This is a genomic window from Sporosarcina sp. D27, from assembly GCF_000586555.1.
GTDB lineage: Bacteria > Bacillota > Bacilli > Bacillales_A > Planococcaceae > Sporosarcina.
Window position 1 is genome coordinate 115,344 of record NZ_AZUC01000009.1, and the last position, 57,003, is coordinate 172,346.

At 43.4% G+C, this 57,003-nt stretch carries 63 protein-coding genes, 1 tRNA gene and 1 pseudogene (2 of these 65 running past the window's edge); 9 read left to right on the plus strand and 56 right to left on the minus strand.

The annotated features are described in order from the left end of the window. The 13 genes from rnr to N693_RS0101660 form a co-directional block, all read right to left on the minus strand. Nucleotides 1-1,324, minus strand: the 5' portion of a protein-coding gene (rnr, locus tag N693_RS0101600; protein WP_051508668.1) for a ribonuclease R. 992 nt of this gene lie to the left of the window's left edge; 1,324 of the gene's 2,316 nt are visible here — the first part of the coding sequence; it begins with the start codon at nt 1,322-1,324; its stop codon lies beyond the left edge, outside the window. 91 nt (nt 1,325-1,415) lie between these two features. Further along, nucleotides 1,416-2,162 (minus strand): carboxylesterase, encoded by a 747-nt coding sequence (locus tag N693_RS0101605; RefSeq protein WP_025783046.1) that lies wholly within the window; start codon nt 2,160-2,162, stop codon nt 1,416-1,418. A gap of 84 nt (nt 2,163-2,246) precedes the next feature. Further along, nucleotides 2,247-2,474 carry a preprotein translocase subunit SecG gene (gene secG / locus N693_RS0101610; protein ID WP_025783047.1) on the minus strand — a complete coding sequence of 76 codons (228 nt, stop codon included), beginning with the start codon at nt 2,472-2,474 and terminating at the stop codon, nt 2,247-2,249. Between the two features lie 101 nt (nt 2,475-2,575). Then, nucleotides 2,576-3,874, minus strand: a complete 1,299-nt coding sequence (eno, locus tag N693_RS0101615) for a phosphopyruvate hydratase (RefSeq protein WP_025783048.1) — start codon at nt 3,872-3,874, stop codon at nt 2,576-2,578. 18 nt (nt 3,875-3,892) lie between these two features. Continuing rightward, a complete protein-coding gene (gene gpmI / locus N693_RS0101620) occupies nt 3,893-5,413 on the minus strand; it encodes a 2,3-bisphosphoglycerate-independent phosphoglycerate mutase (protein ID WP_025783049.1) in 1,521 nt (506 codons plus the stop codon). Then, on the minus strand, nt 5,406-6,167 hold the full coding sequence (tpiA, locus tag N693_RS0101625) for a triose-phosphate isomerase (RefSeq protein ID WP_025783050.1): 762 nt from the start codon (nt 6,165-6,167) through the stop codon (nt 5,406-5,408). The genes gpmI and tpiA overlap by 8 nt, the downstream gene beginning before the upstream one ends. A gap of 13 nt (nt 6,168-6,180) precedes the next feature. Continuing rightward, nucleotides 6,181-7,368 carry a phosphoglycerate kinase gene (pgk, locus tag N693_RS0101630; protein WP_025783051.1) on the minus strand — a complete coding sequence of 396 codons (1,188 nt, stop codon included), beginning with the start codon at nt 7,366-7,368 and terminating at the stop codon, nt 6,181-6,183. Nucleotides 7,369-7,515: 147 nt separating this feature from the next. Further along, nucleotides 7,516-8,523 carry a type I glyceraldehyde-3-phosphate dehydrogenase gene (gap, locus tag N693_RS0101635; protein ID WP_025783052.1) on the minus strand — a complete coding sequence of 336 codons (1,008 nt, stop codon included), beginning with the start codon at nt 8,521-8,523 and terminating at the stop codon, nt 7,516-7,518. Nucleotides 8,524-8,611: 88 nt separating this feature from the next. Beyond that, on the minus strand, nt 8,612-9,634 hold the full coding sequence (locus N693_RS0101640) for a sugar-binding transcriptional regulator (RefSeq protein WP_172643563.1): 1,023 nt from the start codon (nt 9,632-9,634) through the stop codon (nt 8,612-8,614). 139 nt (nt 9,635-9,773) lie between these two features. Continuing rightward, on the minus strand, nt 9,774-10,013 hold the full coding sequence (locus N693_RS0101645; RefSeq protein WP_025783054.1) for a glutaredoxin family protein: 240 nt from the start codon (nt 10,011-10,013) through the stop codon (nt 9,774-9,776). Between the two features lie 80 nt (nt 10,014-10,093). After that, nucleotides 10,094-10,909, minus strand: coding sequence for a YgcG family protein (locus N693_RS0101650; RefSeq protein ID WP_025783055.1), 816 nt, complete (start codon nt 10,907-10,909; stop codon nt 10,094-10,096). Then, nucleotides 10,909-11,484 (minus strand): LemA family protein, encoded by a 576-nt coding sequence (locus N693_RS0101655; protein WP_025783056.1) that lies wholly within the window; start codon nt 11,482-11,484, stop codon nt 10,909-10,911. Before N693_RS0101655 ends, N693_RS0101650 begins: the two co-directional genes overlap by 1 nt. Before the next feature lie 378 nt (nt 11,485-11,862). Continuing rightward, a complete protein-coding gene (locus N693_RS0101660; RefSeq protein ID WP_025783057.1) occupies nt 11,863-12,126 on the minus strand; it encodes a hypothetical protein in 264 nt (87 codons plus the stop codon). A gap of 690 nt (nt 12,127-12,816) precedes the next feature. Here N693_RS0101660 and N693_RS0101670 point away from each other — a divergent pair. Continuing rightward, the gene (locus N693_RS0101670; protein ID WP_156028845.1) at nt 12,817-13,359 is read left to right on the plus strand and encodes a hypothetical protein; all 543 of its coding nucleotides are present in this window, start codon (nt 12,817-12,819) and stop codon (nt 13,357-13,359) included. Between the two features lie 226 nt (nt 13,360-13,585). On the opposite strand, the gene N693_RS0101675 is transcribed toward N693_RS0101670, so the two are convergent. From N693_RS0101675 to N693_RS0101755, 16 genes and pseudogenes are all read right to left on the minus strand, one after another. Beyond that, nucleotides 13,586-14,140 (minus strand): site-specific integrase, encoded by a 555-nt coding sequence (locus N693_RS0101675; protein ID WP_025783059.1) that lies wholly within the window; start codon nt 14,138-14,140, stop codon nt 13,586-13,588. Nucleotides 14,141-14,958: 818 nt separating this feature from the next. Further along, the gene (locus N693_RS0101680; RefSeq protein WP_025783060.1) at nt 14,959-16,779 is read right to left on the minus strand and encodes a phage tail tape measure protein; all 1,821 of its coding nucleotides are present in this window, start codon (nt 16,777-16,779) and stop codon (nt 14,959-14,961) included. A 291-nt stretch (nt 16,780-17,070) separates the two neighbouring features. Further along, nucleotides 17,071-17,394: pseudogene (locus tag N693_RS0101685) on the minus strand (phage tail tape measure protein); the annotation flags it as partial. 279 nt (nt 17,395-17,673) lie between these two features. Then, the gene (locus tag N693_RS0101690) at nt 17,674-17,925 is read right to left on the minus strand and encodes a hypothetical protein (RefSeq protein ID WP_025783062.1); all 252 of its coding nucleotides are present in this window, start codon (nt 17,923-17,925) and stop codon (nt 17,674-17,676) included. Continuing rightward, complete coding sequence (locus tag N693_RS0101695; protein WP_025783063.1) at nt 17,918-18,250, minus strand: hypothetical protein; 333 nt, start codon at nt 18,248-18,250, stop codon at nt 17,918-17,920. The genes N693_RS0101690 and N693_RS0101695 overlap by 8 nt, the downstream gene beginning before the upstream one ends. Before the next feature lie 90 nt (nt 18,251-18,340). Then, nucleotides 18,341-18,679, minus strand: coding sequence for a hypothetical protein (locus tag N693_RS0101700; protein ID WP_025783064.1), 339 nt, complete (start codon nt 18,677-18,679; stop codon nt 18,341-18,343). A gap of 55 nt (nt 18,680-18,734) precedes the next feature. Continuing rightward, on the minus strand, nt 18,735-19,502 hold the full coding sequence (locus N693_RS0101705; protein ID WP_025783065.1) for a hypothetical protein: 768 nt from the start codon (nt 19,500-19,502) through the stop codon (nt 18,735-18,737). A 69-nt stretch (nt 19,503-19,571) separates the two neighbouring features. Then, nucleotides 19,572-19,733: a hypothetical protein gene (locus N693_RS20110; protein WP_156028847.1), complete on the minus strand. Its 162-nt coding sequence runs from the start codon at nt 19,731-19,733 to the stop codon at nt 19,572-19,574. A gap of 135 nt (nt 19,734-19,868) precedes the next feature. Continuing rightward, nucleotides 19,869-20,309, minus strand: a complete 441-nt coding sequence (locus N693_RS0101715) for a hypothetical protein (RefSeq protein WP_025783066.1) — start codon at nt 20,307-20,309, stop codon at nt 19,869-19,871. Nucleotides 20,310-20,323: 14 nt separating this feature from the next. Continuing rightward, nucleotides 20,324-20,623 (minus strand): hypothetical protein, encoded by a 300-nt coding sequence (locus N693_RS0101720; protein WP_156028848.1) that lies wholly within the window; start codon nt 20,621-20,623, stop codon nt 20,324-20,326. 176 nt (nt 20,624-20,799) lie between these two features. Next, entirely contained in the window at nt 20,800-21,372 is a 573-nt protein-coding gene (locus tag N693_RS20775) for an HNH endonuclease signature motif containing protein (RefSeq protein WP_025783068.1), read from the minus strand. 125 nt (nt 21,373-21,497) lie between these two features. Then, a complete protein-coding gene (locus N693_RS0101735) occupies nt 21,498-21,809 on the minus strand; it encodes a hypothetical protein (RefSeq protein WP_025783069.1) in 312 nt (103 codons plus the stop codon). Nucleotides 21,810-21,901: 92 nt separating this feature from the next. Continuing rightward, nucleotides 21,902-22,822 (minus strand): hypothetical protein, encoded by a 921-nt coding sequence (locus tag N693_RS0101740; protein WP_025783070.1) that lies wholly within the window; start codon nt 22,820-22,822, stop codon nt 21,902-21,904. 4 nt (nt 22,823-22,826) lie between these two features. After that, complete coding sequence (locus tag N693_RS0101745; RefSeq protein WP_025783071.1) at nt 22,827-23,072, minus strand: helix-turn-helix domain-containing protein; 246 nt, start codon at nt 23,070-23,072, stop codon at nt 22,827-22,829. Nucleotides 23,073-23,763: 691 nt separating this feature from the next. Beyond that, on the minus strand, nt 23,764-24,279 hold the full coding sequence (locus N693_RS0101750; RefSeq protein WP_025783072.1) for a hypothetical protein: 516 nt from the start codon (nt 24,277-24,279) through the stop codon (nt 23,764-23,766). Nucleotides 24,280-25,026: 747 nt separating this feature from the next. Further along, nucleotides 25,027-25,899 carry a hypothetical protein gene (locus tag N693_RS0101755; RefSeq protein ID WP_025783073.1) on the minus strand — a complete coding sequence of 291 codons (873 nt, stop codon included), beginning with the start codon at nt 25,897-25,899 and terminating at the stop codon, nt 25,027-25,029. Nucleotides 25,900-27,173: 1,274 nt separating this feature from the next. On the opposite strand from N693_RS0101755, the gene N693_RS20495 reads away from it, so the two are divergent. Beyond that, the gene (locus N693_RS20495) at nt 27,174-27,881 is read left to right on the plus strand and encodes a ferritin-like domain-containing protein (protein WP_253271143.1); all 708 of its coding nucleotides are present in this window, start codon (nt 27,174-27,176) and stop codon (nt 27,879-27,881) included. A gap of 536 nt (nt 27,882-28,417) precedes the next feature. Here the strand turns inward: N693_RS20495 and N693_RS0101770 are convergent. Together N693_RS0101770 and N693_RS0101775 are read right to left on the minus strand one after the other, a co-directional pair. Then, nucleotides 28,418-28,780 carry a hypothetical protein gene (locus N693_RS0101770; protein ID WP_025783075.1) on the minus strand — a complete coding sequence of 121 codons (363 nt, stop codon included), beginning with the start codon at nt 28,778-28,780 and terminating at the stop codon, nt 28,418-28,420. Then, on the minus strand, nt 28,777-29,007 hold the full coding sequence (locus N693_RS0101775; RefSeq protein WP_025783076.1) for a hypothetical protein: 231 nt from the start codon (nt 29,005-29,007) through the stop codon (nt 28,777-28,779). Before N693_RS0101775 ends, N693_RS0101770 begins: the two co-directional genes overlap by 4 nt. A 169-nt stretch (nt 29,008-29,176) precedes the next feature. On the opposite strand from N693_RS0101775, the gene N693_RS0101780 reads away from it, so the two are divergent. Further along, the gene (locus tag N693_RS0101780; RefSeq protein ID WP_025783077.1) at nt 29,177-29,398 is read left to right on the plus strand and encodes a helix-turn-helix transcriptional regulator; all 222 of its coding nucleotides are present in this window, start codon (nt 29,177-29,179) and stop codon (nt 29,396-29,398) included. Between the two features lie 153 nt (nt 29,399-29,551). Here the strand turns inward: N693_RS0101780 and N693_RS0101785 are convergent, their stop codons facing one another. The 4 genes from N693_RS0101785 to N693_RS0101800 form a co-directional block, all read right to left on the minus strand. After that, nucleotides 29,552-30,037 (minus strand): PH domain-containing protein, encoded by a 486-nt coding sequence (locus tag N693_RS0101785; RefSeq protein WP_025783078.1) that lies wholly within the window; start codon nt 30,035-30,037, stop codon nt 29,552-29,554. Nucleotides 30,038-30,237: 200 nt separating this feature from the next. Next, nucleotides 30,238-31,023: a helix-turn-helix domain-containing protein gene (locus tag N693_RS19565; RefSeq protein ID WP_051508666.1), complete on the minus strand. Its 786-nt coding sequence runs from the start codon at nt 31,021-31,023 to the stop codon at nt 30,238-30,240. A 147-nt stretch (nt 31,024-31,170) separates the two neighbouring features. After that, nucleotides 31,171-32,139, minus strand: coding sequence for a tyrosine-type recombinase/integrase (locus tag N693_RS0101795; protein ID WP_025783080.1), 969 nt, complete (start codon nt 32,137-32,139; stop codon nt 31,171-31,173). A gap of 169 nt (nt 32,140-32,308) precedes the next feature. Next, a tRNA-Arg gene (locus N693_RS0101800) sits at nt 32,309-32,380 on the minus strand. Between the two features lie 184 nt (nt 32,381-32,564). Here N693_RS0101800 and clpP point away from each other — a divergent pair. Continuing rightward, nucleotides 32,565-33,170: an ATP-dependent Clp endopeptidase proteolytic subunit ClpP gene (clpP, locus tag N693_RS0101805; protein ID WP_025783081.1), complete on the plus strand. Its 606-nt coding sequence runs from the start codon at nt 32,565-32,567 to the stop codon at nt 33,168-33,170. A gap of 48 nt (nt 33,171-33,218) precedes the next feature. Here the strand turns inward: clpP and N693_RS0101810 are convergent, their stop codons facing one another. The 18 genes from N693_RS0101810 to N693_RS0101895 all read right to left on the minus strand — a co-directional run bounded on the left by N693_RS0101810 (nt 33,219) and on the right by N693_RS0101895 (nt 52,275). Continuing rightward, a complete protein-coding gene (locus tag N693_RS0101810; protein WP_025783082.1) occupies nt 33,219-33,476 on the minus strand; it encodes an HPr family phosphocarrier protein in 258 nt (85 codons plus the stop codon). Nucleotides 33,477-33,496: 20 nt separating this feature from the next. Beyond that, nucleotides 33,497-34,438 carry a DNA-binding protein WhiA gene (whiA, locus tag N693_RS0101815; protein WP_025783083.1) on the minus strand — a complete coding sequence of 314 codons (942 nt, stop codon included), beginning with the start codon at nt 34,436-34,438 and terminating at the stop codon, nt 33,497-33,499. Between the two features lie 25 nt (nt 34,439-34,463). Beyond that, the gene (gene yvcK / locus N693_RS0101820) at nt 34,464-35,447 is read right to left on the minus strand and encodes a gluconeogenesis factor YvcK family protein (RefSeq protein ID WP_025783084.1); all 984 of its coding nucleotides are present in this window, start codon (nt 35,445-35,447) and stop codon (nt 34,464-34,466) included. Nucleotides 35,448-35,451: 4 nt separating this feature from the next. Then, complete coding sequence (gene rapZ / locus N693_RS0101825) at nt 35,452-36,339, minus strand: RNase adapter RapZ (protein ID WP_025783085.1); 888 nt, start codon at nt 36,337-36,339, stop codon at nt 35,452-35,454. A gap of 4 nt (nt 36,340-36,343) precedes the next feature. After that, the gene (locus tag N693_RS0101830; protein WP_025783086.1) at nt 36,344-36,814 is read right to left on the minus strand and encodes an NUDIX domain-containing protein; all 471 of its coding nucleotides are present in this window, start codon (nt 36,812-36,814) and stop codon (nt 36,344-36,346) included. A gap of 208 nt (nt 36,815-37,022) precedes the next feature. Further along, a complete protein-coding gene (gene trxB, locus N693_RS0101835; protein WP_025783087.1) occupies nt 37,023-37,973 on the minus strand; it encodes a thioredoxin-disulfide reductase in 951 nt (316 codons plus the stop codon). A gap of 103 nt (nt 37,974-38,076) precedes the next feature. Then, nucleotides 38,077-39,603: a lipopolysaccharide assembly protein LapB gene (locus tag N693_RS0101840; RefSeq protein WP_025783088.1), complete on the minus strand. Its 1,527-nt coding sequence runs from the start codon at nt 39,601-39,603 to the stop codon at nt 38,077-38,079. Between the two features lie 91 nt (nt 39,604-39,694). Then, complete coding sequence (locus N693_RS0101845; RefSeq protein WP_025783089.1) at nt 39,695-40,219, minus strand: DapH/DapD/GlmU-related protein; 525 nt, start codon at nt 40,217-40,219, stop codon at nt 39,695-39,697. After that, nucleotides 40,216-40,869, minus strand: coding sequence for a pyrophosphatase PpaX (gene ppaX / locus N693_RS0101850; RefSeq protein WP_025783090.1), 654 nt, complete (start codon nt 40,867-40,869; stop codon nt 40,216-40,218). The genes N693_RS0101845 and ppaX overlap by 4 nt, the downstream gene beginning before the upstream one ends. After that, entirely contained in the window at nt 40,862-41,827 is a 966-nt protein-coding gene (locus N693_RS0101855) for a nucleoside recognition domain-containing protein (RefSeq protein ID WP_025783091.1), read from the minus strand. Before N693_RS0101855 ends, ppaX begins: the two co-directional genes overlap by 8 nt. Next, a complete protein-coding gene (gene lgt / locus N693_RS0101860; RefSeq protein WP_025783092.1) occupies nt 41,817-42,623 on the minus strand; it encodes a prolipoprotein diacylglyceryl transferase in 807 nt (268 codons plus the stop codon). Before lgt ends, N693_RS0101855 begins: the two co-directional genes overlap by 11 nt. After that, nucleotides 42,624-43,577 (minus strand): HPr(Ser) kinase/phosphatase, encoded by a 954-nt coding sequence (hprK, locus tag N693_RS0101865; RefSeq protein ID WP_025783093.1) that lies wholly within the window; start codon nt 43,575-43,577, stop codon nt 42,624-42,626. A gap of 163 nt (nt 43,578-43,740) precedes the next feature. Then, nucleotides 43,741-44,961 (minus strand): DUF4097 family beta strand repeat-containing protein, encoded by a 1,221-nt coding sequence (locus N693_RS0101870; RefSeq protein WP_025783094.1) that lies wholly within the window; start codon nt 44,959-44,961, stop codon nt 43,741-43,743. A 72-nt stretch (nt 44,962-45,033) separates the two neighbouring features. Further along, nucleotides 45,034-47,907, minus strand: a complete 2,874-nt coding sequence (uvrA, locus tag N693_RS0101875; protein WP_025783095.1) for an excinuclease ABC subunit UvrA — start codon at nt 47,905-47,907, stop codon at nt 45,034-45,036. 6 nt (nt 47,908-47,913) lie between these two features. Further along, nucleotides 47,914-49,896, minus strand: a complete 1,983-nt coding sequence (gene uvrB, locus N693_RS0101880; protein ID WP_025783096.1) for an excinuclease ABC subunit UvrB — start codon at nt 49,894-49,896, stop codon at nt 47,914-47,916. 125 nt (nt 49,897-50,021) lie between these two features. After that, nucleotides 50,022-50,258, minus strand: coding sequence for an IDEAL domain-containing protein (locus N693_RS0101885; protein WP_025783097.1), 237 nt, complete (start codon nt 50,256-50,258; stop codon nt 50,022-50,024). A gap of 75 nt (nt 50,259-50,333) precedes the next feature. Then, nucleotides 50,334-51,542 carry an ABC transporter permease gene (locus tag N693_RS0101890; protein ID WP_025783098.1) on the minus strand — a complete coding sequence of 403 codons (1,209 nt, stop codon included), beginning with the start codon at nt 51,540-51,542 and terminating at the stop codon, nt 50,334-50,336. Further along, the gene (locus N693_RS0101895; RefSeq protein WP_025783099.1) at nt 51,526-52,275 is read right to left on the minus strand and encodes an ABC transporter ATP-binding protein; all 750 of its coding nucleotides are present in this window, start codon (nt 52,273-52,275) and stop codon (nt 51,526-51,528) included. The genes N693_RS0101890 and N693_RS0101895 overlap by 17 nt, the downstream gene beginning before the upstream one ends. A 119-nt stretch (nt 52,276-52,394) precedes the next feature. On the opposite strand from N693_RS0101895, the gene N693_RS0101900 reads away from it, so the two are divergent. The 4 genes from N693_RS0101900 (at nt 52,395) to N693_RS0101915 (ending at nt 54,247) form a co-directional block, all read left to right on the plus strand. Then, on the plus strand, nt 52,395-52,826 hold the full coding sequence (locus N693_RS0101900) for an HIT family protein (RefSeq protein ID WP_025783100.1): 432 nt from the start codon (nt 52,395-52,397) through the stop codon (nt 52,824-52,826). A 76-nt stretch (nt 52,827-52,902) separates the two neighbouring features. Then, complete coding sequence (locus tag N693_RS0101905) at nt 52,903-53,259, plus strand: YtxH domain-containing protein (RefSeq protein WP_025783101.1); 357 nt, start codon at nt 52,903-52,905, stop codon at nt 53,257-53,259. A 155-nt stretch (nt 53,260-53,414) separates the two neighbouring features. Next, the gene (locus tag N693_RS0101910) at nt 53,415-54,002 is read left to right on the plus strand and encodes an HTH-type transcriptional regulator Hpr (protein WP_025783102.1); all 588 of its coding nucleotides are present in this window, start codon (nt 53,415-53,417) and stop codon (nt 54,000-54,002) included. A 59-nt stretch (nt 54,003-54,061) separates the two neighbouring features. Then, nucleotides 54,062-54,247 (plus strand): hypothetical protein, encoded by a 186-nt coding sequence (locus N693_RS0101915; RefSeq protein ID WP_025783103.1) that lies wholly within the window; start codon nt 54,062-54,064, stop codon nt 54,245-54,247. A gap of 46 nt (nt 54,248-54,293) precedes the next feature. On the opposite strand, the gene N693_RS19835 is transcribed toward N693_RS0101915, so the two are convergent. Beyond that, nucleotides 54,294-54,395: a YjcZ family sporulation protein gene (locus tag N693_RS19835; RefSeq protein ID WP_081759995.1), complete on the minus strand. Its 102-nt coding sequence runs from the start codon at nt 54,393-54,395 to the stop codon at nt 54,294-54,296. Nucleotides 54,396-54,539: 144 nt separating this feature from the next. On the opposite strand from N693_RS19835, the gene N693_RS0101925 reads away from it, so the two are divergent. Beyond that, on the plus strand, nt 54,540-55,481 hold the full coding sequence (locus tag N693_RS0101925) for a peptidylprolyl isomerase (protein ID WP_025783104.1): 942 nt from the start codon (nt 54,540-54,542) through the stop codon (nt 55,479-55,481). 433 nt (nt 55,482-55,914) lie between these two features. Here N693_RS0101925 and yhaM read toward each other — a convergent pair whose 3' ends face one another. Both yhaM and N693_RS0101935 read right to left on the minus strand, forming a co-directional pair. After that, the gene (gene yhaM / locus N693_RS0101930; RefSeq protein WP_025783105.1) at nt 55,915-56,853 is read right to left on the minus strand and encodes a 3'-5' exoribonuclease YhaM; all 939 of its coding nucleotides are present in this window, start codon (nt 56,851-56,853) and stop codon (nt 55,915-55,917) included. Continuing rightward, a protein-coding gene (locus N693_RS0101935) for an AAA family ATPase (protein WP_025783106.1) crosses the window boundary here: on the minus strand, nt 56,850-57,003 show its end. 2,747 nt of this gene lie beyond the right edge of the window; 154 of the gene's 2,901 nt are visible here — the last part of the coding sequence; its start codon lies off the right edge, out of view; the stop codon is at nt 56,850-56,852. Before N693_RS0101935 ends, yhaM begins: the two co-directional genes overlap by 4 nt.

Below are 57,003 nucleotides of genomic sequence, written 5' to 3' on the forward strand. Positions count from 1 at the left end.
CAGCAAGCATGAATTCTTCAATCATGCGTTCAGCAACTGTTCGTTCCAGAAGCTTAATCTCAGTTGGCCATCCTTTTTCGTCCACTAATACTTTCGATTCTTTGAAATCGAAGTCGATGGCACCGCGGTCCTCCCGTTTTTGACGGAGAATTTTTGCAAGCTCTGCCATATCGGTCAACATCGGAACGATTTCCGAGTATTTCGTGCGCAACTCTTCATCCAATTGGTCAACGATTTGGTAGACATCCTGATACGTCATCCGATAATCGGAATTAATAACACTCGGATAGATTTCGTGATGTGTCACTTTCCCGTTTCCGTCGATTGTCATTTCACATGTGAGTGTTAAACGATCTACATCAGGGTGCAGGGAACAGATTCCGTTTGACAGCTTATGCGGCAACATTGGAATAACGCGGTCTGTTAAGTAGACACTCGTTCCACGGTCATAGGCTTCAGCATCAAGTGGTGTATTCTCCTCGACATAGTGACTCACGTCTGAAATGTGAACAGATAACGTATGTGTTCCATCTGCGTTTTTCACGAGTGAAATCGCGTCATCCAAATCCTTTGCATCTGCACCATCGATTGTAATCGTCAGTACATCTCGCAGGTCATGGCGTTTAAACAAATCTGTTTCCTGGATTTCTGCAGGAATTTTGTCCGTTTGCTGAAGTACTTCAGGTGGAAATTCGATTTCAATTCCATGCTTGTGAATAATTGAAAGGATGTCGACACCTGGATCGTTTTTGTGTCCAAGAATCTGCACAACCATTCCTGTTGCAGACTTCATATCACTTGGAAACTCAGTGATTTCAGCAACCACTTTATGCCCTTCGATGGCTCCTAAGTTATTTCCTTTTGCAATGAAGATGTCCATAGGTAGCTTTTTATCATCAGGAATGACAAACCCGAATCCTCGATTGTCTTGATACGTCCCGACTACTTTCGTCGTTTTACGTTCAGCGATCCGGATAATCGCACCTTCGCGACGATCTCCGAAAGAGCTGTTCGCCACTCGTACTAGCACGATATCGCCATTCATCGCTCCATTGACTTCAGTAGGTGGTATGAAAATATCATCCATTCCTTCAGTCTCTGGTGTTACAAAACCAAATCCTTTTGCGTGACCGATGAATTTTCCGCGAACTAAATTCATCCGTTCCGGAACGCCATAACGATTCGTTCGTGAGCGAATAATGAGTCCTTTTTGTTCTAGATGAACGAGCATTTTCACTAACTCTTTAAATTCAGCCGCTTGTTCCATTCCGAGTAATTCTTGAATCTCTTGAACGGTTAGGGGCTTATAAGAATCATCTTTCATTGTTGACAGGATTTGTTGTTCTAATTCTTTTTCAAATGTGTCCAACTCTTATCCCTCCTTGTCTATTTAGTATTGCCTGATTTGGGTTTCATTAATCTTCCCAATCAAGTGACTCCAAAAACTCGAAAATTTCTTCATGAAGTTCGTTTTTCTCAGGACCTAATGTAATGACATGTTTCGATTTCTCGTATAAAGATATTTTTTTGTCTGTCGACTCTGCGGTATCATAGATGATTTGTCCGGAATTCGTGTCGATTACTTCATCATGAGTGGACTGAACAACTAATAACGGAGCATAGATCGTATCCACTTCTGCTCTTACGTTTTCAATCAGCTTCTGAAGGTCGGTTAGCGAAGGCATCGATTGTTCACGGAGTGAATTCACTTCCGCCTCAATTGTTTGTTCGTCTTTGCCTTCTAGTTTTTTATATTCGCGTGCGTAGCGAAGAACCCCTTCATACATCTGATCTAAGGAACGCATTGACATCGGTGCATTCATCGTAACAATTCCTAGCACAGGACGCTCGGCTCCTAATTTCAGTGAAAATACGCCACCTAATGATAACCCGGCTACGGCAATTTGGTCATATCCCGCATCTTTTAACTGCTCATATGCTTGAATGACATCTGGCCACCAGTCGTCAGGACCTGTGTGAATCAGGTCTTCTGCGGGTCCACCATGTCCTTTATAATGCGGTGCAAGGGATGTATATCCCTTTTTCTCTAAGTAACGGCCGATCATTCGTACGTCTGCAGATGTTCCTGTAAAACCATGCAGTAAAAGCACTGCTCGCTTTCCATGTTCAAAAAAGAAAGGCTTTGCATGAGAAACTTTCATGCGACCTAACCTCCAATCATTACCAACCCATTTTTGAATAAAAAAGCCTGGCCGTACAGATGGCCAGGCGAAAATTGCTTCTTTTTATATTTTCACGATCGCAATCGCCAGTACGAAGAACAGCACGGATAGTACAATTGTAACGCGCTGCAAGACTAAGTCTAGACCGCGTGCCTTTTGTTTACCAAATAACTGTTCTGCACCACCGGAGATGGCTCCAGATAGGCCTGCACTTTTCCCCGATTGTAGCAAGACAACGACAATTAGTGAAAGTGAGACAATCACGAGCAATGTCAATAATAACGCGTGCATAATGTTCCACCTCCTGAAACAGAACTCAACTACCTTACCAGTTTACCAAACTCTAGCAATAGAGACAACCGCTGTTTGAAGCTGTTGTCGCTAACCGCAACTTATTGTTGCTTCAAGTTGTAAAATGTTTGTTTGCCAAGGTACTGTGCTGTTTCATCGAGTTGGTCATCGATACGTAGCAATTGGTTATACTTCGCAACGCGATCTGTACGCGAAGGAGCACCGGTCTTAATCTGCCCTGCATTTGTTGCGACTGCAAGGTCAGCGATTGTCGTATCTTCTGTTTCACCTGAACGGTGAGAGATAACAGCTGTGTAGCCCGCACGCTTCGCCATTTCAATCGCATCGAATGTCTCAGTAAGTGTTCCGATCTGGTTCACTTTAATAAGAATCGAGTTCCCTACGCCTTCTTGAATACCGCGTGACAATTTTTCTGTATTCGTTACGAAGAGATCGTCTCCTACAAGTTGTACGCGCTTGCCAAGGCGGTCTGTTAAGAGCTTGTGACCTGCCCAGTCGTTTTCGTCCAACCCATCTTCAATTGAAATGATTGGATACTTGTTGACTAGCTCTTCATACCAGTCAACCATCTCTTCAGATGTTTTCACGATGCCTTCACCTGATAGATGGTACTTACCGTCTTCTTTGTTGAAGATTTCTGAAGCCGCAACGTCCATTGCGAGCATAATATCTTCGCCAGCTTTGTATCCTGCTTTTTCAATTGCTTCTACAATCGTAGAGAGTGCTTCTTCGTTAGATGATAAGTTCGGTGCGAATCCGCCTTCGTCACCAACCGCTGTGTTCAATCCTTTATCATGAAGAACCGCTTTCAATCCGTGGAAGATTTCTGCTCCCATGCGAAGTGCATGACGGAATGATTCAGCGCCTACAGGCATGATCATGAATTCTTGAATGTCGACGTTGTTATCTGCGTGCTCTCCTCCATTGACGATATTCATCATCGGAACAGGAAGTTGCTTCGCATTGACGCCGCCAAGATATTGATACAATGGGATATCTAAATAGTCAGCTGCCGCATGAGCGACTGCCATAGATACGCCAAGAATTGCGTTTGCTCCAAGTTTGCCTTTGTTATCTGTTCCGTCCAGTTCGATCAAAGCATTGTCGATCACGACTTGGTCAAGAACTGAATAGTTCTCTTCCAGTGCATCTGCAATGATTTCGTTGACGTGATCAACAGCTTTTAGCACGCCTTTTCCAAGGTAACGATCTTTGTCGCCATCGCGAAGTTCAACAGCCTCATATTCACCTGTTGATGCACCAGATGGTACAATTGCTCGTCCAAATGCGCCACTTTCTGTAAACACTTCGACTTCAACTGTTGGGTTCCCTCGTGAGTCGAGTACTTCTCTAGCTTGAACAAGTGTAATGATTGGCATGCAAATCTCTCCCTTTAGTTAAAATAATGGCGTTCCTGTCATCTCTACTGGCTGTTTGATACCTAGCAATTTTAACATGGTTGGCGCAAGATCAGCGAGAATACCGCCTTCTCTTAGTGTAACGCCATCTTTCGTCACAATTACTGGTACTGGATTAGTCGTATGCGCAGTCATTGGTGCACCTTCAATTGTCATTACTTCGTCTGCATTTCCGTGGTCTGCTGTAATAATTGCTGTTCCACCTTTAGCAAGCAACACATCTAGGATACGTCCAACACATTCATCCGTCGTCTCAACCGCTTTCACGGTCGGTTCAAGCATTCCACTATGACCGACCATGTCAGGATTCGCAAGATTGAGGATGAACGCATCGATTTGGTCCTCTTGTATTTCTTTGATGAGCGCATCTGTTACTTCGTACGCACTCATTTCAGGTTTTAAATCATACGTAGCAACCTTGGGTGAAGGGATTAGAATTCTCTTCTCGCCTTCAAATTCTTCCTCGCGTCCACCACTCATGAAGAACGTTACATGCGGATACTTTTCAGTTTCCGCAATACGGAGCTGACGAATGTTGTTCTGAGAAAGGACTTCACCAATTGTATTCTTCAAATCTTGACTAGCAAATACAACTTCAGAAGCGACTTCAGCACTGTAATCCGTAAAGGTAACGAATTTCAAATCTGAATATTTCTTAGATGAAAAGCCATCAAATCCATTTTGAGTAAACGCACGTGATAATTGAATCGCGCGGTCTGGTCGGAAATTGAAAAATACAGCGGAATCTCCTTCTGAAATACGAATTGGCGCCTGTCCCTCTTTTTGAACGATGAATGGAACAACGAACTCGTCTGTCACACCCGCATCGTAGGAAGCTTGGACACCCTCTTCAGCTGAAGCATAGACAGGTCCTTCGCCAGTCACCATGACATCATACGCCAACTTAATACGTTCCCAGCGATTGTCGCGATCCATCGCATAATAGCGACCGGAAATTGACGCAAGCTGACCGACTCCAACCGATTTCATGACTTCCTCTGTTTGTTTAATATATGTTAATGCAGTTTTAGGACCTACATCTCTGCCGTCTAAAAACGCATGGACATATACATTCTGGATGCCATTCATTTCAGCTAGTCGCAACAACGCAAACAAATGCTCATAATGACTGTGGACGCCGCCATCAGATAGTAAGCCCATCAAATGCAGTGAACCGTCATTGGCTTTTGCGTGCTCAACCGCTAACAATAACGATTCGTTTTGGAAAAAATCGTTTTCACGAATCGATTTATTGACCCGAGTAAGACTCTGGTAGACGATCCGTCCAGCCCCAATGTTCAAGTGACCGACTTCTGAGTTGCCCATTTGACCTTCAGGCAACCCGACCGCTTCCCCACACGCGGTTAACATGGAATGGGGATACGCGTTCCATAATCGCTCATAGTTTGGTTTCTTCGCATGCGCAACAGCGTTTCCGGAAGTTTCTGAGCGCAGTCCAAAACCGTCCATAATGATAAGGCCAACAGGACCTTTAGGCATTTGCTCCAGCCTCCGCGAGTGCGGTGAACGATTCCGGATCGAGACTAGCTCCACCGACTAATGCTCCATCGATATCACTCATCGATAAGAGTTCTTCAATGTTTCCAGGTTTTACACTACCGCCGTATTGAATACGGATCGCCTGAGCCACTGAGTCTGAATATAGGTCTGTAAGGACTGCACGAATTTGTGCACACACTTCATTCGCATCTTCAGCAGTTGCTGTACGTCCAGTACCAATTGCCCAGATTGGCTCATAGGCAACGATAGCAGAAGCAGCATCTGTTTCACTTACTCCCGCAAACGCTTTCTTCACTTGTTCTGAAACAATCGCTGATGTCGCGTTGTCTTCACGCTGTTCCAGTGACTCACCTACACATACAATCGGTGTAAGCTTGTGTTCAAAAGCCGATTTCACTTTTCGGTTAATAGATTCGTCTGTTTCGTTATAGTATTGTCTACGCTCAGAATGTCCAAGGATAACAAATTCAACACCTACACTTGAAAGCATGGTCGGACTGATTTCACCTGTAAATGCCCCTTCAATTTCTTCATGCATCGTTTGCGCACCAATTCGAATCGGTAATCCTTTTGACTTTTCTACAAGTGTTGTTAGATATAGTGCAGGTGAACAAATCACGGTTTCCACCTTGTCACTTTCCTTCAACTTTCCAGCAAGTGAATCTATAAACGCTACAGCTTCATCCTTCGTTTTGTACATCTTCCAGTTTCCTGCGATAATCGGTTTTCTCATGAGTAGTCCCTCCTTATGAACGATCTTTCAATGCAGCAACGCCAGGCAATTCTTTACCTTCCATGAACTCCAATGACGCACCGCCACCTGTTGAGATGTGGTCCATTTTTTCAGCTACTTCAAACTTTTCAACAGCAGCAGCAGAATCGCCACCACCAATAATTGTGAATGCATCGGTTTCAGCCATTGCTTGAGCAACTCGCTTTGTACCTTCAGCAAATGGTGCCATTTCAAATACACCCATCGGTCCATTCCAAATAACAAGTTTGGAATCGCGGATTACGCTGTCGTAAAGTTCAGCGGTTTTCGGACCGATATCAAGGCCCATCCAACCTTTTTCAATTTCGCTTACGCTAACGACTTTTGTTGTTGCTGATTCTGAGAACGAATCCGCCACTTTTGCATCAATCGGCAAATACAAGTTGACGCCTTTTTCTTTCGCTTTTTGAATGAATGATTGTGCCAACTCAATCTTGTCTTCTTCAACAAGGGAGTCTCCAGTTTCATGACCTTGTGCACGTGTAAATGTATACGACAAGCCTCCGCCGATTAACAGGTTATCCACCTTATCCAGCAAGTGATCAATGACACCAATTTTGTCTTTCACTTTTGCCCCGCCAATGATTGCAGTGAAAGGGCGTTCAGGATCGGATAACGCTTTTCCGAGGACGTCCAATTCCTTCTCAAGAAGAAGTCCTTGAACACTCGGAAGGTACTCCGCAATTCCAGCAGTTGTTGCATGTGCGCGGTGTGCTGCTCCAAATGCGTCATTGACGAAAACATCTGCCAGTGCAGCAAATTGTTTAGCAAGTTCAGGATCGTTCTTTTCCTCCCCCGCATGGAATCGAACATTTTCAAGCAAAAGAATCTCTCCATCAGTCAACTCGGAAACTTGTTTCTCAACCGCAGGCCCTGTGGACTCGTCCAATTTCAGAACGGGCTTTCCAAGTAATTCAGCCAATCGCTTCCCGGCTTCCGTTAAACGTGAATCTTCTTTCACTTCACCTTTTGGACGACCCAAGTGACTCGCAAGAATTACTTTTGCCCCCTGTTCAGAAAGGTACTCGATTGTAGGGATTGCAGCACGGATTCTAGTATCATCTGAAACTTTCCCATCTTCCATAGGTACGTTAAAATCCACCCTGCAGAAAACTCGTTTCCCTTTTAGATCCAAGTCTTTCATCGTCATTTTGGCATTCATGCGAACAAGCACTCCTTCACAACAAAAGTTTTTAATAAAAAAGGAGGAAACGGGCAATGCCGTTCCTCCTGCCCATCTATTAAGTATAATCGGTCACAATCTGATAAGCCAGATTTTATGTGCCCGATATGTGTTTACTGTTGTCGCTTATAGTCCTTTTTCGTTCATGAACAACGCAAGATCGATACAACGTGCAGCATATCCTTGTTCGTTGTCATACCAGCTAATCACTTTCACCATGTTGTCTCCAAGTACCATTGTTGACAAGCCATCTACTGTAGAAGAAGCATGGTTGCCATTATAGTCTTTTGAAACGAGTGGAAGGTCGCTGTAGAACAGGTAGCCTTTTAGTTCGTTTTCAGATGCTTCTTTTAATGCACTATTAACGTCTTCAACAGTAACGTCTTTTTTCAACTCAGCGACGAAGTCAACGAGTGAAACGTTTGGTGTTGGAACACGGACAGCCATTCCATCTAATTTCCCTTTCAATTCAGGAATTACTTTTGTTACAGCTGATGCTGCACCTGTAGTTGTCGGGATCATAGACTCTGCTGCAGCACGTGCACGACGGTAGTCTTCGTGTGGAAGGTCAAGAATTCGCTGATCGTTTGTGTATGAGTGAATTGTTGTCATCATGCCACGTTCAACGCCGAACTTCTCATTCAGCACTTTAACAACTGGTGCTAAACAGTTTGTAGTACATGATGCATTGGAAACGTAGTGATCTGTTGCCGCATCATATTCTTGTTCGTTTACACCCATAACAAGTGTTTTTACATCACCTTTAGCAGGAGCTGACAAGATGACTTTCTTCGCACCAGCGTCGATGTGTTTCTGTAAGCCTTTAGCGTCGCGGAATACTCCTGTACTTTCAACAACGATATCGACTCCAAGGTCTTTCCATGGAAGGTTAGCTGGATCTTTTTCAGCATAGACTCGAATCTTTTTACCGTTCACAATAATATGGTTTTCATCGGACGTGATATCTGCATCCAGAATCCCGTGAACTGAATCATACTTTAACAAGTGTGCAAGCATTGGTGCATCCGTTAAGTCGTTTACTGCTACCACTTCAAGTTCTTCATGTTCCAGTGTGTCTCGCATTACGATACGTCCAATACGTCCAAATCCGTTAATCGCCATTTTTACAGTCATGTAAAATCCCTCCAAGTTTTAGTTGTTATATATAGAGATGGCATACTCTGGACATTTTCCAAAGCAGACCGTTTGTAAACATGTTGTGTTAGTCGTTTGCTAGTAAATTCACGATTTCCCTTGCAGCGCCTTCATCCGTAATAAGAACAGTTTGCTTAGTAGCTCCGCGCAAATACGAAAGAATCGCTTCTGCTTTTTCAGAACCTCCTGCTACTGCTAATACTAGTGGAATGCGTTTTAGGTGATCAGTTTGAATCCCCACCGTTCGAAGGTGGTGAACAATTTCACCGGTGCCATTAAAGTAATACCCGAAAGCTTCACCTTTTGCACATCTGGAATCGAGTAACTGTTGTTCTTCTTCATCAGAATCTCTCATTGCCGCCATTTTTTTCGCATCACCAATACCATGCAGCAAGCAATCCGCTGTTTCATATAGCTCAAGCATTTTCTGAGCGGTCGGTTCTCTTAAGAATATGGCATGTGCTTCTTCACTAAGAGATTCAGGATAATATAATGACTTGTAAGAAGCATTACACGTATGTGCAAATGTAGCGGCAATCACGTTCGCTTGCTGTCCTATATTATCTCCAACTCCACCTCTAGCAGGGATGAATACTGTATCCTCAGCACCTGGGTAACAACTCAAATGTTTCGGAATAGCTGCCATTGTACTTCCACCTGTCACGGCCACGATACGTCCATTTCCAATGCGGCTTGCAAAAACAGATGCAGCTTCAGTTCCAAGTAATTCGTTGGAGCCACCTGGTTCAGAACTGTCTCCTTTTACAATGTGTACATCTTGAATGGAGAAATAACTTTTAATACGTTTTGCAAGAACATTCTTGCCATATTGCAGCTCAACTAACGGTCCTAGATGCTCAAGCACACTCTCTCCGTCAGCAGTGATGGTCGCTCCCTCTTTCGCAACACGAATAAGTTGCTGATCTCGAAGGGCTTCCACGACCGAGCGTGTTTCGCGTTCAGACAAACCTGCAGTGTCAGCAAGAGGTCGTCTTCCAATTGGCCCGGATGTTTTGATGAGTTTTAGCACAAGATAACGTTGTTGCAGGGTTGCCATCATTTCGGGTACTAACTTTTCCTGTGCTTCCACAATAGCCGATTTCAGAAAGACTCCTCCTTCCTCTGTAGGACAACACCTGACCATGTTGGTTGAATTTCGTCCCACTTTAGTCAAAAAAATAGATTAACTAATAATGTAACTATACATATTATTCCCGATAATTTCAAATTTAAACTCCTGACTCAAAAAGTAATGCAAGATCGACATAACTAATCACCCCTGAACAAAGGACCTCATTATCTTTCTCGACTACAGGAATCATGTACACATATTGTTCGTGCTTAGCGTCATCGTCTTCAATATTTACAGTTGTCCACGTCAATGGATAGTCTTCTTGGATAAGTTCCATCATCTGTTCAGCTTCGTCACACAAAGAACAGCCAGGCTTGGTATATAACAGTACATGCATAAGAATCCCTCCATATAACCACATTGTAAAATGAAAAAACGATCTACGCAACACTAAGTGTTGTGTAGACCGTTTTTGGCTTACCAGCTTCGACCAGCGCCTCCGCCACCTCCGGAACCACCGCCGCCAAAGCCTCCGAATCCACCACCAGAACCGCCAGAGCCACCTCCGCCTCCAAACGATCCTGGGAAGAAGATCATGCCGCCTCCGCGACGTCTACCGCCGGATCCTCCAGAACCACCGGAACCACCCGAACCGCCACCTCTTCCAGAGTTAAAGAAAATCTGGATGAGGATGAAACCGATGACGATAATTGGGACGATTGGGAACCCACCTTCATCATCACTGTTATTCCCGTCATATGTTGCAACTGGTAATTCAGATCCTTCCAGCCCGTATTCCTTTGCTATTTGGTTATAGAAAGCTTTGTATGCTTCCATGATGGCTTCTGCAGGTTGCTGTGCTTCCAAATAAGGCCCAGAGACTTCATCGATAATTCTACCGACCTTACCATCAGGAAGAGCGCCTTCTAAGCCATATCCAACTTCTAACCGAAAGTGCCTTTTTTTCGATTCATCTTTTTGCGTCGTTACAACTAATAGTGCTCCATTGTTTTCCTTTTTATTGCCGAGTTGGAACTCGCGCAATTTATCTAGTGAATACTCTTCAATAGGTCTTCCTTCTGTAGATGGTACAATGAGCACAGCTAATTCAGCACCTGTTGCACTTTTTAACCGCTCGCCATAGTCACTCAGTTCTGCTATTTGACTCTCGGACAGAATACCCGATTCATCTTGTACTACATCCACTTTTGCGTGGACTACCGGCTGAACAATTGTCAACAAAACTAAAAGCATACCAAGCAGGGCAAATGCTCGGACAGCTAACCTTCTCATTACTCATCAGCCCCAAAGTCGACTTCAGGTGCTTTTTCTGCACCCGCTTCCGCTTTGAAATATTCCTTTTCGTCAAATCCGAAAACAGACGCAACGAGTTTGCCCGGGAAACGCTTCACTTGTTTGTTATACGAAGCGACCTCGCCATTGTAATCTTTCCGTGCTACAGCAAGTCTGTTTTCAGTTCCAGCTAATTCATCCATAAGCTGTCTATAGTTTTCATTACTTTTTAATTCTGGATAATTCTCTACCACTACTAGCAATCGACTAAGTGCACCCGAAAGCTCAGAGTCCGCTGCAGCTTGTTCTTCTGGTCCGTTTGCGCCAGCTAGTTTCGAGCGCGCCTCTGTTACTTGACCAATGACTTCTTTCTCTTGTTTCGCAAATCCTTTTACAGTGTTCACTAAGTTTGGAATGAGATCCACTCTACGTTGCAGTTGCGTCTCAATTTGAGAATACGCTTGGTCTACGTTTTCTTCTGATGATACGAATTTGTTGTAACTTGGTACTAAGATCAATGCTAGCACCACAATAATACCTACAATAACACCTATAGGCCCCAATAACTTCTTCAAAATCCCCGCCTCCTCAATAATATCTTCGTTTCTACACTTCCAAAAGTTTACCCTGAAACGAGGAAGCTCAAAACTAGATAGTTATCCTATATACGCTCTACAGTCTAAAAAGTTTCTTCTAAAACAAAAAAACTCCTCCGACCGTATGATTTTCATACAATCGGGGGAGTATCTTATAACACCTATATGCCCTCGGCGGGAGTCGAACCCACATTTCAAGCTTCGGAGGCTTGCGTGCTATCCATTGCACCACTCGATAGGTGGACGGCATAGAACGCTGATATGACGCTAGGTGTTCGTATAAGCTGACGTAGTGCTACGCGCTTCCCGCTCAATTTACGTAAGACAATCATAACACGGAGCGCATATTCCGTCTAGTCAGTTATCGCGTCTACTGTCAATTCCGTAGAAGTATTCGAGCGCCTCGGATATTGCGCCATCCCGCGTCAATAGTCGTGAGTGATCGCTAACGAACTTAATAAAGAACATTTCTTTGCGATTAAAGCGCCATGCCTTACGCTCCTTAGCGCCAAAGTTCGTTATGAATTCACTCGTTGCTCCCGCGATTAGCTTTGTGGTAGTAGTGTTTACACCAACATATTTCTCAATATCGCTAGAACTGTAGTATGCGTTACTCTCCACGTTATCACCTCGCCTTCTAAGACGTACTCTACCGCACGCCACCGAATAGGTGAATAAGCTGAAACTCCTCATTGATTTCGAGTGCCATTGACGGATATAAAACAAGTCCATTTAATCGTACAATATAGTAGAAGGAATACGTAGCGTAAAGCTGGCGAAAGGTGACGTAAGCCGGCGCAAAATTAACGATGGTCGCACAAAAAATCCCTAAAAAGTAGATAAGCGGAAGATTGCCAACACACTAATTTTAGGGACGTCGCTATGAATTGGTATTACAACGTAATACTTGGTATGACATAAATGCCGATTATCGCCTTTCCTGTATGAATTGGTAAGACATCGTAATACCTGGTATGACTAAACACTACCGACCGGTTTATTTCGCCTTCTTGCCGAGTGGAAATCCGGTCTTGCGTGCGTGATCCAGTAGCTTCTTAGATTCCTCTCGCGCCTGATCCCTCTTTGTTTGCTGTTTTGCCATCGCTAACAACTCCTAATCTTGCATTTATCTGCAGTATGGACGGGCAATCAGCGACTTATACCAGCTTTGTCATAACCACTGCCCCACTGCCGTATGCTAGATTAACCCCGCCACACAATACCACATGGGCGGACAAAATCGGACGAAAGGGCGGTAATATGGAAATAGGGAAGGGCGTACGGAAGCAACGGAATGACAAACGGAGGCACGTGCAGCCAACGGTGAGTATCGAGCTTAAAGATGCTGTATATCGACTGTCCTATATTATGGACGTTCCCGTTAAGGACGTAATCGAACGCATATGTATTGACGGCCTGGCGAGTCGATCCGTTATGGAAGTATTGGGGCTTTCTTTCCGACGGGATGCACGATTTCGCAATACGCTATTTCTCGGCGATATAACGCGGCCATCCGTACAACGCTTCAAAGCAGCCGGCCCCACTGAACGTGTGAGTGTTCGATTTACTGCAGAAGACTTTGAAAACGTCCGCTTGCTCGGCTATTCGCTTGACTGTACCCCGTCACGGGCTACGGCGATCCTACTTGAGACTGCGCTAACCCACTCGGACTTTATCACGCCATTCTGCGCGGAATATATTCGACGGAAATTGGACCCGCAAAGAATAAGCGAGTTGCAGAAGGTCATCCGCTATCTGAACTCCAACAATCCGCACAATGAAAAGATTAGTTGGGCGCTCATTCTCGAATACGCACGGGACGGACTGGACGCATTTATCGATCGATGGAAGTAGTATAAACCCCCGAAGTGAAAATTTTATAGCGCGAATTTTTTCGACTGTGAAACGCTATTTTAGAAAGTCGATTTCTAGGATGAGAGGGCTCGAGTGATTTCATATATCCCGCATTCGTCAGGCGCCTGCAGAACGGCTGGCCGGTCGACCATGCCCCCCGGTGTATAAATTCGCACGGGAAATAAAAAAGGACGCTCGGCTAGTCGTAGCCCTGCGTCCTTTTGCGTTATAGAGCGAAGTCCTCCATCGTTGCGTCCGCTTCATCGTCAGTTATACCGATGTACAGTAATGTGACGGACGGTGCAGCATGATTGAACAGATGCTGTAACGTCGCTACGTCCTTATGCTTACGGTAGTGATGGAAGCCCATCGTCTTGCGCATCGTGTGCGTCCCTATGTCGTCCCGTCCGAGTGCTTCCGCTGCCTTCTGCAAAGCACGGTAAGCCTGCGTCGTAGTGATATGGCTGTCGCCTCTGCGTGACTTAAACAGGTAATCATCCGTCTCCATGTTCGCTGTGTAGGCGTCCACCTCTGCACGTGTAGCCCGTGGCAATAGGAAGCGTTTAGTCTTACCCGTCTTAGTCTCGCGCAGTGTGACGTGGGTCTTTCCTTTTACGTCGCGCACCCGCAATGGCACGATGTCACTGACGCGCAGTCCCGAGTTGATCCCGATGTTAAACATGAACAGATCGCGCTCACTCGCATACCGGCGCAATGCCCATCGCATATCCTCGATTTCCTCCGCTGTTCTTAACGGCTGAACGTTCTTTACCTTCGCCATATTACCGCCTCTTTTCATACGTTATCGTACGTTCAATGTATATTATCGTTAGTATAAACAAAGAACCCCGTCGTGTCAACGATTTAATGTACGATAATATACAATAAGGTACATACGACGTTGTTATTGACCCCGTGAGTTTGGCGAGGCTGTCCGCCGTGAACTGATAAGCTGGCGTAATATTGACGATTCAAAACGTCGGAGTAGGCACGCGTCAGATAGCCGAAGCTGCAAAGAGCGACCTCAAACCGAACATTATCCGCAGTCCGCTTTTAAACTTCCTTCTATATTATGTCGCATATAATCTCTATGTTCGTTTTGCCTTAATAACGCAAGCCTCAAAGCGTTTGGACACCCACGCGCAGACGGGCGAAAGCTGTAAAAAACCCCACGTAAACTCAACGCAACTAAACACGCATTTTTGACTTACTTCTATTACATGGTCGAATATCCTCTTACTTTAGCACGCACAAAACACCGAACTACGCCGAATCGATATCGTCCGATTTCGTCCCCCTTATACGCCAATATACGTTGCACTTTTGTTACCTGGTGGAACGTCAAATATAGGACAAAAACGGCATTCAAACGTAAAGCTACGTCAAGCCTGCGTTTTGAGTTCCTTCTATAGAGTGCTTCACTACGCTAACGTGTTACCTATGTATTTACGCATGTCCTGTCGCCCCTTTTATCGACACCCCATTGCGCGCAACATTGACGTAATTTATAATCGGACTCCGGCGCCTTTTCCACGTTCGGTATTACCGCTTAAAAAAGGACGACACCCTATTAAGGATGCCGCCTTTGAATGTGTACGATTATCGCGTCTGCCATTGCAATGCGAGTTGTTGCGCTGCCTGCTTCTGCTTACGTGCGGCCTCTGCTGGACTTAACGCATGATCGTGGAAATGTAACGTCTGTTTCACTGTGATGCCCGACTTGCCCTCGCCATTAAACGTCGCCCCTACGCGCGCTGTCCGAATAGACGAACGTGAAGGCGCTTGATAGCCTGCGACTGCAAACGAAGCATCGGCGTCAATGGACGCAGCCCGCGCAAGTGTTTTCGCCATCCTTTTGACGTTAGCAAGTTCCGACTTCATGCCGATTGCTAGTCCTTCGCCGAGGAATCCGCCGACTCCCATCATTACGCGCGATGGCGATTTGATTCCGAAGAATCCTGTAATTGCGTCCTTAATATTCTTCGCGATACTTATCGCCGCATCTCTTACAACGTTGCCCATGGCGCCGATCCCGTTAGCAAGTCCGCGTATGATGTCCTTACCTATTTCGACTAAGCTGACGTTCTTGAAGAAACTTTCGATGCTGCTCCATATTTCCGACGCTGTTTTCTTAATCGTCGTCCAGGCGCCCTTCCAGTCGCCTTGCAAAAGTTTCATAACGGTTTGGATTGTGCCTAATACCGCGCTGATTGCTACGGATACAGTCGTCTTAATCAAGTTCCAGGTGACTAGTACTGTATTGGATAAAATCGGCCATATGGTGGTAAATATGGCTTTAATAGCGCCCATCACCGCTGTGATAATCGTTTTTACATTGTTAAAATGTCCCTTGACGATGCTCATAATAGCCGCGCCGTTAGCGTCCCAAAACGCTTTAAACTTATCGAGCTGGTCCGATCCAAACTTCACCGCGCTGGCGATGATGGTCGTTATCGTCGATTTAATTGCGTTAAATGCCGTCGCTGTCGCCTGCTTAATCATCGACCACGCTTTATCGACACCCGCGCGGAACCAGTCGACTTTGTTATACGCAACGACTAGCGCTGCACCGATTGCGACAATGGCTGCGATAGCAATACCGATTGGACCCGTCAGAACTGTGAAGGCCGTACCCAACGCACCAGCTACCGTACTTAGCGCCATAAAGCCCGTGATAAGTTGCGGTACAAATCCGATTAATAGTAGCAAGGAACCTCCGACAATCATGAATCCCGCAGACACCGCTGCAACTAGCGCTCCGAGTTGTAAAAACTTCGGGTTCAGCTCGCCGATCCACGTACCAAGTTCCGTCATTTTGTCTACAAACGCGGTTACGTAAGGTAAAAGGGCGTCACCAATCGTTATTCCAATGTCCTTGATGACGTTGCCGAAGATTGCTAACTTCGATTCGAGCGTCTTATATCGTTCAGCGGCTTCGTCAGTAAGCGCGGTATTTTCGTCCCATCCTTTATTGGCGATTCCTATAGATTCGGTTAGAACGTCGGATGCTCCCGCTAGACGCAGTAACGCATCCTGTTCTCGTATTCCCTTAATACCAAGGTAGCCGAGTATTTCTGCGAGGTTTTCGCCTGCGTCACCGGATTTGCCAAGACCTTTTACAAACATATCAATGGCCGCAATAGGATCGCTATTCCATGCGTTAGCAAATTCTTGCGAAGAGACGCCCGCTGCTTTAGCAAATCCGTCTAGCTTTTTATCTCCGTCTTTAACTGCGGTATTAATCTTTTTCATGACCATAGAGAAAGCTGTGCCCCCGGCCTCTGCCTCGATACCTACGCTTGAAAGCGCTCCACCAAGCGCTGCAATATCCGCCTCGGTAAGACCTACCTGCGCACCAACTCCGGCTAATCGTAGGGACATCGCAACAATCTCGGATTCTGTAGTCGCTAAATTATTCAATTTGTTATCGTAAAGGCTCTTTATCCTCTACTTCCGGGGGTTTACCCACATTACGGCGCGTCATTTCGCACCCGGTTCAGACTATATCATCGCCTACAGCATTATCTGTTTAGGCGTCGAGCGCTCGTGGATATTTCTCCATACAAAAAAGCCACCCATTTTGAGTAGCTTTGTTGATTAGGGTACTTTATCTAGTCGTTGCACCTTCACACGATTTCTCATGTGCTTGGCTCAAGATTAGCCTACGTCTCATTACAAGACACTTAGCTTTCCTTGAATTCACTCGATGTTTTATGCCGCTAATTTCTCAACGGCTGGGCAATATTTTTTACCCAACGCGACTACAGTTGACCCTAGGTTACTGATTTTGTCCATCGGCATCTGTGTAATGTTCGCCAAACGTGCAAGCGAGGTTGCCGCTTCTTCAGAAGACATATTCGTAGCGACTCCGAGGTTTACCATCGTCTTGGAGAACTCCAAAATATCGCCACTTTTTATCCCCAATTGTCCGGCTGTTTCAGCGACATTTGCGATTTCCACCGCGCTGGCTGGTAACTCCTTAGACATGTTCCGAATTCCCTGCGATAGTTTCGAAAACTCTGTTTCAGTAGCGTCTGTAGTCTTCCTTCATATTGTTAACGTAAAGGCTTTTTATCCTTTACTTCTAGGAGTTTCCTCGCATGACGGTACGTCAATTCGTACCTAGATCGGCGTACATTTTCGCCTACGTCCAAAACGTTTAGGCGTCGAACACTCTTGGCAGGATTATACTTATTCACCTGCTACGCTCTACGGTGCTTCGTAGCCTTTCGCAATCTACGAAGTTACCACGGTGTTGGCATAGCCCGAGCCTTAGCTTTCACCGTTTTTGCTCGATTTGTTACTCCGCTATTTCTAACGGAGAGGGCAAGAATTTACCCCAGCAAACGCTGACTGATAATCGGACGCGACTTTTACGGCACCTCCTAGTCCTGCAGCAATTGAAACTCCGAGACCTGTGACGACTGCTCCGGTTTGCTTAAATGCTGTAAACGTTTCTTTATTCGCGGTACCAAATTGCTTTAAATCGCTATTTGCTTTTTGCATGGACCGACTAAATTGAGTTATATCTGCGCCAATCTTGATTAGGATGTCGCCGTTATTCACTTAATCGCATCCTTGCTTGGGCGTATCTAAACGCTTTCTCCCCGGATTGCAGGCTATATCTATTTGCCATGACGTGATTGCCTTTTTGGATGTACTGGATCGACTTAATGATGTCTAAGTACGCCTCACGTAGCAGCTTAAAGTGACGCCTGTCGTCTTTTGACAGTTTTAATTTCTCAAGTTCCTGTAGCCCCTCGGCAAAGCGTAACTCCGCAATGCGCGCGCCCTCTTTGATCTTCGATAGGTCCTCGACTTTTTGCATCTCTGCGGCCGTTTCATAAAACGAGCGTTGCATGATCTTTTTTACGTCTTCCAGTGTGTTCATCTTAATTCCCCCTAAGTTTGACTTTGACTAACTTTGTCCTTTTCATGCAAATAAAAAGCGCCCGGAATAGCCCGAGCGCCATGTTTTCGCCTATGTAAATTTGATTGTCGCAAATTCAGTTTCCGCCGCATATTTGTTCAACAGCGCAGCTTTAGCTCCCTCTGCGAGTCCTACGTTCATTTTGATCGACACAACGGCTGTCACGTCCTTAGCCGCTAGTAACTTAAACAACGCGCTTAATGCTTCGTCGAGAACCTCGTATAGCGGGCGGTTAAGTCCATTTACTAAGTTAATCGACGTACCGTCAAAGCAAGTTGCAGTGGCAGAGTAACGTACCATCCTAGCGGTGGATTTATATCCGTTAATCGCCGACGGAGCTTGCGCCATGATTACGCTTTTTGTCACGTCCATCTGATATGCAATTGGCATTTTTAACGTCCCCTTTGTCGATTTCGAACTAGTTGCGCATTATACCCTTCATTTTTTACAGTTGACGTCTCATGATTTTAGTAGTCCTAACGAAGTCCTCCCGAACATCGCCTCTTTGTTGCGTCAGGGCTGTAAACAAATCTGCACGCTTCTTTAATTCCGATTGTTCGGGTGTCAGGGATTTCTTTTTAAGGCTATCATACAATTTTTTAAGGTCTCCCCCTTGCATAATGCGCTCATACCCATCACCACTTTTAGACATTTTGGATTCTAAATCAGATTTAACTTGATAGAAATGTGATTGTAATTCCCTCAATACGATCGGTTCAGCGTGCTCAATTTGGTCCCTAATTACCCTAACTGCATCATTGAAAGTTGATGCAAGGGCTGTTTCTGACATTATTAGACGAGCTTTAGTTTTTATTTCATCCGGCGAGAGTGACGTCGCAGGCACGGAGTTCCTAAACTTCTCCTGCGCTGCTTCACTTAAAATACGCAACTCATTTTCATACTTTTCTTGTATACCTTGTGCGATAGCCTCGCTTTCTTTAATGGCCGCTTCTTTGTCTTCCTTCTTAGCGAAATCCGTTAGCCGCGGATCTTCTTCTATCGTCGTAAGTTTAGAAAATAATTGCTCCGACAAAGTTTCCATAGTTTTTTTATGTGTTTCTAACGGCCCGACATACGTAGTTTGACCTTTGCCTTCCGACTCAACTTTTTGTGCTTGCGCTTCGGTTAGCGGGTATATATTCCCTTCGTATTTATGACTCCCATTAATATCTGTTGCTTCAGTAATTAGTACATCAACGTATTTTTCTGTCATTTAGATAATCCCCTTTTAAAGTTATTATTTGATGTTTCCGAGTTACATATAAATTTGGTAGCACGTCTACTATTCGTCCTGCATACGCTCGATAACTTTCATCATTTTGCGTGCAAATAAATCGCGCGTATCATGTGGAATCCTACCATTCCGCTTACTCTTTGCCTCACTTCGTTTTAATTGCTGTGGTTTGTTACGCTCTCGGATTTCATATGAATTTTTTCGTGACATCTGCGATCACCTCCTTAAATGTTTGTTCGCACTTTAAACGACTAGTTATAGATTTGTGGGCAGTAATGCCAAGTGTCTTATTTTCGTCGTAAAAGACCCCATAAACACGGGGTTTTAAGGGTCTAAATGCGTATGTTACCGGGCTTGTTTTATTGCATCCTCAAGACGTTTCTTTCTCATGCGCTCGGCTTCCTTTTCTTTGCGTCTTTCATCAGCACAACCGCTACAATATTTCTGTCGATTGCTTCGCGGTTTAAATTCGATGAAACACGTAGCGCAACGTTTGCCAGTCGAAGGCTCGTCCGATTTTCTTTTCGGCTTTGCCGGGTGACTAGCAGGCAATGCGTCGAGGTAGTCCGCTTCGAGTTTTGGGTTCTCGGGCAGTACGTGCTTGATAAAATACGGGCAAGTATTCGCAGCTATCCGATCCGCCTGTATCTCGACTACACACAACTCAAAAGGACAAGCGTCGCAGTCATATGCCGCACACTTTTTCGCTTGTCTGCCTAGTTTCGTGCGAAGTGCCTGTGTTTGGCGTTTAGTGAGCCGTTCACCGTGGCCGTTAATTTTGCTCAATCGTCTTCACCGTCCTATCCTTTTACTTCCTTCGCTGAAATAAGAAAATCGCCCAGTTCATCACGGGCGACTCTTGCTTCCGTATGCGATTTAGTAGTCGGTTTGGCTGCGTGAATAATTGCGATTTCGACGAGCCGGATCGCTGCGTCTACAATTGGCGAGTGTTCCAGTTTCTGCAGTTCCTCTAAGTCTTCGCGCAGAACGGACGCCAGGTCAGGTGGTGAGCCGTTAAAGCCTACTGTGGAGTACGCAGCTAAGATTGTATGTCTGCACACCTCTTTTGCTACAGACTTCTTAATTTCAAAAGTGTTCATCTGTTTGCCTCGCTTTCCATATTTTTTAACCGCGCAAAAATTACTTGACGTATTTATCGAGACCATAACGATGAATAGCCTCTACGCTCATTTTCCGGAGGTTGTACGTCGTGACATCGCTGCCTTTTAAGCTCCACTGGTTACCTGCCGGTGCTGGGCGGATCGTAACACCCGGCTCAACTCGCCTCGGCCGTCCGTCTAATAAAGTCTGTTGCATAGTAGTCCCACCCTCTCGCTTCGCAGTATTTACGTTTTTGTTCTTCGAGTTCCTCGACTACTTCGTCGAAAGTTCGACCAGAAAAATACGCTATATAATGGACTACGCTATTAAGATTGTTTTGCGGAAAGTTGAAGAAGTTCTGTTCGTAATAAACTAGTAACGGCTTATTACATTTCGCTGAATTACAAGACTTGCACACTAGCGTCAGATTGCTTATGTGGTGTCTGCCGCCGTTTTTGAGCGCCTGAATATGATCGACTGTCGGCGTTCTTGTATACTCGCATCCGCAATAGCTGCATGAGTCGTCCATATGCTCGAAAATAACGTCAAACTCCTGCCGATCCGTTTCAACGGGAATCGGATACTTGTTTTGCCTTTCGCGCAGGCGAGCGTAAGCCTTAGCGGATTTGCTATTAGATACGTACTTACACGCCTTGCACCTTGTTGTAGTGCCGGTTTTGCTCCGACTGTCGCGCTCAAATAGGTCGATACTTTTTTCCTGGCCGCAAACTCTGCAAATACACTTCATCGCTGACCACCGCCTGTCACTGCGCTGATCTTTGCATCAATCGTAGCCAGTCTGTCTAAAATTCCGAAAATTGTTAGTTTGCTTTTAATCGTTTTCATAGTCTTTTTCATGTCATTTTCTCCCTTTTAGTTGCCGTTATTGTGTGTGATTATCACCGTTAAACCTTGTCTTGCTACTACGTCGTTTAATTGCCGTAACATCGTGGCGTTAGGATTCGGCGTATTGTTAAACTCGCGGGCAAGAGGCGCACTATCCGTTAAAACGTGTACTGTCTTGTCCTCAAAGTCGCGCAACACGTTAATTAGCGTGCGATACGCGGGAAATACTGCGTTACTGCGCGTGAAAACTTCCTCCCCGTATTCCTCGCCATCTTTTAGTAGCGTTACGGTATACTCCGCTGGCCCCGTTTGCTCGATTTGCTGTGTAATTTCGTTCATTTTCTCGTCTCCTTTTCGTTTTTAGGCATTATAAATAAGCCACCGCCGAGGTTTTGGCGCTGACGTGTTCCCTTGTATACGATTTATGCGATTTAATTAAATAGCGCCATGATTGCGCCTAGCCCTTTACCGTCGCCAGCATAAATTACTCGCGGATTGACGATTATGTTTAGCTTTCTGCGGTCATATGCGTTTGTCGCGTACGTAAATACCGGCTTATCGTCCACTTTAACGGCATTTAGTGCTCGTTTTAGCTTGGCCGGATCAGCGTACTCAAGAATCATTGCGAGTCTATCGAGTGAAAGCGGCTTGATTAGTTCGTCGGCAGTTTCTTCGGAGTTCTCGCAAATAATATTCGTATTGAAATTAAGAAACGGCATGACCGAGTAAATTAACGCAAGTTGGCCCAGCGTGCGCCCCTTGAACTTTGCATAAAGGTCGCGCACCGTCGTCTTAAACATACGCGTGTACGTATAGTCCTTAACTTCGGTGTGGACTTCTTTCATTGGCCCGCGATAAAATACCGACGGATTAACGAAGATTTCGCCCGTTTCCTTATTTTCGTGCAAAATACCCTCGGCTTCATACCGCTTAAATAGTTCGTTAAATCGCTTGCGCGACATTTCGACTAGCTTCTCTAGCTTCTCGCGGTCGATAATCGCCTTACCATTGTCCGACTGCAAGCGCCCTGTTTGCCATGCTACGTATGTGCCAATAAACATCAGCCGTGCAATGTCTTGCTGCGTTAAAGTAGGGAATCGCTCAACAATCGTGCGGGATTGCTTGAAGAACGCAAACACAAAGCCGCCGTTTTCCTTTTCCAGCGCCGTTAGGTCGTTTATTACTTCCAATCCGCGCGCTTGTTCAGGTTTTAGCTTCAATTGCAAGTCCATTTGTTCCGTAATATCCTTGCCTGACGCGCTAATTACCCGTGCGCCAAGTACCTCGCGTTTCACGTTGATGTGTAAATCTTGAAAAGCCTTACGTTGGCGTGTGATTCTCGTCATTGTCATCGTCTCATTTCCCCTCTACTTGTGCGATTTGTTTGAATCGGTTGTGCGCGTTGATAAATGAAGCAAGTTCATCGTCGCTAACTCGAAATGCCTCGCGGATTCTGTGCTCCACGTCAGCCGTTAAGATGCGATCCTGGCGTTCGATTGCGCTAATCATTGAGCCGGTTACGCCGACGAGCCGTCCTAGCTCTCCTTGCGTGATTTTGAGTGTGCTGCGGCATATTTCGAGTGTTTCAGGCGTTAGTTTCATTGCGTGTTCCTCCTTTGTTGTTTAAATGAACAACTGATAAAGCAAAATAAAAAGCCGTCCGCGGTTGCTGGACGAACTGTAATACCAAATGGGAAAGGACCCTCTCACCTTAAAGGTGTCGAAAACGACCTTTTTACCCGTCTAACTATGAAATTAATTTCAAATACTTTTACGTGTTCCTACTATATAGGGGCAACGTTTCGACATTTAATAAAGTGTCTGCGAAAATAATTTTTAGTTTCCTTTCGGCGGCTATATTGGCAGCTACTCGGGGGAAATATAACCCATGAAGTTCCACCCCTTATGGCGCCTAATCGCATATTTTATAAGTACCTGCGTCACAAATAACTCTGTTGTTCTCCCTACTTATGCACCTTTTCTGCAAGCTAAAAGAAACTACCCTTTCGGCGGCTATATGGCCAACTAAACGCCTAAAATATAACCATTTGCGTCACGCATCCTCCCTCATAAGGTATAGCCAACTGGCGCCTTGTTAATTAAGTATCAGCGGCAATAAAGCTGTCTCTATAAGGTATAGACGCGACGACGTACTTTAATAAGGTGTCTCTATAAGGTATAGCCAACTAACGCCCCGTAATTATAGTGTCAGCGGTAATAAACTGTCTTACTAGCGTCTATATAGCGGACTAAACGTCTTAAAGTTCGGTATCAACGTCATAAACTCGCAACTTCACTTCTTCCGCACGTACGTTTCCGCAAAATACCGATCCATTTCTTCCGCCGTCATTTTTGTCGTAGTGACTGGCCCCGGCTCTTTATCGTCGTGTTCAGCAAAACGCACGCTAACGCCGTGGCCGCCTTTTTCATCGCCATCATAAGAAATCGTTTCTGTCTGCTTGCGCTTGCCCCCGATCAATGCCTCACGTTGCTGTGCGGCCATGATCCGCTCAACCTTATCGGTCGGCTGCAAGGATTCGATACGCTGCGTTAGGTTCTGCATCGGCTTTGCGCCCCAAAACGGATATTCGAGGTCGAGCGACTTGTAGAAATCGTACTGTGACGGCTTACGAACGATATGTGCCGTGTCTGCCGCATACTGATTGCGCTGGCGCTGCTTGCGTAGTACGTCGCCACAGACCGTCGAGCAGGCTTTCTTATTGTTCGGGCGCGTGTTGTCGCGGAATGGTTTGCCGCAACTACCGCAAGTTTTGTTTCGTTTGTCTGTCGTGACTAGTTTCTCAATCATGTCGTTTTCCCCCTTGTTTGTTTTCGTGTTTTTCGCATATTTCATGGGCTGTAAATCGCATAGGTAAGGTGTTCCGTAAAATAATACACTGCCTTGACGTCCCAATAACGGCTAGATACACTGCCTTGACGTCCCTCTATATTTTACGTAAAAACGCAACGTATAGCGCTACAAACCGCATAGGCAAGGCATTTACACACTACATATTGTGTTTATTGTAGTTTTTGTTGAGCGTTTGTCTATCTATATCAGTCTATCTTTATATCTTTTAAAACCAGCGCAAAAGTATAAGTAAGTAAGAGCGAGTTCCAAAGAGTACGCCTCAACAATAAAGTTCGATTGTTTCGGCGGATCATACGTTTTATAAGTTCCTAGCGTTCTAAGGGAATTGCAATAAACGCTGATCCCTGACGGCGCTAGCCGGAAGGTACGGTCTTGACCATATTAGTCGGAACGATAGGCGTAGACATTGACGGGGAATGTGACAGGGTACTTTCATATCGAGGACATTCCTCGTTTGACTTAGCGACGTTTTTACCCGATCTCACCTCTAAGTACAGCTGATTGCGAATAAGGGAAGTATCTTCTACTACTGTTAGATACATATTGCGATATTTAACAACCCTTTCGGCGTTTATATAGCCAACTAAACGCAATAAATATGGCATGAAGCGTCAGTCTTTCGTCATACATAAATGTTGAGTTTTGACCTCCGTTATGCTTGTACAGGAAATATCTCCCATCTTTTTATTGAATTTCACTAAACACAGCGTCTAAATAATCTCCGTTTCCAGTCACCTTGCAAAAGTCCGCGGATACTTCCTTTAGTGCTTGTACCGCTTCGCCATATTCACGCTGTGTTACCTGGTCAACGTACTGAATCGTGTCGTTATATTTAATCAGAAAGGCATGCCGTTTAATGAAGTTGCGCACAGCCATATTGAACGAAACGATTGCCGTAGTTGCGTCGGAAACGTTAGTGGCTCGAACACGGTCGTTATAATTGTCGATGTCTCCGAATTTTTCCTCGTACCTCTTGATGCGTTCAGCAACCGCGGGATCGTCTTTGACTACTTCGACATACTCCGTCTTAACCACAACTTCCGGCTCAACATCCGTCAGCTCGTCCAACTGACGCCGTGTGATTTCTTCGCTGCGTTGCGCTGTTTCCGCTTGTGCTTCCGCCTGTTGTGCGCGTTCTTCCGCTTCCTTAGCCCGTCGTTTGTACTCCTCGATTTCCCTGCGAGACATTTCCGGAAGTGTTTTCGTTGTCCCATTCGGCAGTTCGTGTTGGATTTCGAGTTCTTCGTCGGTAAATTCTATCAATGCATTTAGGACGGTCAACGTCCCGGCCAACCGCGAACCCGGCTTCCCACTTCCGAATCGATCGAATACCCTAATAAATGTACTGGCGTGTCGGCGCGAAATCCCCAACTCCTTCGTACAATAAGCGTCCCATCCGCCTTTCTGTTCGACTAACTTATTTTCCCTAACGTGCTTCAATCGCTCACCTACCCGGAAAATACTGTCGCTAATACCTTGTAGGTCGATTCGTATTTCCGCCGTGATTACGTTTATGTCCGAGGATAGTTTGTGGTGTTGGTTCGTAATAATATCCATAAATATCTCCCCCTGTACTTGTTATAACGTTTGGATACGTAAGACTCGGAGTTATTTCGTAAATTCTTTTTAAACTATTTCTGTCCCTACTACCTAATACATAAATCGAGCTACCTTCTTATATACAGACACAATGAAATCTGCACACTTTTCTTAACTTCTTCCCCTACTATCTATTCCCCATAAAAGTGCAGAATTGCGACATTCATTATCACGCTTCTAATTGTTACATCGTTTCATACTCACAAATTGGGAGTTTTCCCGTGAATTTTTCTAAACCATTTCAGCTTATATTGTAGAAGGGGACGCTACTCCCGAATTTGCGACATCGAAAGGCTATTTATTTTACCTCTTATTAAGAGAAGGGGACGGATACACTTCGAATTGGGACAACAAAACGAAAATATTTTCAATATCTACTTACACTATCGTTTGAAATAGTTAGGTGCGGAGTGATTCCGTGAATTCTCTTAAACTATTTTCACTCCTACTAGGATAGAGACAGCAGCGGTATTCGTTATAGGACATAACTTGTAAAAATTATTCCTTCCTACTACCCAATGTATAAATAAAATTGATATTCGGACCACGTAAATTGAATAACTTTTGTTCCCTACTGATATATACGTTTGAAATCTGCAAGTTCGGAGTTATTTCGTAAATTCTTTTAAACTATTTCCACAGGGCTAACCGTTCCTACTCTACTTAGACACTAACGTTGTAAGTTAGGACCAAGAATCATATTTTGGGACGCGGCTGCGTAATTTCTTTTCCGGAAACTTTCGCGCCCTCACTGTATACTACGTACGAGAAATCGCTGTTCGGAGTTTTAGCGCAAAATAAAAAGAACGAGTTTAGCTCCCCGTCCTTTTCTTTCGTGTATGTGAGAGTCTTGTCATCATTGTTTAGTAATAGAGTTGTGTTTTTATACGTCTACTACACCGTACTGACTCTAAAACAAGCGTGTAAATGGGCGGTGAGCATCGTATAACCACGTAACGCCTTGAAGCTCGCTTTATCAACTGCCTTTACGCCTGTAATTCCGATATATACGTCCGTTGTACATTGCTCCACCAAGGAAGTTCAGCGATCGAATTCCATCTTTCAACTAGCGGGACTAAAGGCAAAAATCGTTTTATCCTATTCTTTAATATCTTTATTGTATTTGATTTACTTTAAGAAGTGTCTCGAGAGTAGATAGGCCATCAGTCACCAATTAATAATTCATCCCATATGATAGCGATAAGAATGAAAAATATTTAAGGGGGAAAAAGGTGTACTATTTAGGTAACTGTATGTATCAAGGATACGATCCAGAAGCATTTCAAAAGTCATTATCATTGATGGTTGAAGCAGTTCAGGGAGAAAAGGAAGACCGGCTCTTTTATGAGTACTTAATATCTGTTGCTCCGACGCAGACAGATAAAGAAATAATTTCATCCATTCGAGATGATGAGATTAGACATAATTTAATGTTTAAGAAAATGTATAAATATTTTACTGGTCAAGATGTAATGGACGTAACTGAAGAGACTTTTAAGAAACCAGCATCCTATACAGACGGAATTCAGCAAGCTCTTTTTGGCGAGTTAAAAGCAGTAGAAAAGTATAGAGAAATACGAAAAGGTCTTCCGGATCGTCATAATCGAGATTTAGTATTTGAAATATTAACTGATGAACTTAAGCATGCTGCAAAATATAACTTTCTCTACACGGAAAATCGGACGAATGGTCATTTGCAAAGTGATCCAAATACCGAAAAAACTCCTGACGATTGGATTAAATACACAGAGTTTTTAGTCGAAAAGGCGCAAGAAGATGTGAAAAATGGTATTAATTTAACACACATTTTTCAAGAGTTTATCTTGATGGGGGTACTTGTGGGTAAAGGGTATTCACCTACGCAAGCGTATGAAACTGTGGAAGCTTGGGAGCGAACCGGAGAATCTGAATTGTTACAGGAGAGTAAGAAAATGACTTGAAATTTCTTTTGAGGAAACGGATTACAACGGATGCTTAGTTGAAGAACCATCTTCCTTTACACGGTAGCTAGTTCATATCAAGTAATGCTTCTGTGAATACTTTTAATGATTACCTATCACTTTTAAGTTATTAATTTTAAAATCTATTTGCGTGGTTCAGCTATTGAGAGCGATTATTGAATAAAGATTTTCAAATGCCTTTGTAGTTGCTTAGCTCAAACTGCTAACTACATTCTATTTCAACGATTCTATTCCATATTTCACTCGAAAATATTTTCCACTTCCGTTTTTTCGCGTAAACAAAAAAGAAGAACGGAGTTGGCGCCCCGTTCTTCTTTTCTCGTTGACCTATTAGGCTTTTGGCTGACACCGCCCCGGGTCGTTCAGTTACGGCGTCATTTAACATACAACGATTTGGCGCTCGCGTACGCACCATAGTATTTGGCTGCTGCGCTTGGTCCTCCGTTATTACGAACACAAACGCCATTTAATGAGCCTAGCGGTGAGAAACACTAGGCGACAGCACCAAATCAGTATTACATTACATCATTAATCGTTATGTTTACGTTGAGCGTCCGGTCATAGTCGGACGTCCTTTTGATTGCCTTGCCTCTCCGATGTTTAAACTTCTCCACGCTTTCGCGCAAACTCCTTTCAATTACGTCTATATGATAGAGTTCTTGCTTCACCGTGCGACGTTTAATGAGGATATTCTGCAATGCAACCAAATACTCGAATGATTCGGCTGGTGATATGACTTGTTTTTCTAGTTCGTGATAATAAGCACTCAACGCTTTATCGTAGATAGAAACCTGCTTTATCAGTCGTTGACGCGTGTTTCTAGTTTCAGAATACAAGTCTAGGAGACGTTTTGCGTAACCATCGTGAAGATTAGTCATATTGCCACCTCGACCGTTTGACGTGTAATGCAACGCGTATTACGATCAGTCAGTATTTTTACGAGTTGAGCACCGTTAATTTCCGCACAACCTAGGACAACGTTTGGGCTCGCGACTGCGATTCCGTGAAGTATATCCGGTGATACGTTGTAAGTTGCGCCAGTGTCTACGAGTGTCACGTTAAACCAACCTACGATAGTCTTTGTAAACGAAATTTGAATAGTCATTTTGAATATCCTCCTTATAATTTGCATACTATAGTGTGCAACTTGTAACTCAATAATAACCACTATAGTGTGCAATGTCAACACTTTAAAAGAATATTTTTAAAAATATAGCACACCATAGTGTTTATTAGATATAATTATCAGTAGATACTAATGGGAGGTAATAAAAATGATCATTATTAAATTAGCAGCAAAGATGAAAGAAGAAGGTTACAACATCAGCACACTGGCGATTGCTGCAGGACTTCATCGAAACGGCATTTCTAAAATACTTAACGGAAAGAATAACGGGATTGAATACGATACTCTAAGCAAACTTTGCGCAGCACTAAAGTGTAACGTACAAGATATTATTGAATTTGTAGAAGATGAAAACTCGATACAAGAATAACAAAACACAAACTAAGCCCTAGCGATTAAATCTGCTGGGGCTTTTTAACGTCCTAGTTTCCACCAGAGCAAAAGCGCGACAGGAAACGGTGGAACTCCGTAAATAAAAAAGACCTCACAGCATCATGCCGCAAAAGTCCTCGTCTTTGTTCATTTATACACCAAGTAATTGACTCTTCTTAGCATCAAAATCCTCCTGTGAAATAATACCGTCGTCTAACAGCACCTTAAACTTACGGATTTCTGTAGCGGCGTCAAGCATCGGTTCTGCTACTGCGTCACTAGTCTTCGATTTTCCGATTTGAGAACTTACATACTCGATGAATTCTGCATACTGGCCTTTATTTATCATGCCCATTTCGGCTTTATTTCCAGATGCTATGATATTGATTTTATGTCCTAATGCCCCTTTTCCTGTTTCAATGCTTGAAATATTAGAAAGCGGGAAAGACTCGGTGTCAAATCCAAATGATTTTTTACAATAAAAGAATACTTGCCTCTCAGTTGCAATGAAGACGCCATTTCGAAGTGTACTTTTCCCCATAATCTCCGACTTAAAGGCACCGAATACCCAATATTTAACCTCTTCTCCATTAAGGTGTTCTTGCGCAAGCTTAACTAGCTTTTCGGGCTTCGCCATAAACTTACCTCCATATATTTGTTTTACTAATAATGTATCATAATTGTCAGAAGCTAGAAAGCCTTAATACAAAATATTCTTTGTTTTCAATCATGAATTACTCATTTAAATTTTCACGATGAATTTTTCTCTCACGTTTCCAGCAATCCTCGATGAACTTGGCGATTCACAGTCCTTCGCCTTTAGATTAGATACAGACGTCACAAATTAAATGTCGCACGTCCCCTATCAATAAGCCATAAACGACGTGCCGTACGCTTAGTGGCTTCGTAAATTACAGCGTCAAGTGATCTCACCTTACCTCGTTTCCAAGCGGAAAGCACGCTCATAAGCGCCTTGTTGTATTCGTACTCGTCGGATTCGAACGTCAGTAATCGATTTATCGAAGCTTTTGCACGAAGCATCACGCCGTAAAGACGGTGAATTGCGGAAGCATCGAAGAATATTTCTAGTGTTTCTGCGATGTCGGTCGGTATTTTGGCGAGCAATCCCCGTTTGATTACGTCCGATTCTGTGGATAATTGCGATTTAGCCGTATCTGTTGTATTACTAGGTTTATTGTTTTTAAGAGTAATAGGTTCGGTTGCCTTTTTGGTCGCTTCAGCCGTCGCTGTTGTTGTGTTTTCCGGTAATGTACGGGTGGACGCTGACGGGTGGACAATACGATAAATATTCGCACCATTACCGCCCGCTACGCTGCGCATAAACTCGAGGCGTTCGATCATTCCTAGTTCAATAAGTTTAGCGATTGCACGTCGGATCGTGCGACTCGTCTTACCGATAGCTTTGGCGATGGTGTCCGACTTCAAATGTGCCACACCGGGAAATTTAACGGCGTAACGTGAAAGCATGAGAAAAATACTGCGCTCTGTTTCGTTGAGGGCGAAGTTATTACGTTCTATATGTATATCGATTGCATCGTTTAGTTCGTTTTTACTTTCGAATGTTTGATACTCTGCGAGGTAATTCATAGTAAACGGCTCCATTCCGAAGCCCCTAAATGTGCGCACTCAAATAGACGTTTGATATTCCGCTTTTTTTGCAGTATACTAACGTCATACTTTAATTTCGTTAAGTCCCGTTGGCGCGGGCATGAGTACGTCCTTTCCGCTTTATTGCGGTTGGGGCGTTTTTTATTCGATTCCTTTTTCGATTGCTGCGTCTAGGTCACTTGAATAGATGGCAACATACTTTCGTAATTCCGTAATATCCGAATGTCCCATAAGCTGTTGCAACGTGAATATGTCGACGCCGGCCTTTATCTTAAACTTGGCGAACGTACGCCGGAATACGTGTGGACTGCATTGCACATCGTCCAGCACGCCCGATCGACGCCCATGCTCGCGTATCTGATACTGTATAGAACGCGCGTTAAGTGGCTTGTCTTCGATGGTAACGAATAGTGAAGATGTAAACTCGTCCAATCCTCGCGCCTTCATGTAGGCACGCAGAACGGTTTGCAGACGCTTTGTCATAGGTATGCGTCGAGCGTATCCGTTCTTAGTCAGCTGAATATTGATAGCGCGATCCGGAAATACTACATCCGTCGTTCGGATTGCCTCGAGTTCTGATAGGCGTATGCCCGTATCTGCAAACGTCAGCATGATCGCAAGGTCGCGCACGCCTTCAAACGTCGATAAGTCAGGTGCTTCGAGTAATCGCTTTAGTTGCGCTTGTGTGAACGTAGCGCCCACCGTATGACGCATTTTAAGCAACGACACCCCGGATGCAGCGTTATTGGACGTATAGCCCTTCTTAACGCAGTAGTTGCCGAATATGCGTGCCGTACGCACTCTTATATTGATCGTGGAGGGCGCATATCCTTTCGCGACTTGTAACCGGATAAATTCTTCGAAGTCGGACGCCTTCACCTCGCGAATGTTGGTGAGGTCAACGCCTTGGTCGACGAATGATTTTCGTAACTGATTCAGTTCCTTAGCGTAGCTGGACGCCGTGTGCTTCGATAGACCTTTAATAGCGCTATACTGGATAAAGTCGTCTACTGCCGCATCATACGAAATAACTTTATCGCTGGGCTGACCGATAACCGACTTCAATCCTTCATATATCGCTGGATTGACCGTTCTATTTTTCTTAGACAACGAAAAAACCCCCGCTCAAAATACGTATTACTACGTAAATCGAACGGGGGTTCCCGTACCTACGTCTTTGCTGACCGGACTATAAAAACGTCTAAATCAGCGTGTAGGTGTGCGTATAAGCTTCGTAGTGCTATCGGCTATGAACGCCGTCATATCGGGTGTTACGGTATGCCCTCGGCGGGAGTCGAACCCACATTTCAAGCTTCGGAGGCTTGCGTGCTATCCATTGCACCACGAGGGCTTAACATCATCTGGCTTTGCAGCGGACAAGTTATAGTATACTTGCTGCCCCATCCAAAAGCAACAAATATTTATGAAGCGTTATATTTGACCTTAGTTGACCATACTATGTATGATAAAGTCATGGTTGAGCGGATGACCGCTTCAACATACGACATATTCAACAATTAAAGGGAGGAAATGAAATGAACTTAATTCCTACAGTTATCGAACAAACGAATCGTGGAGAGCGTGCGTATGATATTTACTCCCGCTTGCTAAAAGACCGTATTATCATGCTTGGAAGTGCAATTGACGACAACGTAGCAAACTCTATTGTCGCTCAATTACTATTCTTAGAATCAGAAGATCCAGACAAGGATATCTCCATTTACATTAACAGTCCAGGCGGCAGTATCACTGCAGGTATGGCGATATACGATACGATGCAATACATTAAACCGAACATCCAAACAATTTGTATCGGTATGGCAGCTTCAATGGGTTCGTTCTTACTTGCAGCTGGTACTAAAGGAAAACGCTATGCGCTTCCTAACGCCGAAGTTATGATTCACCAGCCACTTGGTGGTGCTCAAGGTCAAGCGACTGAAATAGAAATCGCTGCCAAGCACATCCTCTTCATCCGTGAGAAACTTAACCAGATTCTAGCTGAGCGCACAGGTCAACCAATTGAAGTAATTGAGAAAGACACAGACCGCGATAACTTCATGACCGCAGAACGTGCAAAAGAATATGGTTTAATCGACCATATCATTACACGTAGCGATATGAGAGAATCTGAAGGAAAATAACTATAAGACTTACTAAGACGTCCCGTAAATTGCGGGACGTTTTTTTAGTTAGTTTACCCCTTGCACAAAAGCAACAAGCGACTCTGCCGCTTGTTCTTCATCGATCCCATCGGCAATCAATGTAACTGTGCTTCCTTGTGCAATCGCTAAACTCATAACGCCCATAATACTCTTCGCATTCACTTGACGCTCATCCCGTTTGACATACAAGTCAGATGTGTATCGGTTTGCTACTTGCACAAATAAAGCTGCCTGTCGTGCTTGCAGGCCAGGCTTAATTTTTACTTCAGCGGTTTTCTCTATCATTTCTTTAGACCCCTTTCTTTTTAAGTAATTCCGCCGACTCGAACTTTTTCGGCAATCTCATCAATTTTACGAAGACGGTGATTGACACCCGATTTACTCACAGGGCCGCCTGAAACCATCTCCCCTAACTCTTTTAACGTGATATCCTGATATTCTACTCGTAAATGTGCAATTTCTTGCAACCTGTCAGGCAATTGGTCCAATCCAATTGTCGCTTGGATCAGTTTAATATTCTCGACTTGGCGCTGAGCCGCACTAATCGTCTTATTAAGATTCGCTGTTTCACAGTTCACTAACCGATTGACACTATTACGCATATCCCGGACAATCCGAATATCTTCAAATCTCATGAGTGCCACATGCGCACCTATAATACTTAAAAAATCCGCAATTTTTTCTGCCTCTTTCAAGTATGCAACAAACCCTTTTTTCCGTTCGATCGATTTTGCATTCAGCTGATATTCGTTCATAAGATCCACTAATGCATCCGAGTGTTCTGCATACATTGAAAAGACTTCTAGGTGATAGGAAGACGTCTCTGGATTATTCACCGATCCCCCTGCCAGAAATGCTCCACGTAAATACGCCCGCTTACAACAATCGTTTGGAATTATCGATGGTGAAATGGACTGGTTGGACTGGAATGTATTTGTCAGAATATCTAAATCATCTAGTAACTGACGTGCTCCCTCTCGGATTCTGCAAATGTAAACGTTATTCTTCTTTAAACGCATTTTGCGGCGTACGAGTAATTCGACCTTGTATTTATATAGCTTTTTCAAGTTTGAATAGAGTCTTCTAGCAATCGCTGCATTTTCTGTTTGTACGTCTAAACTTATAGCCTTATTGGAAAATGAGAGAACGCCGTTCATTCGGATGAATGCAGCCACTTCTGCCTTTGTGCAGCAATCGTCTGATTCGATTTGCGTCAATTCTTTTTTTGTTTCTGATGCGAAAGACATGAACTCTCCCCTTTCTCGGTGACGATCACGTCTGTTTGGTTTTAGATTCGTCTGTTATGTAATTTACGAACCATTCTGCTACTTTTTCTGCATCGTGCAACACTCGGTCATTTTCTGCGAGTGCTATGTCTTCTTGCCAAATTTCCGGAACTAACTTTTGTAATTCTTCAAGATCCCTTTCCACCGGCCAAGATGTAACGGTCTGGCCTGCTTCTGTTAAAAGAGGCATAATGTCAGTATTATTCAGTAGTACTGCATCTAAAAACGGTTTTCCGACATGTTCATAGAGCGCTGCGACATGTTCAGAAGCCGTGTATCGATAGGTTTCACCTTTTTGAGTCGTCAAGTTTCCGACATACACCTTGCTTGCTTCACTTTTTAGAACAGCATCGCGAATGTCCTGTACAAGCAAAGACGGTAAAATACTTGTATACAAACTCCCAGGTCCAATGATGATTAAATCTGCCTGTTGGATCGCTTTTAATGTCTCTGGTAATGGCTTGGCATCTTGAGGGGATAAGTACACTTGACGAATTTTACGTGCGTACATCGGAATTTTAGATTCCCCTGTAACAATCGTTCCGTCATCAAGCTCTGCATGCAACTTTATCCGTTGATTGGCAGCTGGGAGCACTTTTCCTTTAATATTGAGCACTTGACCTGTTTTCTTTACGGCGCTAGCAAAATCACCTGTAATATCTGTCATAGCTGCAAGCATCAAATTCCCAAGGGAATGCCCGTGAAGATCATCTTGAGTTGTAAAGCGGTACTGGAAAAGCTGCTCGATGAGCGGTTCAACATCTGAAAGCGCTGCCATCACCTTTCTGACATCTCCGGGAGGCGGGATATCATATTGATCCAACAACCTCCCTGAACTTCCACCATCATCAGCAACTGTAACAACCGCAGTTAAATCGATTGGATACTTCTTTAACCCTCGAAGTAATGTCGACAAACCTGTACCGCCTCCAAACACCACAACTTTTTTGCGGCTATTGGAAGTTGTCATAGCGTCAGCCCTTTCTTTTTTCGATATGCTGGTGTGTTACATATGTTGTATAGTCATCTTTGAACAGATTCCCAAAGTATTCAGCAAGGGTCACAGAACGATGTTGCCCACCTGTACAGCCGAATGCAACGACGACTTGTGATTTGCCCTCGTTCTTATATTGAGGGATTAAAAACTGAAACAGATCAGATAACTTAGCGATCAATGTTTGGGTATCTTCCCATTTCAGAACGTACTCATACACGTCTTTGTCGAGCCCCGTCTGTGGGCGCATCGATTCAATGTAATAAGGGTTCGGTAAAAACCGAACGTCAAATACGACATCTGCGTCGATTGGCATTCCGTGTTTAAATCCGAATGATATAAAATTCAGTGTGAAATTTTCGCCTTCACCCACAGAAAACTCTGCAATGATTTTATCTCTAAGTTGCTTCGGTTTCATCCGCGATGTATTGAAAATGGAACGTGCACGACCTTTGACATCACTTAAGAGACCTCGTTCTTTTTGAATGCCTGTTAACGGCTGTCGTCCGTTTGCAAGCGGGTGTGATCGTCGTGTTTCTTTATATCGGCTAACCAGCGTTTCATCATCCGCTTCAAGAAATAGAATTCGCGTCGTAACATTGTCCATTCGGGTCAAATTATCAATCGCATCGAGCAGAGCATCAAATAGTCCACCGCCTCGAGTATCGATGACAGCAGCGATTTTCGATTTTTTGTCCGCAGATTTCAACATGAGGTCGAGGAATGTCACAAGTAGTTCCGGTGGTAAATTATCGATGCAATAGTAGCCCATGTCTTCAAAACTTTGCATCGCTACGGACTTACCCGCACCCGACATACCTGTAATAATGACAAGTTCGAGTTCTTCAGAATGTGCTTCAATCTCCATCGGTTCAATCACCTTCCATAGACTTTTGAATTTTTTCGTCAAGAAGCTCAAATTCTTCTGTATACGTGAATGTCCCGAATTGAATCCCAGGGCTTGAACTCGCAAATAGCAAATTTGTTCGATCGCCTTCTGCCATTGGTAGTGTATTCAAGGCTTCTATCGGCTGCCACCCTAGTTCTCCCTCAATCGTTTGTGTGAGAGGGGTGCCTGTAAGATCATGCGCGACAAACGTATACAGCATCCATTCATCCACTACTTCCTCACCATTACGTATGACCATAGTGAACACACCTTTAAGTTGAGGATCGACAGGTTTTGCACCGGTCTCTTCTGTAAATTCACGTACGGCAGTTTCCATAATGGACTCGCCTGCATCCATCTTTCCACCTGGAGCTACATACCACCCTCTACGCGGCTTTTTCAATAATAAGGTTTTCCCGTCTTTCACGACGAGTAGGTTTACAATTCTTTGCATATGCGTTCCTCACTTTTTTTATACACATAGTACTAAGTATAATCGATTTCAACGAAAAACGACACAAAAAGAAGCTGCCGGCATAGTACATTCCGACAGCGTCAAAGGTTATTTAAAAATAGGGGGTCAATCAACACTCTTAGTATATCCAATTAGTGTTTCAGAAACATTACGAAAATGTTAAAGTTTCATTAAGGAAAAGTTCTCCTCACACTTGAGTCTCAAGGGATTCTGTCAATTCTTCCACATACTTTTGACAAGATTGTGCAGCGACACTTCCGTCCCCAGTAGCTGTAACGACTTGGCGCAATAGTTTTTCACGCACATCACCTGCTGCAAAGATTCCCGGAATTTCCGTTTCCATCACTTCGTTTGTTTTAATATATCCATTCGCATCTAAAATACCGAGATTCTTGAATGGTGCAGTGATTGGATCTAGACCAATGTAGATAAACATTCCTTGTGTTTCAAACTCTCGTTCAGTACCATCTTCTGTAGACACTAACGTGACCGAATCGATTTTTCCATCTTTACCGTGCACTTCTTTAACGGTTGTATTCCAGATGAAGTCAATCTTATCATTTGCAAATGCACGTTCCTGAAGAATTTTTTGTGCACGTAACTCATCACGACGGTGAATAATTGTTACTTTACTTGCGAAACGAGTAAGGTACGTCCCCTCTTCAACTGCAGAGTCTCCGCCACCAATAACGATAATTTCTTTGTTTTTAAAGAAAGCACCATCACATACTGCACAGTAACTCACTCCGCGACCTGTCAAATCAGTTTCACCAGAAATTCCCATTTTACGATATTCTGCACCTGTCGTAATAATGATGGATCGAGCTTTATACTCTTTTCCACCAGCGATAATTGTTTTATATTCTTTTCCATCGATAATTTCTTTTACATCACCATACGCATATTCTGCACCAAAGCGTTTCGCATGGTCGAACATTTTAGTTGAGAGCTCAGGCCCAAGAATGGACTCGAATCCTGGATAGTTTTCAATTTCTTCGGTGCTTGCCATTTGGCCGCCTGGTACTCCGCGTTCCAACATAAGAGTCGACATATTAGCGCGTGCCGTATATACTGCTGCCGTCATACCAGCAGGTCCTGCTCCAATGATGATCACGTCATAAATTGTTTCAGCTGACATTCTAGTTCCTCCTCTAATTAACTACTTCTGTTCAAATCGTATAAGGTTTCTGTCTTACCATCAACTTTTCTGCCTGCTATACGTTTTTCATGTCGAAAGGTTATCACGAGAAGTTTGGAAGGAGTTCGAACAACTCACTCACATATTTAGTAAGTGTGGGTGTACTTATTTTATATAATTCAGCAAGTTTTGTTTTCGTGACCCCTTTGTTTCGTGAAGAATGGAACATATAATCAGCGGCTGCAGCAATCGCTTTTGGATTTTTGAATGGATATTGTTTCGTAATTCCGATTTCAAACAAGGAAAACCACATTTGAAATAAGTGCGTTCCTTCTTCATCAAGCGGATTGTGCTTGGTATATAACAGTTCGCTTGCTTGCATGGCACGATTGAATGCCTGATCTGCGATAGACTTTTCCACAAGTTGATAATCTAAACTAGAAGCAAGCACTAACTTCTCAAGATCCTCCAACTTTTCAACATCTATATAAGCAGGGTGTGCAATAATTTCTTGCTTATGAATAGACTTTCCTAACAGGAAAAAGCCGAACATTCTTTCGCTGACATACTCATTGCCAATTTTGTCGAGCAAAAATTGCTTGTCCTGTGTATAGATCGATGTGTCAATCTGCTTTTCCGCATTCGCATCAGCCCATGGTTCCAGTCCCGCTTTTGAAGGGTCAATTTCTATCAATCGGCTAAATGCAGTTTCAGCCTGATGACGATGACCTGAAAAGAATGCAGCATGTGCCAGCCAAAAGAAGAATCCTGCATCTCCGTCAAATCCTTTTTTCTGAATGCTACGCAACCAGTAATACGCTTCCTTATGATTACCAATCAGAGCAAAAGTAGCTCCCAATTTGTAGCGATTTTCAAACTGATATGGTCGTATTTTCACGAGTAAATCAACGAGCGGCAGTAGTTTCTCCTGATCGCCTTCGTAATAGTAGAAAACAGCAAGATTACATAATGCATGGACATTTCCTTGGTCTTTCCGAAGCACATCATACAAGAGTTCTCGCGCATCGGTTGTTTCGCCTCTGTAAAAATAAGCGAGTGCCAAGTTATTAAAAGAAGACCATGACTCGGGATAGTCCACGACAATATCTTCAAGAACGTTGACTGCTTTGTCAAACTCTCCCGATTCCATTAATCGTCTCGCCTTTTCTTGTAACAAGTGAACTTCTTCGTCACCCGATTCTTCGTCCGATAAAAACGCGGCTTCTTGCTCAGCAAACTCGATAATCTCTTTTGCTTCTTCTGAAAGTTCCCCTTCAGGCGCCACGTCCATATATTTCTCTGCAAATAACTTCGCTTCGCGTAATAGACCAAGATGTGCATGGATTTCAGCAAGATAGAAAATCACATCGCCATCTGTCGGTTCCAATTCGTACGCTTGAATTAGTAAATCCAGCGCTTCTTCAAAACGTCCTTCTTCCATCACCATAATTCCGTATTGCATGACAATTTGGTGATCATCAGGATTCAGTTCCACCGCTCGTTTCAAATATTTCAAGGCTTCCGGAAATTGTTCTTTCTGGATTTCCGCTAGGGCCCGTTCATAATAAAAATCGCCGTCTGGGACAAATGAAATAATATTATTGGTTTTGTTTTGCTCGTTTTTATCCAAACAGATTCCTCCGATAAAAAACAAGAAGGAACGAGGGAAACGCTCCTTCTTGCAATATGTCTACAGTATACCATAACTCTTTTGTACAATCTTAAACCTTAAGTTTGTTTTCGTTCCGTTCTGCAACCTGATCAGCTGTGTAAATAATACGAACAGGGTTCCCTCCTGCAAATGCACCCGCCGGGATATCTCTATTCACCAATGAAGCTGCAGAAACCACAGCTCCATCTCCTATCGTAACGCCTGGTAAGATTGTGGAGTTTGCACCAATCATGACTTCGTCACCAATTACCACATTCCCAATTCGATACTCATCTATTAAGTATTCATGAGCTAGGATAGTGGAGTTGAACCCTATAATGGAATTTCTACCGACCTGAATGCGTTCAGGAAACATTACATCAGGAAAGACCATTAGAGCGAATGCGGTGTGCTGACCGACCTCCATCCGCAGGAATGTTCTATATAACCAGTTCTTCACTTTGAATGACGGTGTATAGCGTGCAATCTGAATGACAACAAAGTTTTTCATGACTTTAAAAAACGATACCGATTTGTACAAGTTCCAAAGCGAGTTTCCTTCTCCCTTTACATGAAAACGCTCCGTCCTTCTCATTTGCTCTTCACACCTAAGAGTTCATATAGATCTGAAATATGGGTCAACATATAGTCTGGGTTAAAAGTCGAAAGAAATTCAGGTCCTTTTGCAGACCAAGCAACAGCAGCTGTGCGAACCCCAGCATTTTTCCCACCTTCAATGTCGTGGAAATTATCTCCTACCATCAGGACCTCTTCTTTTGAAACATTCAATCGGTCCATCGCAAGTAAAAGCGGTTCAGGATCTGGTTTAGGACGTTGTACGTCGTCTAATCCGACTATAGTTTCAAATAAGTGTGTGATGCCAATTAAATCTAAACCTTTACGGACCATATCATTTCTTTTCGTCGACACAATCGCCATTCGGATTCCGTTGTTTGCTAATTGGGTCAATACTTCCGTAACCCCATCAAACTCATCTACCAGTCGGTCATGGTTCGCTAAGTTCCATTCTCGATATTCCTGAATCATCCCTTCTGTCTTTGAAGGGTCCATCCCATTAAATGTCTCTGCCAAAGTAGGACCTAAAAAAGGTAAAATATCTATCCGTGAATACTTTCCTGGATAATGTCTGCCGAGTAATTGTTCAAATGATTGCAAAATCAGTTCGTTCGTATCGAGTAACGTACCGTCCAAATCGAACAGTATTGTTGTAATTGCCTTATCCATTGAAAACAGTAGCCTCCTTTTCCAGTTTCTCGTTCAGCTTTTGTCTCCAGAAAAACGCGACTGCAATGGTCAGTACAAAAGCGGTTATAACACGGATAAGGAGCAGTGGCCAGACCGCGATACCTAATGGGATGAACAATAAAGTATCTTCTATAACTGCGTGACATGCGACAAGGAATATGAACGATAGTGTTGCATCCCGTTTACTAACACCGTCTTCTTGAACCGCCTGGATCATTACACCTGCACCATATGCAAGGCCAATGACAAGTCCCGCCACTAACGTTAACGAAGCGTTCGGCTGTACACCAATCAGCTTTGTAACTGGTGAAAATTTAGAGGAGAACTTCTCTAAGTAATTTCGGTCCTTCAAGAATTGGACAACGAGCATTAACGGGATGACAATGAGTGCGAGTTGCAAGACTCCGAAAGATGCTTTTTGCAGTCCCAATAAGAAGATATCAAACCATCCGTCCGGAACTATAGCTGTTTCAGGAGCAATCCCATATTTCGCGATTCCTCCACCACCTCGCCAAACGAGGTTAATGACAATCCCGGAAACAGCCGCTAAACCGAAACGCACCACCAACACAATCCATAGCTTGACGCCCACTTTCAACGCAACCCCTGTTTCGATGAACAGGTTGTGTGAAAAACTGAGCATCATCGCAATGATAAATACTTCTTTCACCGTCAAATCGAGTGATAAGATTCCAGCGATTCCAGCGTACAAGTTCAATGCATTCCCGAGGACTAGTGGGATTGCCGCTTCTCCACTCAAACCAAAAAGATTCATGAATGGAGAAATCAGCTTAACGAGCCAAGGCAATATAGGAGTATGTTGCAAAATCACTACAAGAATCGTGATGGGGAAAATGATTTTCCCAAGCGACCAGGTTGTTTTCAATCCCGCTCCTAACCCATTCTTAAGCGTTGCTACGTTGTCATTAGTTGTCATTATACCTCACATCCGTCTTCATGATGAACCTGCGATAGATGAGTAGCCCAAGTGCAATGAGTACTCCAAAAATAGATACAACCTGTGCTGCACGGAGATCTCCTCCATACAAGCTATCCGTTCTCATACCTTCGATGAAGAAACGTCCAACTGAATACCAAATGATATAGAAGAAGAAGATTTCTCCACGTCTCAAATTGACTCTTCGCAACAATAGGATGATCGCAAGACCTACAAGATTCCACATGGACTCATACAAAAACGTAGGATGATAGGTAATTCCATCAATCGTCATCTGATTCATAATCCAATCAGGAATAATATTGTTTTCAAGGAATGACTGAGACACTGGTCCGCCATGTGCTTCTTGGTTAATGAAATTGCCCCAGCGCCCAATAATTTGACCGATGAGTAGACCAGGTGCTGTAATATCGGCTACTTTCCAGAAAGAAACGCCTCGTTTTCTTGTAAAAATCGCCGCTGTAATAATCGCTCCGATTAGGGCACCATGTATGGCGATGCCACCTTCCCAGATTTTAATAATATCTCCAGGATGATCTTTATAGTAATCCCAAGAAAAGATGACATAGTAAATTCGTGCAGAAATAATGGAGATTGGAACTGCCCAAATGAGCATATCTGTCAAGAAGTCTGGATGCATCTTTTGTTTTACCATTTCTCTTTGAACTAGTAAAAACGCTAATATGATTCCCGTCGCAATTAAGATTCCATACCAACGGACTTCAAAAGTGCCGAACGAAAATGCAACTGGATCGATCGCTAATAATGTATTCATTTACCGGTGAATCCCCTTTTCTTCTGCTGCAGTCGCCTTTTGACTGATCACTGCATCCAGCTTGTTTGTAAATTCTTCAGCTGCATTAATGCCTAACGATTTAAGTCGATAATCCATTGCAGCCACTTCGATTATAACTGATAGATTCCTACCCGGGCGAACTGGTACGACTAACTTCGTCACTTCTGAATCCATGATCTTCAATTTGTCTTCATCGACACCTAGCCGGTCATACATTTTTTCAGGATCCCATATTTCCAAATCGATGACGAGAACAATCCGCTTATCATCTTTTACCGAACTTGCGCCAAATAAGGTCATAATATCAATGATCCCCACGCCTCGGATTTCCAGCATGTGCTGGAGCAAAGGTGGCGGACTCCCGATTAGAATATTTTTTGCCACTTCACGGATTTCAACCGAATCATCTGCAATGAGTCGGTGTCCACGTTTAACAAGTTCGAGAGCTGTTTCACTTTTACCGACACCACTTTTACCAGTGATTAACACACCAATCCCATAGACATCCACTAAAACACCATGAAGTGTTTTCATCGGTGCTAGGCGACCTGCAATGAAATTTGTTAACATACCTGAAAGTCTGGTCGTTGGAATATCGGCACCAAGGACAGATATCCCCATTCTTTCCGCAGCGATTTCAAGCTCCACTGGTAATGTAACACCATGCGCCAAAACGAATGCCGGTGTATCCGGTGTGCATAACAAATTCATCCGTTCAACGCGAAGTTCTTCAGGTAGCAATTCAAAAAACGAAATTTCCGTCTTCCCTAACAGTTGGATGCGTGTGCGTGTATAGAAATCAAAATAGCCTGCCATCTCAAGCCCTGGGCGGGATATATCACTTAACTCAATCATTCTGTCGATTCCACTAGCTCCAGCAAGCAATTCTAAGTCGAACCGCTCCTTAATATCTTTTACCGTGACTCCACCCATCTGATCGCCACCTCCATCTTCAATTGTCATCTATGCATCATTCTACCATTGTACAAAGGATTTTGAACGTAATTTCGCATCGATGACTCTGCTTGTCTCAAAAATTTTAAACCATGAATTAAAAAGCCTTCCCTCGATTAGTAAGAGAGAAGGCCAACTCTATTTATGATTCGTTCTTTTCAGGAGAATAACAAACCATCACAGAACCTGTTTTAGATTCCGCAAACAAATGTAGGGTAGACGGAGAATCCTGTACATCTTTCTTAAAGTTCATGGAACGATGTAAGAGCTGATCCTGATTGGATGTATTCTCAACATCCGGCAGTTTCAAGTTCAGGCTTCCGATGGTTGAAGTAATGCTACCTACTAACGATAGCGAGCTAGGTACATACAACTCTATATTTCCTCCTACACTTTTCACATCGATCTTTTCAGGACTTTCATGAGAAGTTGTCACTGAGATGGATCCGTTGAGTGTACGGGCTTGTGTATCTTTCACTTTCCCATCAATGTAGATGAGTCCGTTCAATGTTTGCGTCTCCAGTTTATGACTTTCAATACTCAGCAAACGAATTTCGCCGTTAAGGGTTTCGATGTCCACTTCCCCAGCTTTGACATAGCTGAGATTAACTTTTCCGTTAGCTGTCTTAACACGCAGGACATCCGCTTCCAGATTTCGGAGGTCGAATCCACCATTCAACAACCGAACTGAAATTTTACGATACGTTTTTTTAGGAACGGTGAGGACTGTATTTACTTGTACTGTTTTGGAATTACTTGAAATTCTAAGTGATTGATCGTCCGCTACAAAAATAAGCTTTTCCAAAAACTCCTTTTTTGCTTCTTCTTCGGAACTTGATGTAAAGGTCTTCACTGAAAAGACCGCTGAAATTTCGTCTCCTTCACCTGGGACAATCGATAGTTTACCGTTATCGATATCCACGATGAGTTCTTCCAACTCTTTTACTTCTTTTTGCATCTTGTGCTCAAACGTCGTTGAAGCGCCAAACGGATTTTCCATATCAAACTGCTTCACCTTTTGAACCGCACTTTGCATGAATTGCATAAATTGGTCACCGACATTCGTTAAATCTTTACGAACGTCTTCCATAAATTCCTCGGCAGAAGTGCCTGACCAACCAGATTTAGAAGACTGCCCTTTTTCTTTAGACGCTTCTTCTTTTCCTGACTCTGAAAAAGGGTCTTCTTTTGAATCCTTCTGTGCATGATCTTGTGTTTGAGTTGGTTCAACATCAATAGAAAAACCAGCTGCCTTCTTTGCAGGTTCACTTTGAGATAATGCTTCTAATAGTGTCAAAGCCTCATCCGTTGAAATCGTTCCATTCTCAAGCATAGTTAAAATGCGTTTTCTTTCGTTTTGCATTTCTTTCGCCTCCTAAGTGGAATGATGGTGCATATGATTTGCTTATCTATACGGTTCGCAAACCAAAAAGTTTCACGTCACTAGATTTTCAGCCTTTTCAAGTCTTGCAGACATACGACCGCGATCCCGTTGCAAAATAGGTTTCAAGTACATTCCTGTATACGATTTTTTATTTTCAGCGACTTGTTCAGGTGTACCAGTAGCGATGATTTGTCCACCTTTGTCGCCACCTTCTGGTCCAAGGTCAATAATATGATCAACGGTTTTAATGACATCTAGATTATGTTCTATGACTAACACCGTATTCCCGGAGTCAACGAGTCGTTCCAAAACTTTTAGGAGTTTCGCGATATCGTGTACGTGAAGTCCCGTAGTCGGTTCATCCAAAATGTAAAATGACTTTCCATTAGACCGTTTGTGAAGTTCTGAAGCAAGTTTTACACGCTGCGCTTCACCGCCGGAAAGCGTTGTCGCAGGTTGCCCTAATTGAACATACCCTAGACCAACGTCAACAATTGTTTGAAGTTTGCGCTGGATTTTAGGGATATTTTCAAAGAACTCAGTGGCAGTTTCCGCTGTCATTTCTAGGACATCAGCTATGTTTTTCCCTTTATACGTCACTTCAAGCGTTTCACGGTTATATCGTTTCCCATGACACACATCACAAGGTACGTAAACATCCGGTAGAAAATGCATCTCGATTTTCAGAATCCCATCTCCACGACACGCTTCACATCGTCCACCCTTAACATTGAAACTGAACCTTCCTTTTTTATATCCACGTACTTTCGCTTCGTTTGTCATGGCGAAAACGTCTCTTACGTCGTCAAATACCCCCGTATAAGTAGCAGGGTTCGAACGAGGTGTTCGTCCAATTGGAGATTGGTCGATTTCAATAACCTTTTCTAATTCTTCCAATCCTTCTACGCTTTTATACGCACCCGGACGTTGTTTTGAACGATTCAACTTTTGTGCCAATATTTTATAAAGTACATTGTTGATAAGCGTACTCTTTCCCGACCCTGAAACGCCCGTGACAGCTATGAACTGACCAAGTGGAAAATCGACATTAACTTTTTTAAGGTTGTTTTCAGAAGCGCCTTTTATTATCACTTTCCTACCATCTGATTTCCGCCGTTCTGTCGGCAATGCAATGTACCTCTTCCCACTCAAATATTGTCCAGTCAATGAGTTAGGATCCGCCATCACTTCTTGTGGTGTTCCTGCAGAGACGATTTCGCCTCCCGCGACACCAGCTCCAGGACCGATATCGATTAAGTAATCAGCTTCCATCATCGTGTCTTCATCATGTTCTACGACAATGAGCGTATTCCCGATATCTCTCATACTTTTCAACGTACTGATTAGCCTGTCATTGTCTCTTTGATGAAGTCCAATAGAAGGCTCATCCAAGATGTAAAGAACGCCTGTTAAACGGGAGCCAATTTGAGTCGCAAGCCGAATTCTTTGGGCTTCTCCACCAGAAAGAGTTCCCGCTGCGCGAGATAGCGTCAAATAATCGAGCCCTACATTAACAAGAAAACCGAGTCTTTCGTTAATTTCCCTAAGAATCAGTTCAGCAATTTTTGCATCCTTTTCTGAAAGCTGAAGATTATCGAAAAACGACTGAGCTTCGACAATCGATTTCTCTGTCACTTGACCAACGTGGATATTAGCCACTTTCACAGCGAGCGATTCCTGTTTCAATCGGTACCCATTACAAGTTGGACATGGACGTTGCGCCATATACTTCTCCATCTGTTCCCGAACATAGTCAGAAGAAGTCTCTTTGAAACGGCGCTCTATATTAGATAAAACCCCTTCAAAGTAAATAGCATTATCACGGGTCTGACCGAACTCGTTCGTATATTTAAATCGTATTTTTTCGTCTTTCGAACCGTAAAGAATTTTATCCAAATCATCTGTAGCCAATTCGCTAACAGGACTGTCCATAGAAATTCCGTAATGCTGCGCAACGGTCTTCAGCAGTTCTGGATAGTATTGTGAACTCGTTGGTATCCAAGGGACGATCGCATCCCCTTTTAAGGATAGGGATGAGTCAGGGATGACTAAATCTGGATCCACTTCTAATTTCATCCCGAGTCCATCGCAATCTGGACATGCACCAAATGGGCTGTTGAACGAAAACATTCTCGGTTCTAGTTCTCCTATTGAGAACCCACAAATTGGACACGCATGATGCTCACTAAATAATAGTTCTTCCCCATCGATTACATCGACAAGTGCTGTTCCTTCCGAGAGACGAAGAGCCGCTTCAAGCGAATCACTAAGTCGACCTGCAATCCCTTCTTTGATAACGACACGGTCGACAACGACTTCTATGTTATGTTTTTTGTTTTTGTTGAGCTCGATATTGTCATCTAAATCGAATGTTTCACCATCAATTCGAACACGGACATACCCTTGTTTCTTCAGGTCTTCCAGTAACTTTACATGGGTTCCTTTTCGACCTGAAATTATAGGCGCTAATATTTGGATACGTGTCCGTTCTTCCAACTCAAGCACACGGTCTGTCATTTGCTCTACTGTTTGTGAAGTGATTTCAATCCCGTGATTTGGACAAATCGGTTTTCCAACACGCGCGTAAAGCAATCTTAAATAGTCGTATACTTCAGTAACGGTACCAACTGTGGAACGTGGATTTCTACTCGTCGTTTTTTGGTCTATCGAAATGGCCGGAGATAGACCTTCTATTAGATCTACGTCCGGTTTGTCCATCTGCCCTAGAAATTGCCGAGCATAAGAAGAGAGAGACTCGACATATCTGCGTTGCCCTTCCGCATAAATCGTATCAAAAGCGAGTGATGATTTTCCCGATCCAGAAAGACCCGTCATGACGACTAACTGATCCCGCGGGATGGTCACGTTAATGTTTTTCAAGTTGTGCGCTCGGGCACCTTGAATGTAGATTTCAGTATTTTTCATGCCTTCTCACCTTTCCGCTTTCAATTCCAATATTGTATCCCGAAGTTCAGCGGCACGTTCAAAGTCGAGTGCTTTCGCTGATTCTTTCATTTCTTTTTCTAGTGATGCAAGTAAGGTTGTTTTCTCTTCTTTTGTTAACTTCTTACCTTCTGTTACTTTATCCACAAAGGAGAGGGATTCTTCAGAAGCTTGTGTCGCTCGGATGACATCACGAATTCCCTTTTGAATCGTTTTCGGCGTAATATTGTGCTCTTCGTTATAAGCCATCTGTATCTCTCTACGTCGCTGTGTTTCTTCGATTGCTTTGTTCATGGAGTCCGTGTAGCGGTCGGCGTACATAATAACCCGTCCTTCTGAGTTCCGTGCAGCTCGTCCAATTGTTTGAATCAGTGCGCGTTCTGAACGTAGGAATCCTTCTTTATCGGCATCCAATATTGTCACGAGTGACACCTCTGGAATGTCGAGTCCTTCTCTCAATAGGTTAATGCCTACTAAGACATCATATACACCAAGTCTTAGCTCACGAATGATTTCTATTCGCTCTAAGGTTTTGATTTCAGAGTGAAGGTAGTTTACTTTCACGCCAGCTTCTTTCAAATAATCCGTCAAGTCTTCAGACATTTTTTTCGTGAGCGTCGTAACAAGCACACGTTCATTTCTTTTTGCCCGTTCATTGATTTCATCCAATAAATCGTCAATTTGCCCTTCAATCGGACGTATTTCAATAATGGGATCGAGCAAACCGGTTGGACGAATGATCTGTTCAACCATTTTTGGCGTATGCTCGATTTCATAAGGTCCCGGCGTTGCAGAAACATAAATTGCCTGATTGACATGTTTTTCAAATTCCTCAAACATAAGTGGGCGGTTGTCCAATGCGGAAGGTAGTCGGAATCCGTGTTCAACTAGAACCTTCTTCCTCGCTTGGTCCCCGTTGTACATACCACGGATTTGCGGAAGCGTAACGTGGCTTTCATCCGCCACAATGAGGAAATCATCCGGGAAATAGTCAAGCAATGTATAAGGAGTTTCCCCAGCGTCACGTAGGGATAGATGTCGGGAATAGTTTTCGATCCCTGAACAGAAGCCCATCTCTCGCATCATTTCTAGGTCATAGCGTGTTCGTTGTTCAAGACGCTGTGCTTCAAGAAGCTTGTCATTCTCTCGAAGTATTTTCAGCTGTTCTTCCAATTCTATTTCTATTCGTTCAATCGCTTTTACCATTTTCGCTTCACCTGTGACGAAGTGGGAATTCGGGAAAATCGCTACGTGTTCGCGTTCACCTAGTACTTCGCCTGTTAGTGCATCCACTTCACGTAATCGTTCAATTTCATCTCCGAAAAATTCAATACGGATACAACGCTCGTCCTGAGATGCCGGGAAGATTTCCACGACATCCCCTCGTACTCGGAACGTTCCGCGTGTAAAACTCACATCATTTCTCTCGTATAAGTTATCCACGAATTTACGTAACAACTGATTCCTGTCAATCTCGAGGCCAGGACGTAGTGAAATCATATGGGAACCATATTCTTCTGGTGATCCTAGGCCATAAATGCATGAGACGGAGGCAACAATTAGAACGTCTCTTCGTTCAAAGAGCGAAGCCGTCGCTGAGTGACGTAATTTATCTATTTCATCGTTTATACTGGAGTCTTTTTCAATATACGTATCTGTTTGTGGGACATAAGCTTCCGGCTGATAGTAGTCATAAAAACTTACAAAGTATTCAACTGCGTTATCAGGGAAAAACTCTTTGAATTCACTATAAAGTTGACCCGCAAGTGTTTTGTTATGAGCAATGACCAACGTCGGTTTATTCACTTCCGTTACGACGTTAGAAACGGTAAATGTCTTACCTGTACCTGTTGCTCCAAGTAGTGTTTGGTGCTTTTCACCTTTCTCAATACCAGCAACCAACTCTTTGATGGCAGTCGGCTGATCTCCTTGCGGCGTATATGGGGCTTGTAGGCCAAATGTATCTGTCACTGAACGTCACTCCCTAGTATTCCTCTATTGTCTATTTTATCACATTCCCTCTCTAACCCAAAGCAAAAAGCGAACGTACGTTTTTTCTCACAAAAAAACTGCACGCGATTGCGCACAGTTTAGAATCAATCTTTTTCGTCTAGTTTACGTAAGGAGTCTGTCAGTTGCATAAAAGTCGGTTTATCATTACGATCCAGGGCCGCATCAATCTCTTCCAGCAAACGTGTTCGAGTTTGTTCACGGTGGATATGATTAAGAAACAAATCGATGTAGATGTCATTCAGCATTTTTTCCGCTTGCATTGAGGAACTATTCTTTCCCACAGCCTTTAGGAACTCAGCATATGAATAATTATTCTCCATCTCTCTCACCTCGGAACCCTTTTAATTATTGTAACGAATTCTTCCTTCGTTTTGCAAGTATTTTTACGAATATTCCTACTCTTCCTCTTTGTTATTCGATAATCGAATTGTAGCTTCTGAAATGATTAGCACAATTGCTCCCATTACAAAAGGAGTTACTGACAGACCATGCATGAGTAAACCTGCAATTATTATTAGCCCAGCTTGCAACCATTGGACACGCTCAGTCAAACGGAAAATTTCTGTTGGACGCGCCTCTTCTGTATTCGGGAACAACAAATCCATTCGGAATTCATCACCACCGCGAAGTGTTTGCAACGTCTGAATCGCCGAAGCAAAGGCTAGCGCCCCAATGAAGATGAATGCCACGATTGGAAATGGGATGAACAACACTCCTAAAATCGATAGCACCGTTAGTCGTAGCCAAAGCCAAAATGATTCGTCCGTCCGGATAAATGTCCGACGTAGCAAAAAGCTTTGTGCATCTGTACGTTCTACATTTGCATCAGGCATGAAAAAACCGAGCCATGACCGCTTACTTATCGACCCCTTTAAATGAGGGACTTCCGTAAAGTAATTGGCAAATCGATAAAAACTCATCATTCGATTTTGCTCAAGTTCAATGAAGTGATTATAAGGAAATGGTTGTGTGTTCGCTTTTTTCATCCACAAAGTACCATACAGCAAATAGGCAAGCGCAATAACAACCAGGATAATCCATTGAACGGAGAGTACTGCATAAAACAATAGTGCGTTCAGTACGAAACGGATGAATCGGTCCCGCCACACTCCTTGTCCTTCGTTAGCTTTCCTATAAAGAAACTCGGTTCGAACACTTGCCCATAGCACAGCAATGATTAATAGAAATAATAAGCCAAATATCGGTTTACTCCCTATTTCATAAGCACTTAGCATTGGTAGTGCTACGATGAAAACAATAATCGGTAAAGGTAATTTTGAAAAAAACGTCCAACTTAACGCTCTGCTCGTATACGTGGGTAATGCTTTTTCAAGCGGCAGTAAATAGACAGCATCTGCAGGTTTTAGAAGGGTCACTGGTGTCGCTATGAACGTTGAAGCAGCTAGCAACAACGCGATAAATCGAGCCGCAGGTAAGTCAGGTGGTACATCTTTTAACCACTCACTATATGAATAGCCTGCTGCCCCTATAGAAAACAGCAACACGATTGCCAAATGTCCCGTGAACACATATTGCAAGTAGCGCTGCAACTCCATCAAATATTTACCGAAACGACTCCCCCACACTTCACGTAAGCTGTTCATAATCAGCTTCCTCTGTCATCGCAATGTATAGGTCATCCAGTGATGCATCCGGACGTCCGAATGCTTTTCGTAAATCATCCATCGTTCCGTGTGCCCGCACGCTGCCTTCGTGCAAGAGGATGATTCGATCGCAATGTTTTTCAGCGGTCGACAATACGTGTGTGGACATCAAAACCGATGCGCCATTTTCCGTTCTTTGTGTTAGTTGAGCAAGCAATGAGCGAATGCCTAGCGGATCTAGTCCGACAAAGGGTTCGTCAATAATATAGAGTGCAGGCTCAGCAAGAAATGCACACATGATCATGACCTTTTGCCGCATCCCTTTCGAAAAATGAGAGGGATACCATTTTAATCGTTTTTCCATTCGGAACTCTTTTAATAACGCTGCTGATCTTGCTTCAAATATGTCCTGAGGAATTCCGTACGCCATTGCAGTGAGTTCTAAATGCTCACGTAATGTCAGTTCTTCATACAATATCGGTGTTTCAGGAATGTAACTGAACGACTTCCGATACATTTCAGCATCCTCATCAAACGTAACACCGTTAATCTCAATGGCCCCTCCTTGAGGATTCATCAACCCGATGATGTGTTTGATGGTTGTACTTTTCCCGGCACCATTTAGTCCGATAAGCCCGACTAATTCACCTTTTTGAATGTTAAATGATACTTCATGTAGAACAGGTTTCCTCGAATAACCGCCTGTTACGTCTTTCAAGTCAAGTATTGCCATGCGCCATCCTCCATTCTTCTTCTAGTTTACCAAATATGAAACAACAATGCCTTGTCCAGCTCATGCCGATTATCTGAAAATATGCTACACTAATGACATTCATGAAAGGAAGTGTACAAATGTCCTCTTGTATTTTCTGTAAAATCGTAGCCGGGGAACTCCCTGGAGAAGTTTTGTATGAAGATGAACACGTAATTGCTTTCATGGACATTATGCCAGTTACAAAAGGGCATGTCCTCCTCATTCCTAAAACCCATAGGGAAAATGTGTATGACCTAACTTCTGATGAGGCTTCTCATCTGTTTGCAGTTGCTCCTAAAATTGCAAACGCCATTAAGGATACGTTCAAACCCGCGGGCATGAACCTTGTCCAAAATAACGGGGCAGCAGCCGGTCAAGCCGTTTTCCACTTCCATTTGCATTTCGTCCCAAGATACGACGAAACCGATGGATACCGTCCAACATGGGACCAAAAAACAGAAGAGTTCCCAAGTGAACGGATTCAAGAACTTGCAGGAGACATAAAAAACAATCTCCAAACCAACGTGTAACGTACCATTTAAAATTCAATCATGTTTTAACTATTCATCACAGGAAATGAACCAAATAGGAAGGAGTGAGCAATAAATGAAAACATCTACATTTCTTGCAGGACTGGCTGTTGGGTCAGTTGCTGCTGCTATTACAGTTCTTTACTCAACTCCGCAGTCTGGAAGTCAAATGAGAACTTCCGTCGCAACTGCATCTGCCGATATTAAGTCAAAGCTAAAAGACGTGAAAGGTAGAGTCAATGAGTTGAAAGAATCCGTTTCTGATTTTGCAAACGAGAATGTCCAACCTGCGATTGCAGGGGTCAAAGATTCTGTAGGAGGTTGGCGCACTGCGGATGAAGGATCGCGGAACCGGTTAGAAAGCGAGATTCTAGAAATCCAATCTGCAATTGAAGAACTTGAACGTTCTGTTGCTGCCCAACAAAATAATTGATAAGACATCAAAAGCATCCTCATTTTGGGGATGTTTTTTTTATTTCCTTGTGGTATTTGAAACGATTTCAATTATTTTTTCAATTCTAACTTTTTTATTTGTTGCTTTCCTGCTATAATGAAAACATCTATAGAAAATTGAAAGTAGGTGCTTGCATGTCCGAACAAGAGTATTCCTTTAAGGAAGCAATGATTTACACTCAACGTCTTGCACAGATGTCCAAAGCGTTGTGGAAAGCTGTAGAAAAAGACTGGCAACAGTGGATAAAACCTTATGATTTGAATATTAACGAACATCACATACTTTGGATTGCATATCATCTACAAGGTGCTACGATCTCAGATATTGCAAAGTTCGGAGTCATGCATGTATCTACCGCATTCAACTTTTCCAAGAAACTGGAACAACGGGGGTACTTAAAGTTTTTCAAAAAAGATGATGATCGCCGGAATACATATGTCCTCGTCACAGAGCACGGCGAAGATTTAATCAAAAAAATGACGGAAAATTACTTTGTCTCCGATCACTCAATTTTAGATGGGTCCCTTCCCATCAAAAATCTTTACGGAAAGTTCCCTGAGTTTTTGGAAGTCATGTCCGTCATTCGCAATGTGTATGGTGAAGATTTCATGGAGATTTTCGAAAAAGGATTTGAAAGCCTCGGCCAGACTTTTGAAGAGGAAGATGGGCATCTCACAGCTACGCCCAGGGAATTAAAACTCGTTTCTGGTGAGGATAAATAATTCCCAAATCTCTACACAGTCTGCTATGATGGATAGAGATGTCCAAAGGGGGTATGCACGTGATTTTAATAATAACTGTTCTCTTTTCACTATTCTACTTGTTCCAAATCAACAAAATGACGTTCGCGCTCTGCGAATCACGAGAAATTCCTGAAGAAAAGCAAAATAAAATATATGCAACTGTAAATGTACTGATTACTATTTTAATGTTGTCACTTTACGTTGAAGTCTTTTTGAAGGTTTAACTAGCGAAAAGTCCACCCCATAAATGGGATGGACTTTTTTCTTGTTTTAGTACAAGAAAGCCGCGCCTACAATGATCAATAGAATGAACAAGACAACCAACAATGCGAATCCAGATCCTGCTCCAGTACCTCCAGAATATCCACTCATCGAAGCACCCCCTCTCTTCTTTTGTATCTTATGCGAACCCCTTTTCAATAGTTGGGCGATTATAGTGGGAACCTTTTTGTACTCGATTCGTTTGTATGTTATAGTGACACTTGTTAATTACTTTTACAGAGGAGTATCTAAACTATGAAAAAAACAGTACTATCGTTCACGTTGGCAGCATCTGTTCTTGCACTCTCGGCTTGTTCAGGGAATGCTTCCGATGATGAAGCAATCGTTACATCCAAGGATGGAGATATAACAAAAAGTGAATTTTACCAAGAGATGAAAGATTCCGTTGGTGAGCAAGCACTGCAAATGATGGTTATTGAAAAGGTCCTCGATTCAAAATATGATGTATCCGACAAAGATGTGCAGGCAGAATACGATGATGTCAAAGAACAGCTTGGCGACAACTTCGATCAATACCTAGCACAACAAGGTCAAACAGCGGACGGTTTCAAAAAAGCAATTAAGCTCAACAAATTGCAAGAAGCTGCGCTTACAGATGGTATTAAGGTAAGCGACGACGAGCTCAACAAATATCTAGAACAAAAGAATACAGAAGTAAAAGCTAGCCACATCTTGGTTGCAGACGAAGAGAAGGCTAAAGAAGTGAAGAAGAAAGCAGATGCTGGCGAAGATTTCGCGAAACTTGCTAAAGAATACTCCACTGAAGAAGGCGCGGACGAGTCTGGCGGCGAGCTTGGCTGGTTTGGTGAAGGTAAAATGGTTCCAGAATTCTGGGATGCTGCTGTAGCAATGGAAAAAGGTACAATTAGCGAACCGGTACAATCTGAGTTTGGATTCCATATCATCAAATTAGAAGATAAGCGTAAAGCCGATGACAAAGAACCTTCTAAAGCAGACAAAGAAAAGGCGAAGCAAGAGTTGAAACTTGCCAAAGCGGATACAAGCAAAATTGTCGACAAAGTTTCGAAACTTATCAAAGATGCTGATGTAAAAGTGGCAGACAAAGATTTGAAATCTGCATTGGACATGTTTAACCAAAGCAAGCCTGAAGCTAAAGATGACGGCGCAGATGCACCGGATGACACTGAAGCAGATACAAAGGACGAAGAGAAGTAATTTTGAATAAGCTGCATGACCCGTCAGATGTTCTGACGAGCCATGTGGCTTTTTTTGTGGGAGAGTTGTTGTGAGTATGAGGAATACTGGAGATTCATGATCCCTCCCCGCGGCAAGCCACCTTCTACAATTCAGATCCAAGCTCGCGACCAATCCTTCTTTCCCTAATTCAAAACCAAGACTAATTGGTGTGCTTCGCTTCGCTACGCATTTTAGGATTGAGAGTGGAGGAAATAGGATTTCTATCTGAACCCGATTGTTTCTCGGGGGTACCTGATCGTTCTCCGCAGCAACCCGACCGTTCCCTTGGCCAACCCGATCATTTCTCACCAGAACCCGACAGTTCTGACGGTTAAGAGCATTTCCCAAAATTTATATGGCCATCACTTCCATTCCAACAAAAAAGGAGCTTCCGCGGAAGCTCCTTTTCATTTTATTCAAATGTTGGCTTATAGAAAGAGCGATTCTCCAGTGGAAAAATGCGTTCAGAGAATTCTCCTGGCTCAGTTTTACTCATCGCTCGGTTCAGCATGTTCATTTTGGCATCGATATTATCGATGTAGTGGAGCATCTCTGCTTCAGGTAACATTGGACGTTTCGGGCTACCCCACTCTTCTTTTCCGTGATGGGAGAGGACCATGTGTTGAAGAAGCATTACTTCTTCTCCGGATACTTCTAGCTCATCTGCAGCTTTAGAGATTTCCGTCACCATGATGCTTATATGTCCAAGTAAATTTCCTTCTACTGTGTAGTGAGCTGCAACGGGTCCGGATAATTCAATGACCTTCCCAATATCATGCAAAATCACACCTGAGTACAATAAGTCCTTGTTCAATGTTGGATACAGATCCGCCACCGCTTTGGCTAGCTTCAACATGGAAACTACATGATCCAGTAATCCCGATACATAGTCATGATGATTCCTTGTTGCTGCTGGATACATCATGAACGCTTCTTGATGCTTTTTGATCAAATGACGAGTAATTCGTTGAATCTGTGGGTTCTTCATCTCAAAGAAGAATTGCATTAACTCATCCATCAATTCCTCTTTACTTTTTTCAGCAGAAGGAACGAGATCAGACATTGTAATCCCCTCATCCGCTTTCGCAGGGCGAATGCTTTTAATGCGTAGCTGGTTTTTCCCACGATACTCGTGAACTTCCCCGCCTACGCGTACAATAGCCGCTGCAGGGTACAAACGCTCTTGCTCTTCTCCTGTATCCCAAAGCTTTGCTTCCAAGTCACCACTTTTGTCTTGAAGTACGAGCGACATGAATGGACTGCCTTGCTGAGTGACACCTTTTGTGGATTGTTTGACAAACAAAAATAAGTCTACCGGTTCTCCTACTTTATGATCTAATAGTTTTTTCATAATGCAACTCCTTTAGGTGTGTTTCCAATTTCGGAAACATTGATAATTTTAGCTTCTGGCCAATGAGGGGCAAGCGTCTCATGGCATGTAAATACGATAAATTGATGATCTGATGCCAATTCCGCTACAAGTCGAGTCATGTGGGAAAGC

What these genes read in the sequence shown, in the direction of transcription:
- N693_RS0101605 (WP_025783046.1), bottom strand. Translation starts at nt 2,162, where the DNA reads ATGAAAGTTTCTCATGCAAAGCCTTTCTTTTTTGAACATGGAAAGCGA.
- secG (WP_025783047.1), bottom strand. Translation starts at nt 2,474, where the DNA reads ATGCACGCGTTATTATTGACATTGCTCGTGATTGTCTCACTTTCACTA.
- eno (WP_025783048.1), bottom strand. Translation starts at nt 3,874, where the DNA reads ATGCCAATCATTACACTTGTTCAAGCTAGAGAAGTACTCGACTCACGA.
- gpmI (WP_025783049.1), bottom strand. Translation starts at nt 5,413, where the DNA reads ATGCCTAAAGGTCCTGTTGGCCTTATCATTATGGACGGTTTTGGACTG.
- tpiA (WP_025783050.1), bottom strand. Translation starts at nt 6,167, where the DNA reads ATGAGAAAACCGATTATCGCAGGAAACTGGAAGATGTACAAAACGAAG.
- pgk (WP_025783051.1), bottom strand. Translation starts at nt 7,368, where the DNA reads ATGAATGCCAAAATGACGATGAAAGACTTGGATCTAAAAGGGAAACGA.
- gap (WP_025783052.1), bottom strand. Translation starts at nt 8,523, where the DNA reads ATGACTGTAAAAATGGCGATTAACGGATTTGGACGTATTGGACGTATC.
- N693_RS0101645 (WP_025783054.1), bottom strand. Translation starts at nt 10,013, where the DNA reads ATGCATGTACTGTTATATACCAAGCCTGGCTGTTCTTTGTGTGACGAA.
- N693_RS0101650 (WP_025783055.1), bottom strand. Translation starts at nt 10,909, where the DNA reads ATGAGAAGGTTAGCTGTCCGAGCATTTGCCCTGCTTGGTATGCTTTTA.
- N693_RS0101675 (WP_025783059.1), bottom strand. Translation starts at nt 14,140, where the DNA reads ATGGCGAAGGTAAAGAACGTTCAGCCGTTAAGAACAGCGGAGGAAATC.
- N693_RS0101695 (WP_025783063.1), bottom strand. Translation starts at nt 18,250, where the DNA reads ATGAACACACTGGAAGACGTAAAAAAGATCATGCAACGCTCGTTTTAT.
- N693_RS0101700 (WP_025783064.1), bottom strand. Translation starts at nt 18,679, where the DNA reads ATGCCAATTGCATATCAGATGGACGTGACAAAAAGCGTAATCATGGCG.
- N693_RS0101705 (WP_025783065.1), bottom strand. Translation starts at nt 19,502, where the DNA reads ATGACAGAAAAATACGTTGATGTACTAATTACTGAAGCAACAGATATT.
- N693_RS20110 (WP_156028847.1), bottom strand. Translation starts at nt 19,733, where the DNA reads ATGTCACGAAAAAATTCATATGAAATCCGAGAGCGTAACAAACCACAG.
- N693_RS0101720 (WP_156028848.1), bottom strand. Translation starts at nt 20,623, where the DNA reads ATGAACACTTTTGAAATTAAGAAGTCTGTAGCAAAAGAGGTGTGCAGA.
- N693_RS20775 (WP_025783068.1), bottom strand. Translation starts at nt 21,372, where the DNA reads ATGAAGTGTATTTGCAGAGTTTGCGGCCAGGAAAAAAGTATCGACCTA.
- N693_RS0101735 (WP_025783069.1), bottom strand. Translation starts at nt 21,809, where the DNA reads ATGAACGAAATTACACAGCAAATCGAGCAAACGGGGCCAGCGGAGTAT.
- N693_RS0101740 (WP_025783070.1), bottom strand. Translation starts at nt 22,822, where the DNA reads ATGACAATGACGAGAATCACACGCCAACGTAAGGCTTTTCAAGATTTA.
- N693_RS0101745 (WP_025783071.1), bottom strand. Translation starts at nt 23,072, where the DNA reads ATGAAACTAACGCCTGAAACACTCGAAATATGCCGCAGCACACTCAAA.
- N693_RS0101750 (WP_025783072.1), bottom strand. Translation starts at nt 24,279, where the DNA reads ATGATTGAGAAACTAGTCACGACAGACAAACGAAACAAAACTTGCGGT.
- N693_RS0101755 (WP_025783073.1), bottom strand. Translation starts at nt 25,899, where the DNA reads ATGGATATTATTACGAACCAACACCACAAACTATCCTCGGACATAAAC.
- N693_RS0101770 (WP_025783075.1), bottom strand. Translation starts at nt 28,780, where the DNA reads ATGACTAATCTTCACGATGGTTACGCAAAACGTCTCCTAGACTTGTAT.
- N693_RS0101775 (WP_025783076.1), bottom strand. Translation starts at nt 29,007, where the DNA reads ATGACTATTCAAATTTCGTTTACAAAGACTATCGTAGGTTGGTTTAAC.
- N693_RS0101780 (WP_025783077.1), top strand. Translation starts at nt 29,177, where the DNA reads ATGATCATTATTAAATTAGCAGCAAAGATGAAAGAAGAAGGTTACAAC.
- N693_RS0101785 (WP_025783078.1), bottom strand. Translation starts at nt 30,037, where the DNA reads ATGGCGAAGCCCGAAAAGCTAGTTAAGCTTGCGCAAGAACACCTTAAT.
- N693_RS19565 (WP_051508666.1), bottom strand. Translation starts at nt 31,023, where the DNA reads ATGGAGCCGTTTACTATGAATTACCTCGCAGAGTATCAAACATTCGAA.
- clpP (WP_025783081.1), top strand. Translation starts at nt 32,565, where the DNA reads ATGAACTTAATTCCTACAGTTATCGAACAAACGAATCGTGGAGAGCGT.
- N693_RS0101810 (WP_025783082.1), bottom strand. Translation starts at nt 33,476, where the DNA reads ATGATAGAGAAAACCGCTGAAGTAAAAATTAAGCCTGGCCTGCAAGCA.
- whiA (WP_025783083.1), bottom strand. Translation starts at nt 34,438, where the DNA reads ATGTCTTTCGCATCAGAAACAAAAAAAGAATTGACGCAAATCGAATCA.
- yvcK (WP_025783084.1), bottom strand. Translation starts at nt 35,447, where the DNA reads ATGACAACTTCCAATAGCCGCAAAAAAGTTGTGGTGTTTGGAGGCGGT.
- rapZ (WP_025783085.1), bottom strand. Translation starts at nt 36,339, where the DNA reads ATGGAGATTGAAGCACATTCTGAAGAACTCGAACTTGTCATTATTACA.
- N693_RS0101830 (WP_025783086.1), bottom strand. Translation starts at nt 36,814, where the DNA reads ATGCAAAGAATTGTAAACCTACTCGTCGTGAAAGACGGGAAAACCTTA.
- trxB (WP_025783087.1), bottom strand. Translation starts at nt 37,973, where the DNA reads ATGTCAGCTGAAACAATTTATGACGTGATCATCATTGGAGCAGGACCT.
- N693_RS0101845 (WP_025783089.1), bottom strand. Translation starts at nt 40,219, where the DNA reads ATGAGAAGGACGGAGCGTTTTCATGTAAAGGGAGAAGGAAACTCGCTT.
- ppaX (WP_025783090.1), bottom strand. Translation starts at nt 40,869, where the DNA reads ATGGATAAGGCAATTACAACAATACTGTTCGATTTGGACGGTACGTTA.
- N693_RS0101855 (WP_025783091.1), bottom strand. Translation starts at nt 41,827, where the DNA reads ATGACAACTAATGACAACGTAGCAACGCTTAAGAATGGGTTAGGAGCG.
- lgt (WP_025783092.1), bottom strand. Translation starts at nt 42,623, where the DNA reads ATGAATACATTATTAGCGATCGATCCAGTTGCATTTTCGTTCGGCACT.
- hprK (WP_025783093.1), bottom strand. Translation starts at nt 43,577, where the DNA reads ATGGGTGGAGTCACGGTAAAAGATATTAAGGAGCGGTTCGACTTAGAA.
- N693_RS0101870 (WP_025783094.1), bottom strand. Translation starts at nt 44,961, where the DNA reads ATGCAAAACGAAAGAAAACGCATTTTAACTATGCTTGAGAATGGAACG.
- uvrA (WP_025783095.1), bottom strand. Translation starts at nt 47,907, where the DNA reads ATGAAAAATACTGAAATCTACATTCAAGGTGCCCGAGCGCACAACTTG.
- N693_RS0101885 (WP_025783097.1), bottom strand. Translation starts at nt 50,258, where the DNA reads ATGGAGAATAATTATTCATATGCTGAGTTCCTAAAGGCTGTGGGAAAG.
- N693_RS0101890 (WP_025783098.1), bottom strand. Translation starts at nt 51,542, where the DNA reads ATGAACAGCTTACGTGAAGTGTGGGGGAGTCGTTTCGGTAAATATTTG.
- N693_RS0101895 (WP_025783099.1), bottom strand. Translation starts at nt 52,275, where the DNA reads ATGGCAATACTTGACTTGAAAGACGTAACAGGCGGTTATTCGAGGAAA.
- N693_RS0101900 (WP_025783100.1), top strand. Translation starts at nt 52,395, where the DNA reads ATGTCCTCTTGTATTTTCTGTAAAATCGTAGCCGGGGAACTCCCTGGA.
- N693_RS0101905 (WP_025783101.1), top strand. Translation starts at nt 52,903, where the DNA reads ATGAAAACATCTACATTTCTTGCAGGACTGGCTGTTGGGTCAGTTGCT.
- N693_RS0101910 (WP_025783102.1), top strand. Translation starts at nt 53,415, where the DNA reads ATGTCCGAACAAGAGTATTCCTTTAAGGAAGCAATGATTTACACTCAA.
- N693_RS19835 (WP_081759995.1), bottom strand. Translation starts at nt 54,395, where the DNA reads ATGAGTGGATATTCTGGAGGTACTGGAGCAGGATCTGGATTCGCATTG.
- N693_RS0101925 (WP_025783104.1), top strand. Translation starts at nt 54,540, where the DNA reads ATGAAAAAAACAGTACTATCGTTCACGTTGGCAGCATCTGTTCTTGCA.
- yhaM (WP_025783105.1), bottom strand. Translation starts at nt 56,853, where the DNA reads ATGAAAAAACTATTAGATCATAAAGTAGGAGAACCGGTAGACTTATTT.